We start from the raw sequence: 57,671 nt of genomic DNA, 5'->3' as shown, positions 1-57,671 counted from the left end.
CCCGATTCCTTGACTCCGCCGTAGGGCAGGTGTTCGGCGCGGAAGCTGGGCACGTCGCCGATGACCACGCCGCCCACGTGCAGCCCGGCGAGTGCGGCGAAGGCGGTGTCGCTGCGGTGGGTGAACACGCCGGTCTGCAGCCCGAATCGGGAGTCGTTGACCCGGTCGAAGGCTTCTGCGGTCCCCTGGACCTCGTCGATGGTCAGGACCGGGCCGAAGGCCTCCTCGCAGGCCAGTTTCGCGGTGGGCGGCACGCCGGTGAGCACGGTGGGGGCGTATTGGGCGCCGGTGCGGTGGCCGCCGGTGCGGATGCGCGCGCCGGTGTCGGCGGCTTCGGCCACCCAGCGTTCCACGCGGCGGGCGGCGTCCTCGTCGATGAGGGGCCCGACCTGGGTGCGCTCCTCGCGCGGGTCTCCGGTGGCCAGTGCGGCGACCTGCTCCACGATCCGCTCGGTGAGGTCGGCGGCGATCGTGCGGTGGGCGAAGACGCGCTGGACCGCGATGCAGGACTGGCCGGCTTGGTAGGTGGCGAAGACCGCGATGCGCTCGGCGGCCCAGGCCAGGTCGGCGGGGCTGGACCAGTCGTCGCAGACCACCGCTGCGGCGTTGCCGCCCAGTTCCAGGGTGACGTGCTTGTGCGGGACGGCTTCGCGGATGGATCGGCCGACGGGCCCGGACCCGGTGAAGGACACGACGGGCAGGCGCGCATCGGCGACCAGTGCGGGCATGCGGTCGTTGGGCACGGGCAGGATCGACCAGGAGCCGGGGGGCAGGGCGGTTTCGGCGAGCAGGTCGCCCAGCAGCAGCGCGCTCAGGGGCGTGGCGGGGGCGGGCTTGACGATGATGGGGGCGCCCACGGCCAGGGCGGGTGCGACCTTGTGGGCCACGAGGTTGAGGGGGAAATTGAAGGGGGTGATGCCCAGGACGGGCCCGCGGGGATGGCGGGCGACGAAGGCGGTTCCTCCGGGGGACTGGGGGTCGGTGTCCAGGCGGTGCCATTGCCCTGCGAAGCGGCGGGTTTCCTCGGCGGCCCAGTGGAACACCGCGGCGGCGCGGCCGGCCTCGGCTCGGGCCCAGCGCAGCGGTTTCCCGTTCTCGGCGGTGATCAGTTCGGCGATCTCGTCGCTGCGCTCGGTGATGCGTCGGGCGACGTGGTCCAGGGCGCGGGAGCGGTGTGCTGCGCTGGTGCGGGCGAGGGGTTCGGCGGCGGCGGTTGCGGCCGCGACGGCGTCGGCCACGTCGGCCTCCGCGGCGACGGCGGCGCGGGCTACGGGGGTGTTGTCGTAGGGGTGGGTGATGGGTGTGGATTGCGCGCTGTCGCGCCGGGTGCCCGCGACCCAGAAAGGAACCGGTGTCCTCGATCCGTCCTGCCTCGGTGCGGAACGGCTCGTAGGTGTCGGGGAAGGGCTGGTCACGGGGAAGAACCTCCGGAGATCAAGGGCGGGGCAGAAGCGGTGGTCCAGGGCCGGACGCGGTGTACGCGGCCCCGGTGGTGCGTGGTGGGGGAGGGCGCCGCGGCCGCCGGTCGGGCCGTCGGCCGGGATGATTCCGCGGTCGCAGGTCGGAGGCCGCCCCTCCCGGAGGACAGCACGAAACGCCGGTTGCGCGGGCGGGACGAACCGGCGGCGGCCGTCGGCCGTGCGCCGCCGGCGCGCAGGGGGGTCAGGCGGCCCTACCGCCCGGGAACCGCCTCCCGGTCGCGGGACGACCAGATGAGTTGGACGAGTTCCGCCCGGTTGTGCACATTGGTCTTGGCGAAGATCCGTTTAAGGTGCTGTTTCACGGTGTTCTCACTGACGAATGCTTTCTGGGCGATCTCCTTGGTGGTGTGCCCCTGGCTCACGAGCGTGGCTATCTCCTGCTCCCGAGGGGAAAGCACGCCCCATACCGGAAGTTCTGAGGACTGCTCGTCGGCGCATTCGTACAGCAGGCTGACGATCGACTCCTTTCCGTGTTTACGGTAGGACCGAACGATGATCTTCCGTCCCGAGGCGCCGTCGCGCACACTTGTCGTTCCGGTCTGCCGGCCGTCCTCGGCGAATTCCGAAACGACACTGTCGACGAGGTCTTCGAGGGTCGCGGACCGGGAATTTCCCGCTGCCCGGTCCAGGCATCCCATGACGCGTTTCGCGTTCCGGTTGGAGAACAGCCTTTTCCCGTTGAGGTCGCTGACGACGACGCCGTGCGGGAAATGGTCGAGCACTCCCTGGACCAGAGTGGCCTGATCCCCCAGTGCGTCCAGCCTCCGGGCGCGTTCGATCGCCAGACTGAGGTGTTCGCTGATCAGTCGCGCCAGGCTCAAGTCCTCTTCGTGGAAAGGCCGCCCATCGGTCGCGCGGGCGAAGTTGACGGTGCCGACCACACTTCCCGATTCGATGATGGGTGCTTCCATGGAGTAGGCGAGCCCCTCGCTGAGCAGCACCGACTTCGCGGCGGAGGAGTGCCATCGCGACGGGCTCAGCATCATATGGGAGTCGGCGGGAAGGCCGTATTCGAGAACCGCCTCCAGCACGGGGTCGTCGCGGCGCCCCTGCTCCTCATACGTGTGCATGAAGAAGTCGCTGAGGGTCGAGGCCCGCTCCAGGACCGGATTCATGTCGTCGGTGAAACGGTAGAAACCGATGCCGTCGGCAGGCAGTACTTCGGCTACGGTCCCGAAGTAGACGTCCCGGACCTCATCGACCGTCTGCGTCTGATTGAGTTCGCGGGCGAATTTAAAGAAACCGTTGTTCGCGAGGTCGACTTTCGCACCCACCGAACCACCCCCAATTTGCCGACCGCTAGGATCTCCTGGCCAGATGGTAACCCGGCCCGGAGCAGTGAACGCTAACGTTTCGAAAACGAATGTTAACTGCACATTACTCTTGTCCGGTTACGCACAGCGCATGCCGGACCGGGGAATAACCCTGCTTCTCCGAAGGTGCAGGGGATCGCGGGCGGGAGGCTCCCGCCCGCGATCGGCGACATCGGGCGCCGCCGCCGTTAATCGGGTACTCAGATTCTGTGCAGCATCCAGTCGGCCAGCCTTGCGGCGGCCACCGCCAGGTAGTCGTAGTTGCAGTGCAGCGAGCCCGCTCCGCCGTAATAGTCGACGGTCACGTCCTCGACACTCAGCGCCGCCTCGAAACGGCGCGCCCCCTCGATGTCCATGATGATGTCGTTCTCGCCGTGCATGACATACACGGGGATGTCGAGCTTCTCGGCGACGCCGTCGAGGGTGAACCGGGCGAGCTTCTCGCGGGCGTCGGCGTCGTCCTTCGAACCCGACAGCCACTGGAGCTGCTGCTGCAGCGGCGGGTAGTACTCGTAGAAGTCCGTCAGGATGCTCCACGTGCCGCACCACGCCGCCACGGCCTTGACCCGCGGCTCGAAGGCCGCCGCGCGCGGCGCGTAGTACCCGCCGAAACTGACTCCGGCCAGGCCGAGCCGGTCCATGTCGACGTCGTCGCGCTGCGCCAGGAAGTCGAGGACGGCCTTCACCGGGACCTCGTAGTCATGGCGGCTGTACATCTGCTTGAAGCGCAGGGAACTGCCGCGACCGGGCGTGTCGACCATGACGACGTTCATTCCGCGGGCCGGGAACTCGGTGCCGCCCAGGAAGTACAGCTCCTCGGCCCAGGAGTCGGCGCCGCCGAGCATGAGCACCGTGGGACGCTTCTGGCCCGAGGCGTCGGGGCGGACGACGTAACCGTCCATCGTCTGGCCCTCGAAGGGGACGCTGATCCGCTCGATGAGCCCGCCGGTGAGCTCCGCCGCCTTCTGGAAGTTCCGCGTTCCCTCGGTGTAGGCCTCGTTCCGGCGCGGGTCCGTGGGGGGAAGGAAGAACTCGGAGTGCCGCCAGTAGCTCATCGACCGGAACAGGGCGCGGCGGCCCGTCGTGACGTTGCCCGCTTCCAGGGCGGCGTGGCCGGCCTCCGCGGTCTCCTTGGCGGTCCGGCTCCACTCGCGCTGCCACACCTCGGGGTCGGTGGTCCGGGCACCGATGCGGGCGGCGGTGCGCGCGCACTCGAACAGGTCGGAGCCCCCGACCGCGACCTGGGCGAGCAGGCGCATCGTCTGCAGCGACCAGTCCTCGTGCTGGGGGAACAACTCGATGACGGACAGGGCGTCGCCCTGGAGCGTGGTCTCGGTTTCGGTCACGTCTACTCCTTGTGGTCGTTGGCGAAGAGTGTTCTGGGAAGGTGAGTGGGGCCTCAGCCGCCGATGGCCGAGGGGGTCTCCGTGACGTCGCCCCAGCGGACCTGGTCGCGGATCGCGGTGCGGTAGCGGACGAGTTCTCTGGGCGCGTTGACGCACACCGCGCCCCGTATCCGGTCGTCACGTCCGTACAGCGCCACGAGCCTGTCGTCGCCGGACTCCTTGACGACGACTTCGCTCGCCGCGGACGCGCGTCCCACGAAGCGCATACGGGCGTCGTACTGGTCGGTCCAGAAGTAGGGGACCGCGCTGAACGCCTCCCCGTGGCCCAGCAGGGTGTGCGCGGCGCGTCTGCCCTGCTCGACGGCGTTCGTCCAGTGCTCGACGCGGATCTCCTCGTCGAACAGCGGGTTGTACCAGCGCGCGACGTCCCCGGCCGCCGCCACGCCTGGCACGGAGGTCGACAGGTCGGAGCGGCAGACCACCCCGTCGGTCGTCTGGACGCCGCTTCCGTCGAGCCATTCGGTGACCGGGCTCGCCCCGATCCCGGCGACGACGACGTCGGCGTTGAAGACGCGCCCGTTGCTCAGGGTCAGCACAGCGCCCTCGCCCAGGCGCTCGATCGCCTCCACAGTGCACGTGCAGACGATCTCGACCCCGTTGCGTGCGTGCAGCGCGCGGAACCAGGCGCCGACCTCGTCGCCCAGCGCACGGCCCAGCGGAACCCGCCCGACCTCGACGATCGTCACGTCCAGACCCAACTGCCGGGCGGTCGCGGCGATCTCCAGCCCGATGAACCCGGCGCCGATGAGAACGAGGTGCTGGCCGGGGCGCAGGCGCTCGCGAAGCCGCAGACTGTCCTCGATCGACCGCAGGATCTGCACGGGCGGGGCGTTCTCCGTACTGGACAGGCGCCGCGCCCGCGAACCCGTGGCGATGACGAGGCCGTCGTAGGCCACGGTCGTGCCGTCGTCGAGCAGGACCGTGCGCCGCGCGGTGTCGAGCCGAACGGCGGCGTTGCCGAGTCGGGTCGTAACGGCGTTGTCCTCGTACCACTCGGGCGCGCGAAGGCTCAGCCTCTCCATCGGCATGCCGTTGAGCAGCGCTTCCTTGGACAGGGGCGGCCTGTCGTAGGGCAGTTCGTTCTCCGCCGAGATGAGCGTGACGTCGCCGTCGAAGCCGTGCTCCCGCAGCGCCTCAGCGGCGTGGACCCCGGCCAGCGACCCGCCGACGACGGCGATTCGCCGCACGTCAGGAACTCTCGAGGGAGATCGCGCGTGCGGGGCATCCGCGTACCGCCGCTTCGGCCTCGGCACGACGGTCCTCCGCGGGGGTCTCGTCCAGCAGCACGGCCTTGTCGGTTCGATCGTCAAGGTCGAACAGTCCGGGGCTCTCGATCAGGCAGTTCGCGTACCCCTGGCACGCGTCCAGGTCGAGGACCAGCTTCATTCCCATGTCCTGTCACCTCCGTGACGTCCTTCGAGACTCAGTGAGCGCTCGACTCCAGGTGGGGGATCGGCGGCTCGGCGTGTGCGCTGCGTGCGGAAGCGGGTGTGTTCCGGCTTTTCAAGGCGCGAACGCGGCCCGCGGTGACGACCGCGGAGATTCCGGGGATGTCGCCGACGGCGAGCGCCGCGCGCGCGCTCTCACGGGTCGATCCCCACGGCGCGTCCATGACCACGAGATCGCCCGCTCGGCCCGGCGTGACCAGGCCGGCCGGAAGGCTCCACGTCCGGGCGTTGTTGCCCGAGGCGGCCGCCCACACCAGCGCGGGATCGAGTCCGGTCAGCGACGCGAGTTCGGCGACGGTCTTGATCACTCCCAGGGGCATGACTCCGGTGCCGGTGGGCGTGTCCGAGCCGATGACGATCCGGTGCAGGGCGCCCTGCCGCACCGCACGCTCGAGGATGCGCACGGACGAGCTGAGGTTGCCGGCCTGGACCAGTTGGAGCGCCATCCCGGTCTCGTCCATGATCGTGTCGACCCCGGCGGGATCCAGCGACGTCGGGCCGCCGTTGATGTGGCCGCAGACGTCCGGTGCCAGCGCCAGCAGGTGCTCGGGTGTGATCGGTTTGCTGCCCGGGATGCTCGCTCCGCCGGAGTGGCACATCACCGTGATGCCGTGCTGCTGGGCCCACCTGACCTGGTCGACCCCCTCGGCGGGGTCGGTGTAGCGCCCGAAGCCGAACTTCGCCAGGACGACACCGGCCTCCTGGAGATCGGCGAAGTCGCGCTCTCGGAGCGTCGGCTCCAGCACCACGGAACCGGCGTGGACGGTCATCCCGCCGGGATGGAAGTTCTCGAAACACGAACGGGCGGCGATGGCCAGCGACTTCACCCCGACCGCGGTGCTGGGCCGGCCCGGAGCGTGGATCTCTCCGGGGCTCACGACGCTGGTGATCCCGCCGTGGACGTAGCTGGCGAGGAAGTCGACGGTCTTCTGCCTCGGCGTGTAGTCGCCGAGCACCACGTGGCAGTGGGAGTCGACGAGTCCCGGCGCGACGGTCGAGCCCCGGGCGTCCACGACGGTGTCGGCGCCGGCGATCGCGGCCCTCAGCTCCTGAGCGTCGCCGACGTCGCTGATCGTGCCGTCGGTGACGATGACGGTGTCCGCGCCCTCGACGACGGGCGCTTCGATGTCGCCCGAGAAGACCGTGCCGGCCCCGGTGACGGCGAGCGTGTTCACTGCTTTCCGCCCTTCTCGCGGGCCTCGGCGACGCTTCTGCCGCCGACCCGCGCGTTGAGTCGGCCGCGGTTGGTCACCACGCCGATGACGACGAGCTCCTCAGGGCGGGGCGCGTCGGGAACGCGGATCGTCACGCCGTCGTAGTGGCTGCGCACCCAGATGTCGTCCTTGTAGGCGGTGGGCACGTCGATGACCTCGCCGGCGACCGCGGGCTTGGTCATGGACGTGATCCAGGCCTTCCCGCCTCCGACGGCCGCACGGAAGGCGTCGCCGAAGACCGCGGTCAGAGCGGCGTTGACGTGCTCCTGCTCGCCGTCCGAGCCCACGAGGCCGCCCTTGCCGTAGCTCTCCACCGGCTGCCCGAGGAGGCGGACGGCCTCAAGCCCCAGGGAGCGTCCCAGTTCGTCGGAGGCGTCGATGATTCCGGAAAGGTCGTCGACGTAGCCCCGCCCCGCGTAGGGGTTGCGGACGACCGCGCAGACGGCGACCTTGCGCAGTTCCTCCCCGTCCGATCTGCCTGCCGACGAGCGGATCGTCTCGGCCTGTGCGAAGGTCTTGCGGACCTCAAGCGGCGAGTCGGCCACGGGCCCTCCTCCTTCTCCATGGTGTTCGCCGGGTTCGTCAGGACCGGCTCCTGCGATTGGTGGCGACGCTACGGCGGCTTCGGCCCCCGCCGGCATCACCCGGTCGGGTAGATCCGGGACCTGCGGCAGGCGGCGCCACGAGGGCATGCTGAGGGCGTGCGGGAGCCGGGGGCGGCGGACGCTCCGCCGCCCCGGCTCGGGTGTAGGGGACCGCGGGCTCAGTCGACCGCGAAGAGGATCGTCCCGGGCCAGGCGATGAAGATCGCCATCGCCGCGGCGAACGGGATCAGGAAGGGGATGCTGCCGCGGAACACCGTCACGACGTCCAGGGATCTGTCCAGGCCGGCGGCGATGAAGGCGTTGACGCCCACCGGCGGGGTGATCGCTCCGATCGTGGTGATCAGCACGACGATGACCGTGAACCACACGATGTCGTATCCCAGCCCGGTGATCAGCGGGAACAGCAGCGGGATGCTGATGACGAGGAACCCCAGGGCGTCCATGATCGCGCCGCCGACCAGGTAGATCGCCAACACCGCGAGCACGATGACGATCGGTGCGACCGGCAGGTCGGCCACCCAGGCGGCCAGTTCGAACGGCAGCCGGCTGAGCGTGAGGAACCGGCCGAAGACGACGGCGCCGGCCACCAGCAGGATCACCATCGCCGAGATCCGCAGCGTCTCGATGACCGAGGTCCAGAACACGGCCCAGGTCAGGTTTCGCCCCGCGACGCCGATGACGACGGCTCCGAGCGCGCCGACCGCGGCCGCCTCCGTCGGCGTGAACAGGCCCGCGAAGATTCCGCCGATGACGACGAGGAAGAGCACGCCGACCTGGAGCACACCGCCCAGCGAGGTGAACCGCTGCCTCCAGGTCGCCTTCGGCCCCGGCGGGCCGAGCCTCGGCTGGAACCAGCACATGACGAACACGGTCGCCAGCAGAAGCACGCCGACGAGCAGCCCCGGGGCCAGCGCGGCCTGGAAAAGCTTGGTGATGGACTGCTGGGACTGGACGGCGATGATGATGAGCGCGGTCGAGGGCGGAATGAGGATCCCCAGCGTCCCGCCGACCGCGACCGCTCCGCCCGCGAGCCGCTGGCTGTATCCGTACTTCTTCATCTCCGGCAGCGCCACCGCGCCGATGGTCGCGGTCGACGCCGAGTTCGATCCCGATACGGCCGAGAAACCGATGCTGGCGGCGACGGTCGTCGCGGCGACTCCCCCGGGAAGGTGTCCGATCCACGTATAGGCGGCCCCGAAGAGCCGTGCGCTCATCCCCGTACGGAAGACGATCTGTCCCATGAGGATGAACAGCGGGACGACCGCCATCGTGTAGCTGGAGAACTGCCCGTAGACGTCGGAGGCCATCAGGTGCAGCGCCGAGTCGACGTCGCTGACGAGCACGGCACCGAGAAAGCCGACACCGAGCATGGCGAAGGACACCGGCATCTGCAGGAAGAGGATGCCCAGCATGATGGCGATCCCGAGGACCGCCACGAGTGTCGGGGTCACAAGGTGCTCCGTTCAGCGCGAGGGGGCGGCGATCGGCGCCGGCGAGCGGTGGGGGAGCCGGTCACCAGATGTCGGCTTCCGACGACGGCCGACGCCATGACCGGACGATGCGGCCGAGATCGCCGAGGAAGGCGACCAGCAGCCCGACCACACCGGCGAGCAGCAGGAACACCAGAGGCCAGTGCGGAACGCGCAGGGCCTCGGTGGCCGAACCCGTCGCGTACTCGGTGAGGCCGTAGCCGAGCAGGCTGAGCCCCAGTTGGACGAACAGCGCGAACGAGGCGACCGTCACGACGGCCCCTATGGCGAGGCGGAGGCGCCTGCCCAGCCGGCTGGTGACGATGTCGACGGAGACGTGCGCCTTGTGGACCTGCGCCTCGCCGAGCGCCATCGCGCTGACCACGACGGCCGCCATCGACACCAGCTCGAAGGTGCTCGGGATCGGTGCGGTGAAGGTCCGCAGCACGATGTTGGCGACCAGCACCAGCATCATGGCGACCAGCGCCGCACCGCCGATGTGGGCGAGGAGCCGCGCGAACCGGTCCGTCGCGGCGACCAGGACGCTCATCACGAGTCCTCGGCGGCGAGCCCCTCGGCGTGCTGGTCGGCCAGCTCACTCATGCGGTCCAGCACCTCCCGGGCGTCGAAGCCGGCGTCGGAGTGGTCGGCGACCCAGTCCTTCGAGAGCTGCTCCATCTGCTGGTCCAGCTCGTCGCGGACCTGGGGGTCGAGTTCGTGCGTCTGCACGCCGTGCTCGCTCTTCGCCCAGTCGAGGGCCTCGCCGACGTTGGTGTCGTCGTGGTACTCCGAGGCGAAGGTCGTCATCTCCTCGCGCAGGTCGAGGATGGATTTCTGGACGTCCTCGGGGAGGGCGTCGAAGTCCTCCTTGTCCATGACGGCCACGAAGCTGTTCGAAACGCCGAAGGGGTAGTCGGTGACGTGTCCGACCTGCTCGGCGAGCGAGAAGTCGCGCAGCACCTCGCGCGAGGAGACGTAGCCGTTGATGGTGCCGATCTCGAGGTTCTCGGCGACCTCGGCCATGGACAGGCTCACCGGCGCCGCCCCGAGGGACTCCAGCATGGGCAGCGACGCGCCGGAACCGCGCAGGTCCTGCCCTTCGAGGTCGGCCGTGTCCTGGACCGGTTCCTGAGTCTGCAGGTAGGCCGGTTCCGTGGTGAACGCGGTGATGATCTGGTAGTCCTCGAACTCCGCGGGCTCGTACTCCAGCAGCAGGTCGAGGAACGTGGCGCTGGCGACCTGCGCGTTCTCGATCCCGACCGGCTGGTTGATCACCGAGGAGAACGGGAAACGGCTGCTGTCGTAGGCCGGGGAGTCCAGGCCGACGTCCACCGCCCCCTCGGACACCCCGTCGTAGATGTCGCCCGCCCCCATCAGGGTTCCGCCGGGGTAGGTCTGGACCGTCACCTGCCCGTCGGTCTCCTCGGCGAGCCGGTCGGCCCACTCCTCCATCTGGACTCCCGGGAACGACTCGGCCGGCGCGAAGAACGCGTAGCTGAGCTCGATCTCGTCGTCGGAGCCGGCACCGCCCCCTCCGCCCATGCACGCGGAGAGCATGAGCACGGTGCCCGACGCGGTGATTGCCGCGATAGAACGGTTCATTCGAGACATCTCGATCTCCAGGTCTTGGTTAGCGACAAGCGGCGGGAGTGAGCGGGAAGCGGTGGCGGTTCCCGGGTCCGCAGCGAGCGTGTGCAGGGACATTACTCATTGCTCAGTTGCTGGTCGTGACCCGTTCGGGTACAAAGTGCGGCCGGAATCACCGGCCGGTACTCGGCGACGGGAACGGGTCCCCGGCGCGGCGGGGGCCGCCGGCGCGGCGCGGCGGCGGTGGGGGCGTCGGCCCCGGCTACCTCCGCGGGGCCGCTCGAACGGGAGCGCGTACCGGCCCGCTTCCGGTACGAGGAAGGCGGGCGTCGCTGTGGATCGGGCGCCTGCTGCGGTCGCGCCCGCAGTGGTGGCCGGGTGCGCCGGGCACCGGTCGGCTTCAGGGCCCGCCGCCCGTCGATCCGGGGCGGGCAGGCGGTGGGGTCAGTGCCCGGCGAAGTCCTGTTCGGCCCAGGGCCCGACCACGGTCGGATCGATTCGGACGTCGAGGACGAGCACGCCGCTGGGTTCGGCGAACCAGTCGGCGGCCTGGGCGAGGTCGGAGCGGTCCCGGACGGTGACCGCCCGCGCACCGGCGCCCCGGGCGAGACCCGCGATGTCGGTCTGGGGGAACCGCACGAGGTCCAGCCCCGAGCCGTAGTGGAGGAAGTGGTGGACCTCGGCGCCGTAGGCCCGGTCGTCGTAGACCACGACAAGGGCGTCCAGGTTCAGGCGGACGAGGGTTTCGAGTTCGGAGACCGCCATGAGGAACCCGCCGTCGCCGGTGGCCAGGACGGTGAGCCGGTCGGGCCTGGCGACGGCCGCACCCACGGCCGCGCCCAGGCCCAGCCCGATCGACTGGAACCCCGCGCTGGTGAAGACGAAGCCGGCGGGGTCGGGCACGGACCAGCCCATCGCCGGCCAGCCGATGAAGTGGCCGCCGTCCACCACGACGGAGCGCTCGGCGGGCAGCAACTCCTCCAATCGGGCGGTGATGTCGGCGGGATGGCATGTGCCCTCGGCCGAAGGCGGGGGCACGGTGGGGGCGGCCGAACGCTCCAGGGGGCCGAACTCGCTCGTGGATCGGCGGTCGCCGACCTCGGTCAGCAGAGCGCGCACCGTGGCGTCGACGTCGGCGGCGATGCCGACGCCGACGTGGGCGTTGCGGCCCAGTGCGGTGGGGTCCCAGTCGACGTGGACCACCGCGGTCTTCTCGCGGAAGATCGTGTCGTCGCGCGTCGTCCACGTCGTGAGCGTGGCTCCCAGCGCGAGGATCAGGTCGGCGGACTCCAGGGTCTCCACCGCGGTGGAGGTGGAGAACCCTCCCGCGATGCCGACGTCTCGGGGATGTCCGGTGAACATCCCCTTGACGACCGCGGTGGTCGCGAGGCGGGCCCCGATTCTCTCGGCGAGCGCGGCGGTGGAGTCCCGGGCTCCCGACAGCCACGCGCCGCGGCCGGCGAGGAGCACGGGACGGCGGGCACGGAGCAGCTCCTGGGCCAGCTCGGCCACGACATCGGCCGCCGGCCGAGGACGTCCCCCCGGTCGCAGGATCGAGACCCCGTCGGGGGGTGCGGTGGCGGTGGAGGCCTGCACGTCCAGCGGCATGTTGAGCACGACGGGACGGTGCTCGTCGAGCGCCCGGCGGCAGGCGCGGACCGTGTCGGCGGCGACGGTGCCGGGTCGGTGGAGGTGCTCGGCGATCCCTCCCGCGGCGGTGACCAGCGCCGCCTGGTCGAGGTAGAAGTTGGAGCGGGTCATACCGGCCGACGTCGCCCCCGCGAGGACCACGATCGGGCTTCGGCTCTTGGCGGCCTCCGCGAGTGCCGTGACGGTGTTGGTCAGGCCCGGTCCCTGGTGGACGCTGCAGGCGGCGATGCGCCCCGTGGTCCGCCAGTGGGCGTCGGCCATGGCCAGGGCGCCGGCTTCGTGGCGGGCGCCGACGAAGCGCGCCCCGCCGCGGACGAGCGCGTCGGTGGCGACGAAGTTGCCGCTGCCCACGACCCCGAAGACGGTGTCGATCCCGCAGGCGGCGAGCGTCGCCCCGACCGCCTGGGCCCCGTCGGGGGCGCTTCCGGTCACGTCCATGTCCCACTCCCGGCGTCGGTGTTGATGACGATCCCGGTGACGATCCGGGCGGCGCCCGGATCGGCGAGATAGGCGTAGGCGCCGCTGTGGTCCTCCGGCCGCGGAGTGACCCCGAGGACGTTGCTGCGGGCGAGGCGTTCGTCGCGCCCCTCGGACCGGTCGGCGGTCAGCGTCTGGCCCAGCGACGCCAACCCGCCGAAGCGTGTGCCACCGGTTCCGCCCGGTGCGACGCCGTTGACCCGGACCCGCGGCGCGAGGTCGGCCGAGAGGTGGTCCACGGCCCCGCGGAGCGCCCACTTCGAACTGCCGTAGAGTACGCCGCCGCCGCGGGGGTGAAACGCCGACTCCGACAGGGTCAGCGTCACCGAGCCGCGGGCCGCGCTCAGAGCCTCGTAGCACACGTTGACCGCCTTCAAGCAGCTGAGGACGTTGGTGTGCCACATCTCCTCGCCCGCCGATTCCAGCTGCGCCGGGGTGAGCTCGCGGATGGACACGTAGTGGTCGAACACCCCGACACAGCTGGTGAGGTGGTCGAGGCCGCCGTCGTCGTCGCGCGCCTCGGCCAGCGCCTCGGCCAGGGCCGCGCTGTCCGTGGCGTCGCCTACCACCACCCGGAGGCGGTCGCCGGCGCCGCGGCGCAGCGCGTCGGCGTGCTCGGGTGATCGCTCGAGCACGGTGACCCGGGCGCCGAGGGCGAGGTAGCGGTTGCAGACAGCCTGCCCGATACCCGATCCGCCCCCGGTGACCAGCATGCTCAGTCCGTCCAGGCCCCCGCTCACGGTCCCGGCTTCCTCGCCAGCAGGGACGTGATGAACTCCGGTTCCTGATAGCTCAGGCAGTCCAGCGCGACCGCGTCGAAGCGCACGCACGTGTTGTGCCTGGGCGACCAGATCTCCAGCCGCACACCGTTGCGGGTGTCGACCTTGCGTACGACGACGTCGACGAACTCGTTGGCGACGACGATGGGCCCCTCGTTGCCTCCGTCCCGCGGGTAGGCGAGGACCTCGCCGTCGTCGGGGTTCTCCGCCGCCGGGACGGGAACGGCCTCATTCATGGATGGGCTCCTTCGGTCGGATCAGAAGAGGATCGACAGGTTGTGCCCGTTGATGACGGACTGGTCGAGCACCGCGTAGCGCCGAGCCAGCAGGAGCCGGCCGTCCACGCGCCGGACCGTGTCCTTGCGGGCGATCGAGTAGAGGTTCGGCTCGATGCTGTCGCCCCGGCTCCGGTAGATGAGGCAGTTCGACGACACGAGGAGTTCGTCCTCCCGCTCGCCCGGGTCGGCCACGACGTTGGTGACGTAGTGGCGCGTGCGTGACGGCGGTTGCTCCGCCCAGGCGAAGTCCGTCTCGAGCCGCTCGATCCGCAGCGTGAGCGTCTGCTTGTCGTCGTCGAAGATCCGCGACGTGGGCGAGACCTCCCAGCCGGCCTGGCCCTCCCGGGTGACGCGGAGCGGCACGACATAGGCGACGTCGTCGGTCAGGTGGTCGAGCCAGTCCCGGAACCTGCGTTCGTCCAGTGCCAGGGCTTCGCGGTGGAGGAAGTCGGTGACGTCGAAGACCGTGTCCCGGTCCGGCTTCGGATCTGCCACGCCGATCACACCTGTCCGGTCATGTAGTCGGACCACCGGGACCACAGGTTCCGGAAGTTGGAGTCGTTGACGTAGGGCGTGACCACGTGCCCGGGGCCGGGGAAGTCGGGATCGCGGACGCTGTCCATCCCCATGACGTAGGGGAACTCGATGTCCCTGGCCATGGTCGAGCCGGCCGAACGGGTCACGCGGGCCCAGTTCTCCAGGTCGTCCTGCTCGAAGGTCCCCGCCTGGGCGAAGGCCAGGGTGTAGGCGCGGTACGCCTCCCGTTTGTACTGCTCGGAGGCGTCCTTGGGCACCAGGCACCAGGAGTACATCTCGGTCCTGCCCGGCCCGATCGGGTGGTACAGGCGCATGGTCACGAACCGCACGCCCGCCTCGCCCGGGACGATGCTGAACGGCTGCATCAAGAAGGACAGGTTGGGAAACACCGTGCCCACCGCGGTCCGGGTCTGGGAGAAGACCTCGACCTGTTCGGGCGACAGGCTGCGGCGCATCTCGTCGGCCAGTTCCTCCGGGAACCCCGCGAAGGGCGGGAAGCCCGGAGTGTGGCCGAGCCCGATGCCGTGCCCCTTGCCGGGGATGCTCGCGGCCCAGCCCTGGCTGTGGGTCGATCCCGACGAGGCGAAGTAGCCCAGGTTGAACCCGAACTGGTGGGCGACAGGGGTGTGGTACCCGTCGCCGGCGAAGTTCTCGGCGGCGATCTTCCAGTCGGTGTCGGTCACCCAGTGGTCCGGGGGGCCGTGCACCTCGCTTCCCGAGCTTCCCTGCTTGAGGTAGAGGTCCAGGTAGAACCGGAAGTCGCCGAGGTACTCCTCAAGCGGCGGCGCGTCCGGGTCGATCGTGCCGAACACCAGGCCCGCGTAGGTCTGCGTCCGGACCTTGACCAGGCCCCAGTCGCGCTTGTCGATCCTGCCCTCGTAGCCCTCCTTCATGTAGGGCACCCCGACGAGCTCACCGGAGTTCTTGTACACCCATCCGTGGTAGGAGCAGCGGAAGTGCGAGGCGTTGCCCATCTCGGACTTGCACATCATGTTTCCGCGGTGGCGGCACATGTTGAGGCTGGCGTGGATGTCCCCGGACTCGGCGCGGGCGACGATGAGGTTGTTGTCGGCTATGTAGCGCGTGACGTAGTCCCCGCGGTCGGGGATCTCGGACTCGTGTGCCAGGAAGCACCAGGCCTTGGAGAAGACCCGCTGCCGCTCGATGTCGAAGATCTGCCGGTCGTTGAAGACGTGAGCCGGGAAACGCCCTTTCGCGATACCGTCCCTGATGCTTTCGAGGGCCGCTTCGGCACCGGGACTCACGGGGTCGGTCGCCATGGCTCAGACCTTCTCGGCGGCCCGGGACGATGCCGAGCCCAGCCGCTCGTCGATCTCGGCGGTGATCTGCTTGTAGCGCTCGACGTGCTCGAGCGTGGTCGTGCGGTGGACCTCGGGAAGCAGGTCCTCGGTGTAGGGCACCCGGCTCTTGCCGACGTTCATGTAGCCGGCGGCGTTCACGCGGATCTTCTCCAGGGGGACGTTGTACTTGGCGAACTCGAAGAAGTCCTGGCCGACGATGAAGGGCTCGTGGGCCCACCGAAGGCGCTCGGTCAGCCAGCGCGCGTCCTCGGTGCGCCCCTCGCGCAGGGCGTCGCGCAGCGCGAGGACGGGCGCGGGCCCCATGGCGGTGGTCGAGGACCACGCCATCCCGACGAGCTCCTCGCCGTACATCTCCCAGGCCGGGAACCAGTCGGTCTCGATCGGCATCAGCGGGAAGCCGGTCCCCGTGTGGGCCATGTCGTTGTGGTACCGGAAGCCGACCGACGCGCCGCCCGCGTACTTGACCGCCACGACCTGGGGCAGGTCCACGAGGGTGCGGTAGACGGAGCGCGGGATGACCCCGCCGAAGGCGGCGGTGTTGTCGTAGACGACGATGGCCAGCTCGGGCACGGCCTCGGCGACGTCCCGGTAGAACCTCTCCATGATCGGCGCGACCATGTCGCCCCACATGGGACGGCCCAGCAGGGTCCCGGTGACGCCGATGTCGGCCAGGAACCGCATCCGCGCGACGGTGTCGCGGGTGTTGAGGGTGGTGGCGCCGACGAAGACGGGGAAGTCGGGGTCCTCCGACCGTGCGGTCTCGGCCACGCAGGAGGCGTAGGCCTTCCACTCCTCCAGCGTCAGCGTGTGCATCTCGCCCAGGGTGCCGTTGGTGGCGATCGCGTCCACGCCGTCACGGATCAGGGACCGGATCATGCGCTCGGTCTCCGCGAGGTCGATCGTGTTCTCGGCGTCGACCCGGTCGGCTCCCGGAAGCGCCGGGGTCGGGGGATAGGCCATCACGCCGCGCATGTCGCGACCGGTCACCTTGGGAAGTTTGCTGCTCATCGGGTCCTACCTTCTTCTCGGGGTTGAGCGGGAGCGTTCGCGGGGGTCGGCGGCCGGGTTCAGGTCCGGGCCGCCGCGACGGCCGTGCCTGTGAGCCACTCCGGGACCGGCTCGTAGGCCAGGACGTCGAACGGCACCTGGACCGAGCCGGCCGCGACGAGCCAGGTCCGGATCTCGTGCGCGCCGTTTCCGGCGGCGTCGATCTCCTCTGCGGTGTAGGAGAGGAGGCGGTCCGTGTCACCGCTCTCGAAGCGGTCGATGAAGTCGCGGTCGAACTCCGTGTTGACCCGGCCCGACTCCGGCAGCCCGACCCAGTGGGACAGACCGCCCGTCCCGACGACGACCACGCGCTGGACCTCGGTCTGCGCCTCGATCGCGCGGCGGATCATCCGCCCGAAGTCGTAGCAGCGCCGCACGGTCGGCCAGGGCGGGTTGACGCCGTTGACGATGACGGGAACGAGGGGGTACTTCGACTCGGGGTCGAGGTGCTTGAAGGGGACGCAGAAGTTCTCGTCGAACTCCAGGCCGCCTTCGACCAGGGCGGGGTCGAACTCCGATTCCAGCGCGAACCCGTAGAGGTGCCGGCCGAGCCGGGAGTGCCCGGGGTACCGGCGCTGTTCCACGTTGAGGAAGTCTCCCATTTCCTCGGTGACCGGCCCCAGATACGAGTCGCTCGTCGCGACGGCGAACGCCGGCAGATTGCCCAGGTGGAAATTGGTGAAGTGCTCCACGGAAACGGCGACGATCGCGTCCGGTTCGAGCGCGTCGATTCGGCTCCGCGCGTCGGCGAAAGCGGATTCCACGGCCGCGCGCTTCGCGGGTTCCGCGCGTTCGGGCCATGCCGTGATTCCGGGCGAGTGCGAAGCGGTAAAGGCGCCCACGACCCGTCCTGCGGTGTCAGCCATCAGTTCTTCTCCCCCCGTATCCGGGCATAGTAGTCAGCACGGTCGACCTTCAGCTGGATGGCGCAGAAGTAGATCAGATAGGGGTTGAACCCGCGCTCGTACATGGTTTTGAAGTCGAGTTCGCGCATAGCGGCGCGGTCCTCGCCTCCGATGCCGTAGGAATCGAGTACGGGGTCCGGATCAGCGAGGTACCGCTCGGCCAGGTCCGGGTCCTTGCGAATGTCCCACAGCAGTTTGTGGAGGCTGTACACCGGCTCACCTTCCTCATTCCTCTGGTGGCTTCTCGTCGACGTCGAGGCCGCCCCGGCCGGCGGGTTTATCGTTGCGGCCCCTCGGTCCGGAGTTACGGAGCGGTGGATTTCCGGATGTCGGTGTCCAAACCCTAAGGAAATGGTGCTGCCTGCCGCGTTACCCTTTCGGGTAGTTTCCGGCGGGCGTGCCGACCGCGGGCGGGCGACGGGCGAGGCCGGGGCGCTCCGCGTCGCGCCCGGAGGGACCCGCAGGGGCGGCACAGGCCGATGACGGCGGCGGTCTCGGCGTCTGGCGGCAGCCGTGCCGGGTAGCGGGAGCCCATGGATGAGACACGTGAACTGGCCGTCGTCACCGGTGCCTCCAGCGGCATCGGCTTCGAACTGGCCAGAAAGTTCGCCGAGAACGGGTTCGACCTGCTGATCTGCGCCGAGGACCGCGAACTCGACGCCGCGGCCGAGCAGCTGAGCGCGGTCGGCGACGGCTCCGTCACCGCCGTGCGGGCGGATCTGAGCGGCAGCGGGGGAGTGGACCGGCTCTACGACGCGATCAGCGCCACCGGGCGCCCGGTGGACGCCGCCGCACTCAACGCCGGAGTCGGCCAGGGCGGCGCGTTCGTCGACACCGACCTCGCCGACGAGCAGGCGGTGATCGACCTCAACATCACCTCGACCGTCCGCCTGGCCAAGCGCATGCTTCCGGACATGGTCGAGCGCGGCAAGGGCCGCGTGCTGATCACGTCGTCGATCGCCGCGACCATGCCGGGGTCCTTCCAAGCGGTCTACAACGCCTCGAAGTCCTTCCTGCAGTCGTCCGCCGCGGCGGTCGGCAACGAGCTCAAGGACACCGGCGTCACGGTCACCTCGCTCATGCCCGGCCCGACGGAGACGGAGTTCTTCGAGCGCGCCGGCATGGGGGACACGCGGATCGGCCGATCGGACAAGGACGACCCTGCGCAGGTGGCCGAGCAGGGGTTCGCCGCGCTCATGCGAGGTAGCGGAAGGGTCGTGGCCGGCTCGGCGAAGACCAAGGCCCAAGAGGCCGCGAACAAGGTCCTGCCCGACTCTCGCAAGGCCCAGACCCACCGCCGCATGGCCGAACCCGGCTCGGGCACCTAGTTCGGCCGTGGGAAGCACCGGAGCGTCGAGGCGGTGGCGGGAGGCGTGCGGCCGGGCGAACGCCGCCGCCAGCGCTCCGGCGCGGTGGCGGGGAGCCTTCACCCCCGATCGGCGTCGGCTCCCCCCTTCCCTGGTCTGCGGCTGACAGATCTGCGGGACGCCGCCCCGGTGCCCGGGTCAGGACGCGGACTCGTCCGCCGCCTTTCGGAGGTGCGGATCCAAGGTGTCCAGCGCATGGGGGATCGACAGCGGCGTCGGGGTGTTGAGCGCGACGATCGTCGGGTAGTCGAGCACGGCGACCGTGCCGGGGAGTTCGTCGAATCCGGGGATGTCGGCGAGGCGGCCTTCGTCGCCGCCGTTGACGAGGAAGGCCACGAAGTCGGCCCTCAGCAGGTCGGCGCGCTCGGTGCTGACGCCGATCCGCGGCTCCCCGGTCTCCTCGCCCTTGCGTTTGACCGGCGGGTGCATCGTCATGCCCAGGTCCTGGAAGAAGACACTGGATCCGTCCTGCTCGTCGGCGACGATGTAGATCTTGTCGCCGACGACGTACTGGGCCAGAGCGAAGGTGCCGCCGTCCAGTCCGGGCAGGTCCGCCGCTGCCGTCGCCACCTCGTCGTCGACGGAGTCGACGACCTCGTCGGCACGCGGGCGTTCGTCGAGGAACCCGCCGGATACGCGGACGAGGTCCGCCCAGGGCATGACCTCGCGGTCGTCGAGCGAGGCGACGGTGGGTGCGATGCCGGAGAGCAGGTCGTAGGTGTTCTTGTCGGCGATCGAGTAGGTGCCGACGATGAGGTCGGGTTCCAGTTCGGCGATCCGCTCGATCGGCAGCCCGTCCGCGACCGAGAGCGGCTCGGCGTCCTCGGGGAGGTCCTGCCAGGGCACTCCGGACTCGGGCATCGCCGAGTCGGTCGCATAGCCCACCGGATCGACGCCCATGGAGAGCAGTACGTCGGTCCACTGCAGGTCGACGGAGACGACGCGCTCAGGAAGCGCCTCGATGGTGGTGGTGCCGAACCGGTGCTCCACCGTCACCGGTTCGGCCAGGGAGGGGCCGTCGGCGGTGGGCTCGGTGTCAGGGGCGCCGCATGCGGCGACGGTGAGGACGAGCGCGGCGGCGAGGGCGCCCGGGGGGATCAAGCGACGAACGAGATTCATGAGGTGAGGCTAACCTTAGGGCCTCCGGGTGTAAACGGGTGGGGTGGGTGGTGGGAGTCGGGTGCGGCGGCCCGCTGTGCGGCGGTGTCCTCGGGGTTCGCGCCACTTGAAAGCGGTCGAGAAATAGTTTAGGTTCGCCTAACCTAATGATCGACAGCGTGGAGGGTCTGGCCATGGCCTCAGTCCGTGAGGAGATCCGGCGGCTCAGCAAGCAGGGCCGACGACTCGACTGCCAGGTGCGGATCGAGTCGATGGCCGCGGTCTCCGACGGTTTCACGCGGGTCGTGGTCGCCGGTGAGGAATTGGCCGCTTACCGCGACGAGCGGCCGGCCGACGCGTTCAAGCTCCTTCTGCCCGCGGGCGGCCGCGGCACCCCGGCGTTGCCGCAGCGGGGCGAGGGCGGACCGGCGTCCCGGCCGCGGGAGACCCGCCCGCCGGTGTTCCGCGCGTTCACCGTCCGGCACTTCGACCGCCTCCGGTGCCGAATCACCTTCGACGCCCTTCGGCACGAGGGGTTCACCCGGCGGTGGCTGCGGCGGGCCTCCGTCGGCGACACGATCGGCCTGGCCGGGATGCGCTGCGAATTCCACCAGGACGCCGGTGCGGACCGCCACCTGCTGATCGGGGACTCCAGTGCTCTGCCCGCGATCGCGGGGATCATCGAATCGCTTTCAGAGGTCCCGGCCACCGTCTATGTCGCCGCCGAGCACGACTCCGACATGCGTCTGCTTCCGCGGCGCGAGCATGTCACCGTGCATCGCGTGGTGGGCGGTTCGCCGACCGGAGCCGGGTCCCTGCTGGAACAGGCCGTGCGCGCAGGTGAGCGGCCCGGCGGGCGCATCCAGGCCTGGCTCGCCGCCGAAGCGGGCGTGATGCGGGAGCTGCGCCGCTTCCTCCTGGGCGAGTTGGGCGTCGCGCGCACCGACCTGCATTCCGCGGCCTATTGGAAGTCCGGACTGGACAGCACGCGGTTGGACGAGGCGGCCCTGCGCCGCTATGAGCGGGTGGTGGCCGACGGGGCCGATCCGGCCGATCCCGACACACGCGACGATGTGGAGCTTCGCGTGTAGTCCGCACCGGCTGGTCGGCGCGGACGCTCCTGCGCCGACTCGTCGAGCGGGCGTAGCGGCGACGGGTGGCGTCGGCCCCCGGGGCTACCCCGTGGTGTAGTGCTCCAGGTAGGCGGGCAGCGCGACGTCGTCCGGCATCTTCGGGTCGGGTCGGGGTGCGCCGACCGACCGCCGGAGGGGGAGCACCCCGGCCCAGTGCGGCAGGTCCAGGTCCTCGGGTTCCTCGTTCACCCCGCCGCTGCGGACCTTCGCGGACACCTCGGCGATGTCGAGGCGCAACACCCCGGTGGCGGCGAGTTCCTTGGCCGAGGGCGGCCGGATGTCCGCGGCCCGGCCCGGCACCGCATGGTCCACGATGCGGTCCACAGCGAGCCGGGCCTCGCGTTCTTCGCTGACGCGGTGGGCCGTCCCGTGCACGACCACCGAGCGGTAGTTCGCCGAGTGGTGCCGTGCCGAGCGGGCCAGCACCAGACCGTCCAGGCAGGTGACCGTTACGCACACCGCTACCCCCTCACGGGCCAGGAGCATCAGTCGGCTGCCGCTTGAGCCGTGGAGATAGAGGCGGTCCTCCACGCGGGCGTACAGCGTGGGCAGCACCACCGGCGCCGTGTCGGCGACGAAACCCACATGGCACAGGTACTCGGAGTCCAGGATCCCGTGGACCAGCTCGCGGTCGTAGGTCACCCGGCCGTTGTCGCGTGTGGGGGTGGTGCGGGGGGTCGGGGCGTAGCGGTCGGGGGCGACGGGCATTGCACTCCCCTTTGAACTAGTACATAATAATGTTTGTGCTAGATGATTGTTGGTGGGAAGCCTACATAACCGACCGCCGCAGCGCCACAGGGATCGCCGCGGGAGTGGAGCGCGCGGTGGACGCCGGCGTGCTCACCGCCGGCTGCACCCTCCCCCCGATCCGGGGCTTGGCGGGCGAACTCGGCGTGAACCCGAACACGGTCTCCGCCGCCTATCGGACGCTGCGCCGCCGGGGCGTGGTCGAAACCGCGGGCCGCCGCGGCACGCGGGTCCGCCCCCGTCTCGGCTCGGCTCTGCGCGAGGACATCGCGGTCCCCGTCGCCGCGGGCTCGCACGACCTGGCCGGCGGAAACCCCGACCCCCGCCTGCTGCCCGCGCCCGGCGGGCCGCTCGGCGATGCGAACCCGGATGCCGAGCCCGTCCTCTACGGATGGCCCGCCGAGGACGACGGACTGCGGCGGGTGGCCACCGAGTCGTTCGGCGCCGACGGCGTTCCCGAGGGGACGGTGGCCGTCGCCTGCGGCGCCCTGGACGCGGTGGAGAAGGCGCTGCTCAGCCGGCTCCGCCCGGGCGACCGGGTCGCCGTGGAGGATCCCGGGTGGCACGCTCTGCTCGACCTGCTCGGACTGCTCGGGCTGGAACCGCACGGCGTGCCCGTGGACGACCAGGGCCCGCTGCCCGACGCGTTCGCGAGCGCCCTGGGCGCCGGGGCTCGGGCCGTGGTGGTGACCTCGCGGGCGCAGAACCCGTTCGGATCCGCGCTGAGCGGGCGGCGGGCCGAGGCGCTGCGCGAAGTGATGGCGGCTCACCCCCAGGCGCTGCTGATCGAGGACGACCACGGGTTCGCGTTCACCTCGTCGCCGTTCCACAGCCTGGCCCCGGCGGCACGGGACTGGATGCTGGTGCGGTCGGTTTCGAAGTTCCTCGGCCCTGACCTGCGCACAGCAGTGCTGGTCGGGGACCCCCAGACCGTGGAAGGTGTTCGGACCCGCCAGCGAGTCACCCAGGGGTGGGTCTCGCACACGCTGCAGCGCACCGCGGCACGGCTGTGGCGGGAGGCGGCGGACACGCCGCGGCACGTCGCGGCCCGCTACGACGAGCGCCGGCAGGCCCTGATCGACGCCCTCGCCCGGCACGCGGTGCCCGCACACGGCGCCAGCGGGTTGAACGTGTGGGTCCCTGTCCCCGAGGAGACCGGAGTGGTGAGCCGGCTGCAGGACCGCGGCTGGGCCGTGGCTCCCGGCGCCCGGTTCCGCATCTCCGGTCGGCCGGGGATGCGGATCACCACCGCGGCGCTCGACCCCGCCGAGGCGCCCTCGCTCGCCGCGGACGTCGCCGCGTCCCTCCGTCCCGAAACCGCCGGGCGCGGCACCTGATCCGCCGGAAGCGCCGGAGAACCGGAGAACGCGTCACCGGCCGGACTCCCGGGCCGCCGCAACGCCGCCGAGGTGGGAGTCGGCGTCGTCCCGGTCCTACCGCGGCCCTCCGTCACCGCGGCCGGGTGCGGCTCCGGCGGAGCGCTGCGGGACACCCGCCGTCAGGACGCCGGCGCGCACGCCCCGCCTGCCGAGGTCCCGGTTCGCCCGCCCCGGCCGAGGGCTCGGCCGGGGCGGGCGGATACTGGCACGTGCCGGGACCGTGATCGACGGGAAGAGGGGGCGATGGCAGAGCGTCTGACGGCGACGGTGGTCGGCGGAGGGATCGCGGGACTCGCCGCCGCCGTGGCACTGGAGCAGGCGGGATGGCGCACCCGGGTTCTGGAGCGGGCGTCGGCCTTCGGCGAGGTCGGAGCGGGCGTGGCCCTCACGCGCAACGGGGTGGCCGCCTTCAAGGCCCTGGGCTTCGACGACCACGCCGTCGACGCGCTCGGCTACGAGACGCCGGCCACCGGCCTGCAGGACATGCACGGCCGATGGCTGCTGCGGGTGCCCGGCGAACGGGACGACGTCCGCTCGGTGACCACGATCCTGGGATCGCATCGAAAGCGCTTGCACGCCGCCCTGCGCGGGGCCGCCGAGACGGTGGGCGCCGAACTCCTCACCGGCGCGGCGGTCACCGGAGTCCGACCGGGCGCCGCGGACGGCGGACCCGCCGAGGTGACCTGGGAATCGGGCGGCACTACGCACAGCGCCGCGTCGGACCTGGTGGTGGGCGCGGACGGGATCTGGAGCGCTGTCCGCAACGGGCTGTTCCCCGATGTGCACCCGCGCTACAGCGGCGCCACCAGTTGGCGCGCGGTCGTCCCCGACACGACCACGGACGGCGGACTCGCGGAGATGTGGGGCCCGAGCGCGGAGTTCGGCGCGCTGCGCGTCAGCGATACCGAGGTCTACTGGTACGGCTATTTCCAGCATCCCGAGGGCGCTTCCTTCGCCGATGAGAAGGACGCCGCGCTGCAGCGCTTCGGGGACTGGGCCCCGCGCGTTCCGGCCATGATCGATGCGACCGCCGCCGACCGGTTGATGCGCCACGACGTCTACCACCTGCCGGGTGGGCTGCCCACGTACACCGTCGGGCGCGTCGTGATGGTGGGAGATGCGGCCCACGCCGCGCTGCCGACCGTGGGCCAGGGCGCGGCGACCGCGCTGGAGGACGGCATATGCGTCGGGCGGCTGGTCGCGGCTCCGGTCGCAGCGGGCGGTGCGATGGCCCCCGCAATGGCCGCCTACGATCGGACGCGCAGGCCCCGGTGCCGGGCCATCGCCCGCCGAGCCGTGCAGCTCGCCCGCTTCGGTGCCGACCTGGGCGGCGGATGGCGCCAGTCCGCCCGCAACACCGCCCTGCGCCTCATCCCCGGCGCCCTCGCCGCCAAAGGAGCCGGTGGCTCCATCATGAGCTGGACCCCTCCGAAGTAGCCGGGGCGTGGCAGCCGAGACGGTGATGCGCGGCCGACGTCAGGGCGGAACGGCATCCCTATGCCGGGGGCGCTTCACCGGTCGGCGGGTGGCGTTCCCGCGGAGCCCAGTACCCGGACGCTGAGTACGAGGGCGAGACACACCAGGGGGACGCCCAGCAGAAACGGCGCGCGAAGCCCCCACGCGGAGGCCGCGAGACCTCCGGACAGCGCCCCCAGCGGTTCCATACCCGAAACCAGGGTGCGGTTGGCGCTGACGATCCGTCCGTAGAGCCGGTCCGGTGTCAGCGTCTGCAGGAGCGTCGCGCTGACGACCAGGAAGATGCTGAACACGCAACTGCTCACAGCCAGACACGCAGCGGCGACCGCTGACGACGCGGTCAGCCCCAACGCGAGCTGGCAGGCGGCGGCCACGCCCGCAGCCCCGAGGAGAGCGGGGCCCGCTCCCACCCGCCGGGCGACGAACTCCGCGCCGAAGCCGCCGAGCAGCCCGCCGACGGCGCCCACACTCAGCAGCACACCGAAGGCCGCCTCCGGCAGGCCCAGCGTGTCGCGGACGTAGAGGACGAGGACCGCGAACCATGCGGCGTCGGTGAAGGCCAGCACCCCGCCGAGCGCGACCACCGCACGCAGGCGGCGGTGCCGTGCCAGCCAGCCCACACCGGTCGCGATGTCGGCGCGCAGGCGGCGTCGACGCCGTTTTCCCGGGCGTGGCCTGAACAGCAGCGGCAGCGTGCAGATCAGGGCCGTGCCCGCCGCGAGCAGCCCGGCGTTGAGTACGAAGGGCAGGGCGGCGGCCACACCGAACAGGTAACCGCCGAGCGGGGGCCCGACCAGTTCGTCGCCCGCGTTGCGGACATTGGTCAGCCAGCCGTTGGCCCGATCGCGCTGCTGGGGTTCGACCAACTCGGGAACGAGCGTGGATGCGGCTGTGTCGCGGAACGTCTGGCCGACCCCGCCGAGGAAGGCCACGGTATAAACCAGCCAGATCGTGGCGTGGCCGAACGCCACCGCCGTACCGAGGGCGGAAAGAAGGCCGAGTCGGGCGAGGTCGCAGACCACGATGAGGACACCGCGGTTGAGGCGGTCCACCAAGGCCCCCGCTGGGATGCCCACCAGCAGCCACGGCAGCAGCCCAGCCGCGGTCACCCCGGCCACCAGGCCCGGGTCGGCGGTCGTGGCGGCGGCCAGCAGCGGCAGTGCCGCCGCCTGGATACCGCCCCCCAGCTTGACCAGCGCGCTTCCGCCCAGCAGTCAGCGGAACGAAGACGGCAACGCGCGGGCGGCCATCGGCACCCCGCTTCCGACGGGCTAGGCGGACCTCAGGGGCGGAGAGGGCCGCATCGTCCCGGAGGGCGGGTACGCGACGCTCATCGCCGGGCGCCATCGTAGATGCGGGCCTCGTGCGTGCGGAATCCGTGTCCGCAAGCCGCCGATGGCCGACCGCGGCCATGCGGGGCGCTGACCGGCACCGGGCACGGGTTGCCACCGGGGTCAGGTCTCGGGGTGAGGGTGGCTCTGCGGGGCCTCTTCGCCGGCTGGTGTGCAGTGGCGTAGGGCGTGGCGCCATTCGCGGGCGCGTTGCCAGAGGGCCTCGGTCGGCGGGTGCGGGGCGAAGAGCCACATGCGCTGGTGGGGGGCGGCGCCGTGGCCGTCGATGGCGGGGTGTGCCGGTGCGGGCAGTTCTCCGTTCAGGTGGTGCCAGGTGTAGTCGAGGGGCCGCAGCAGCTCGGTCAGGCGCGTGTCGACGCCGTGGCCGGGCAGGACTTCGCAGAGGATCCACGGGCGGGAGGCGCGCAGCACGTCGAGTCCGCCGGCGACGACGTCGGGTTCGGTGGTCTCGGTGTCGATTTTGACGACGGCCGGTGCTGTGGCGGTGTGCTCGCACCAGTGCGTGAGGGTGTCGGCCTGGACCTGGATGCGGTCGGATCCGGGGCGGAAGCCCGCGGCGAGGGAGTTGGAGGCGTCGGACTTGGTGGACAGCGACAGTTCGGCGCTGCCGGTGCGGTCGGCCAGCGCGAGTTCCACCACGTTCACGGGCAGGTGGTTGGCCGCTGCGAGGCTGCGGGCGGCGGCGGCGACGTGGGGGGTGGGTTCGAAGGCGTAGACGGGACGGGGGGAGTGCGCGGCGGCGAGGAGGCCGTACAGGCCGACGTTGGCGCCGATGTCGAGGACGGCTCCGGGGCGGGCGTGCTCCAGGGCGGCGAGGAAGCAGGCGAGGGTGTCGGGTTCGAAGCCGGCGAGGCCGTGTTTTTGGAGTTTGCGCGGTACCCAGAGTCGGGCGGGGGTGGAGAAGGACAGGGTCGCCGGGGCGCCGGGCGGTGTGTTGCCGTGGTGGGGGAGGGCCAGTTCGAAGGTGCGCGTCGGCGGAGGGGCCGGTGCCGGTGCGGGGGGCGGCGGTGGCGGCTGGGGCCGGCCGGTCCCGCCGAGGCCTGGCGCAAGGAAGGCGCGGAGTCTCCGCGCCGCCTTGCGGGCCGTCGGATGGCGCCGCACGAAGCCGCGCAGTCGGTTCGCAACCACAGGTAACCCCCAGGAGTCCGGTGTGCCGAGATGTCGGCCGCTCGGGATGGGCGGCGCCACAGGAGCACCACGCCCAGTGTGGCCGAAGGCGTTCGGCGGCGTGCGGGAGGTGCGGCGGGCTTCGGTGACGAGTCACCGACGCGTCACCGGCCGTCCACGTGCACCCGAGCCGACGTGCCCCTGTAGGGGACGGGAGCGTGCCGGCGTCCGCCGGCACGCGAGGCCGGGATGTGAGGGATCCCACCCGGTGAATCGGCGTCGAGGAACACGCCGGACGCGGATCGGCGGTGTAGGCGATCGGACGTGGGCCCGGCGGGGTGTGCGGTGTCGATCAGGGGTGGCGGCTCGCGAGGACGCAGAACTCGTTGCCCTCCGGGTCGGCGAGTACCACCCAGCTTTCATCGCCTTCGCCGACGTCGGCGTGCCGAGCGCCCAGGTCGAGCAGGCGGCGGACCTCTTCGTCCTGCTCCCTGTCGGTCGGGTTGACGTCGATGTGGAGCCTGTTCTTGGCGCTCTTGCCCTCGGGTACGCGCGCGAAGGTCAGCATCGGCGGCACCGGGCCGCGGCGGTCCTTGCCTTCAGGCACCGCCGGGGAACCGATCATGACGATCCCGTCGTCCTCTTCTCGCACCTCGTAGTCCAGGACCGCGCACCAGAACCGGGCTAAAGCGCCGGGATCGGCACAGTCGATCGCAAGCTCGGTGAACTTACTGGTCATGTCAGGATCTCCCGGTCACATCGCAAGGCAGCCGAAGGCACCACGTTAACCGCGGCGTTCGACGTCGAGGCGACCCGCGTGGCGTGCGACCGGGAGCAGCGCATCGGCCGGGCGAGCGACGCGCCGTCCGAGCTGCGAGCCGAGAGCGGTACCGGAGACGTCCCGATCGACCGGCCGGTGTCCACGTGCCGTCGGCTCCCCGGTGCGCCGCGCGCGGACCCGGCCGGTCGGCCGGAAGCGGAGGAGTGTCCCGACAACGATCAGGCCCCGACGGGGACGGCCGCCCGAGTCACGTGGTCGATGCGGCCTCGTCGACAGGGGTGCGCGGGTCGGGTCGAGCGGCCGGGGCTTCGGTTGTCCCGACGGATTCGGGGGCGGCCGAGCGTCCGGGGCGCAGCAGCACGATCGCCACCGCGCCGAAGACGCCCATGACGACGGCGCCCACGACCGCAGCGGAGTTCAGTCCCAGGACGAAGGCCTCGCGCGCGGGCACGAGCAGTCGGGCGGCGGTGTCGGCGGGCAGCTCCGCAGCGGCGGCGACCGCCGACGCCAGGCTGTCGCGCGAGGCCGCCGCGGCCTCGGCCGGCACGCCGTCGGGAACCGCGACACCGGCGCGGTAGACGGCGGTGCTCAGGCTGCCCAGCAGCGCCACCCCCATGGCGATGCCGAACTCTCCGCTGGTCTCGGACATCGACGCCGCCGATCCGGCCTTCTCCGGCGGTGCCGCGCCGACGACCACGTCGGTCACCAGAGCCGCGCCCGGCCCCAGTCCCAAGGACGCCGCCGCCAGGCCCGCGAGCATCAGCGCCGTACCGTCCGCGGTGCCGACCTGTGTCAGCAGGAGGAGCCCGGCGGCGGCCAGTACCATGCCGCCGCCGATGACGTTTCCGCTGCCGACCTTGCGGGCCGCCCAGGGCCCCAGCATGGTGCCGGTGATCATCAGGACGGACGGCGGCACCAGCCACAGCCCGGCCTTCAGCGCGGTGAGGCCCGCGACGAGCTGCAGGTACTGCGACATGAGCAGGAACATGCCGCCCATCGCCACCCCGCTGAGCATCATCACGCCCAGCCCGGTGGTGAAACCGCGGTCGGCGAACAGGCGCAGGTCCAGGAGCGGATCGGCCATGCGCAGCTGCCGGTGCGCGAAGACCGCACCGATCACGGCACCCGCCGCGATCGCCGCGAACGCGATCGGGCTCGGGCCGTCTGCGGCGACCTCCTTGAGCCCGTAGACGACGGGCAGGATCGCCGCCAGAGAGAGCGCGACGCTGAACAGGTCCAGGCGCCCGGCGCCGGGATCGCGGTGTTCGGGAAGCAGCAGCGGCGCGGTGATCAGCAGCAGCACCATGACGGGCACGCCGAGCAGGAACACCGATCCCCACCAGAACCACTCCAGCATCAGGCCCCCCACGACCGGGCCGACGGCGGTGCCGCCCATGAAGCAGCTCGCCCACACCGCGATCGCGCTCGCCCGCTGGCGCGGGTCGTGGAACATGTTGCTGATCAGCGCCAGAGTCGAGGGCATCAGGGTGGCGCCGGCGACGCCGAGCACGGTGCGGGTGGCGATGAGCATGGCCGGGGTCGTCGAGTATGCGGCGGCGATCGAGGCGACGCCGAAGGCCGCAGCGCCGATCAGCAGCAGCCGCCGACGCCCGATACGGTCGCCGACCGTGCCCATGGTGATCAGGAACCCGGCGATCATGAATCCGTAGACGTCCATGATCCACAGCAGTTCGCTGCTGCTCGGGCGCAGGTCGGCCGCGAGGTGCGGCAGGGCCAGGTGCAGCACGCTCATGTCGAGCGAGAGGAGCAGCGTCGGCAGCGCGAGCACCGCCAGCCCCAGCCATTCCCGCCGTCCGGCCCGTAGTGCCGTTCCGGTCGCTGCGGTGGTGTCCATGTCGGGTCCCTCCGTGGTGGCCGACGAACGTGTGTTCGTCGCAGGGGAGACCGGGAGCCGCCGGAGAACTCATCGCATGGATCCCCGGCTCGTATGTGGTCTGCGCCACGTGCGTCGGATCAGCGGCCCGGCCGCGGTGCCGGGGCGGGAACCGGCGGACGCGGCGCGGAGACCGAGGTGGGGGGCGACGTCACCGCCGCCGCCGAGCGGCCGGGTGTGGCGCTGCCGCCGACCGCGGGCGCGGGGGCGCGGTCCTGGTCTGGGACGCTTGACCCCATCGACTCAGCCGAGAGCCCCGGCCCGCGTCGGCACGCGCGGGGCCGCTTCGGCAGCAACGGCGAGGAAGGAACCACCATGGCAGAACGCCCTGGCCGCAAGAACCCCCGCGCCCGGCGCGCCCAGGTGCGGCGGGTCGAACCGCTCACCCCGCACATGATCCGGATCGTTCTGGGCGGGCCGGGTCTTGAGGACTTCGCCCTGGGCGGCTGTACCGACCACTACGTCAAGCTGCTGTTCCCTCCCGACGGAGGCGCCTACCCCGAGCCCTTCGACCCGCAGCGCATCCGCGAGGAGCAGCCGCGCGAGCGATGGCCGGTCATGCGCACCTACACCGTGCGCCGCTGGGACCCCCACGAGTGCGAGCTGAGCCTCGACTTCGTCTACCACGGCGACAAGGGGATCGCGGGACCGTGGGCCGCGGCCGCCCGGCCGGGCGACGACCTGTATTTCTCCGGGCCCGGCGGGGGCTACGCACCCGACCCCTCGGCGGACTGGCACCTGCTGGCCGGTGACGAGAGCGCGCTGCCGGCGATCGCGGCCGCGCTGGAGCACCTGCCGCGCGGCGCGCGGGCGCATGCGTTCGTCGAAGTCGCCGGGCCGCAGGAGGAGCAGACGCTGGAGACCGCCGCCGACGCCTCGATCACCTGGCTGCACCGGGGCTCCGAGGGCGTGGGCGCGCCACTGGTGCGCGCGGTGGCGGGGCTGGAGTTCCCGCCCGGCGACGTCCAGGCGTTCGTGCACGGTGAGGCGGGCTTCGTCAAGGAGCTGCGGCGGCTGCTGCGCACCGAGCGGGGAGTCGACCGCGAGCGGTTGTCCGTCTCGGGTTATTGGCGCCTGGGCCTGAACGAGGACGGGTGGCAGTCCGCCAAGCGCGAATGGAACCGCGAGGTCGAAGCCGAACAGGAAGCCGCCGTGGGCTGAGCGGCCGGGCCGGGCCGCACCTGGGGCGCCGGGCGCGGCGATGCATGCGGTTCGACCGTCCGCTGTGCGGTAGCGGCGGCCGTCGCCGCGCACGGGGCCGCCGATGCCGACGGGCGGCCTCAATCCTGAACGCAGGTCTCCTGGAGGTGTCGCCACCGCGGTCCGTGCGGCGCGCTCGGGTCGCGCTCCAACACGGCGGTGCAGCGGCGTGAACACGCATCCGGGGTGCCGCTGTGCTGTTCGCTGAACGCTGCCACGAGCAGGCGTGCGTCCGCGGCCACGAGCCGGGTGCCGTGTGTCCGGATCCGCAGTCGCGCCGCGGACCCGTGCGAACTGCGCACGGCGCCCATGACCCGGTCGCGTGTCAGCTCCGCACCGTCACCGGTGATCAGCGTGAACTCCGGCGAGTGGGAGTCGGAGAACGCCGCGAACTCCTCGGCGGAGTGGGGGACGGTGCCCGACAGCCACCCCTGCAGGACCCGGTGCAGACGCTCGACCTCGGCGCACGCTGCGGTGAAGTCGGCTTCTCCCATGCGGTCAGTGTGCCAGGGCCGAACGGGGGCGGGAGTCCGCGCCCGCCGCGGCCGCTCGATTGGAACGCGGCGCCGTGGACTCCGGGGCGGCGACGGCCTCCGGCGGTTGCCCGGCCGGACGGCTCCAGGGTCCTGACCGTGCGGACCACCTCGTGTCCTGCGGAGCGCCGGTCACCCGTACTGTGCGGAACCCTCCGGGAGGGTGTGGATCGGAGGCCGCCCGGCTTCGGCGCCCTCGACCGGCTCCGCGCGGTATCCGCGCGTCCGCGGGGCCGCCGCCGGCTCCAGCCGTGGTCGGGACCGCCGTGCGGGATTCCGCGGGCGAGGGCAGGCGGATCCGGGCGAATCAGAGTCGACCATCGGGAACCGTGGAATTCGTGGGGCTCCGGGAAAACGGGAATCGGCCTGTTTCGCCGGAGGCCGGTCGGATAGCGCCTCCAGAACAGCGAGTCATCGTCGGCACGTTGCCTGTGCGGACCAGGGCGCCGGCTACGCCGGGGACAGGGGGATGCGGAGTGGACGCCATGCGCGCGGCAGTTCGTTCAAATCCACAGCCACGGCCACAGAAGCGACCGCGGGCCGGCGCCGGCGAACAGCAAGGGCGGGTACCGGCGCGGTGCACGGTCGGCTTCTGAAGCCGGGGCGCCGGGCTGGACCGCGTCCGGTCGCCGCCGTCGGCCGCTGCGCCACCGCATACGGCAGCGGCCCCGGTCGGCCGGACGGCGGAACGGGCCCGGTCCGTGCTCGTGTCGCCGGACGGCACCGAAGGACCCGAACAGCCGACTCAGCGCCCCGCGTGTCCAGCGCCGCGACTGTGCCAACCGGTTGCCGTGCCCAGGATGGGAGGTTCCCCGATGGCTTCGTTTCCCACAGCGATCCTCGTCGCCGACGACGGTTCACCCGAATCGGACCGGGCGATGGAAGCGGCCGTGGAATTGGCGCGGGCGACCGAAAGCTCGTTGTCGCTCGTGCACTCCAAGTCGTTGCAACCCAGTGTGGTCGGCACCACGGTCTCCACACCCCATATCGAGCGGCTGCGCACCGAAGGGCAGTCGCTCGTCGACCGCCGCGTCCGGGAAGCGTCAGCCAAAGGCCTGGATCTCGATCAGGCATGGGTGCGGATGGGCCGGCGGGTCGAAGCGACGGTCATCGAAGCCGCAGCGGAACTCGGCGCCGGCCTGCTGGTGGTCGGCGCTCGCGGGCGAAGTCCCAGCCAGCGCTACGCACTGGGTGATCTGTCCGTGTCACTCGCGCGCGACGCGCCGTGCTCGGTGCTGATAATCCACTCGGAACAAGCCCGACCACAGGTGCGAACCACCAGTGCCCCGGGACACGGCGACCAGCGGTAGGAGCCAGGGATGCCGGATTTTCAGCTCGGCCCGATCGATGTGCTCGTCATTGTGACGTTCGTGATCGCCATGGTGGGCATCGCCATCTGGGTCGGACGCAAGCAGAAGGGTACCGAGAGCTACTTCCTCGCCGGGCGCACGATGGTGTGGCCGGTCGTGGGATTCTCGCTCTTCGCAACACAGTTCAGCGGCACCCAGTACCTGGGGCTGGCGGGGGCCGGGTTCCAGACGGGAATCTCCGTGTGGAACTTCGAGTGGGTGGCCACGCTTGTGCTGCTCGTCTTCGCCCTGCTGATCCTGCCCTTCTACCTGCAATCGAAGATCACCACCGTTCCGGAGTTCCTCGAACGGCGCTACGACCGGCGGGCCCGATACGCGTTCTCGGCCTTCACCGTCGTCACGACCATGCTCCTGGACAGCGCCGGTGCGATGTTCGCCGGATCGCTGGTCCTGTCGCTGCTGTTCCCCCAGGTTCCGCTGGGCGTGCACATCGCGCTGATCGCGCTGCTGGGCGGCGGATATGTCCTGGTCGGCGGGCTGAAATCGGTCATGGTCACCGACACCATCCAAGGTGTCGTGCTGTTCATCGCCGGCGGTGTGGTCTTCACGGCCGTCTTCGCGGAGTTCGGGTTCGACTGGGCGGCGCTGCCCGAACTGGCGCCTGAGGGCGGATTCACGGTGGCGCCGCCCGCCGACGACGATTTCCTGCCCTGGCCGGGCATCTTCACCGGCGCGATCTGGCTGTCGTTCTACGTGTGGGTCACCAACCACATCGTCGTCCAGCGGGTCCTCGCGGCCAAGAACATCGACCACGGGCGCTGGGGAGCACTGTTCGCCGGTACGCTGCAACTGCCCGTGCTGGTCCTCTTGATCTTTCCCGGAGTCCTCGGCCGCGGCATCTACGACCAGGGCGAGATCCCCAACACCGACATGATCTGGCCGGCGCTGGTATTCGAGTACCTGCCCGTGGGAGTGCGCGGCGTGGTGTTCGCGGCCCTGGTGTTCGCGCTGATGTCCACCCTGGACTCGGTGCTCAACGGTGCCGCCAGCCTCGTCGTCAACGACTTCATCAAGCAGAGCAAACGCGAATTCACCGAACGGCAGCTGCTGGGCATCGGGCGGATGCTCGTCGGTGTCTTCATGGTGGTCGCGGCCCTGTGGGCACCGGTGATCACGACCTTCAGCGGCATCGTCGCCTACTTCCAGTCGTTCCTGGGATACGTGACGATGCCGCTGGTCGTGGTGCTGCTGGGCGGCCTTTTCTGGAGGCGCGCCTCCACAGCGGCGGGCTTCTGGACCCTGGCCGTCGTCCCGTTCGGGCTGGCGGCTTTCTTCGCCGGCGAGGTCTTCGGGCTGTTCGACATCCAGTTCCTCTACGCCACCGGGATCATGTTCGCCCTCAGCCTCGTCGTGTTCGTGGTCATCACTCTGGCCACCGACCCGCCACCGGCGAAGACCGCCGAGCTCACCTGGAGCCGGGAGACCTGGCACCGCGAGTCCGCCGAACTCGCCGGCACGCCCTGGTACAAGAACTACCGCGTGCTCGCCCTGCTGCTGGGTCTGGCCACCGTCGGCTCCGTGCTTCCGTTCGTCTGAGCCGACGCCGCGGCGGACGCCGGGGACCGTAGCGCGGAGCGGTCCCCGGCGATGACGGCGTCCAGGCCCGTGCTAGCGTCGACGGTGCCGTGGTGTGCGGGAATCCGGTGTGAAACCGGTGCGGCCCTCGCCACTGTGATCGGGAGCGCTGTGTCGTTCGTTCGGTGAACGAGCCACTGGGGCCGAAGCCCTGGGAAGGCAGGACACGGCGCGTTTTTGACCCGTCAGCCAGGAGACCGGCCACGGCACTGCACGACCCGATTCCACGAGGACCTGGAAATGGCGGTCTCGCCCATGACCCGCGCGTCATCATGCTCGCCCCGCACCGCGTTCGCGCTCGCCGGCGTCTTCCTGCTCGCCGGCTGCGGCGCTCCCGCCCCCGAGCGACCGGCGGGGGAGGACGCCGTCACCCGCACCAACTGCGGCATCGACGTCGCCGTCGAGGAGCCGCCCGAGCGCGTCTACGCCGCGTACCAGCCCGGTATCGAGGTCGCCCACGCCCTCGGCCTCAGCGACCGCCTGGTGGGTACCGCGTTCCTGGACGCCGAGGTGCTGCCCGCGTACGCCGACGAGCAGGCCGAGGCCGACTACGTGCCCACCCTCCCGAGCAGGGAGGGTCTGCTGGAGACCGAGCCCGACTTCGTGATCTCCGGATTCAACGGGTTCTTCGCCGAGAACAGCTCCGACCGCTCGGTCGGCACCCGCGCGAGCCTGCGCGAACTCGGCGTGCGGAGCTGGATCCTGAGCCCGCTGTGCCCCAGTGAGGACGGGCTGACCGACCGGGCGATCGACCCGGCATCGGTCACGGTCGACAGCGTCTACCGGGACCTGCGCGACCTCGGCGCGCTCTTCGGCGCCCAGGACAGGGCCGAACAGGTGATCGGCGACATGCGGGAGCGCATCGCCGCCGTGGAGGCACAGGTGGAGGGGGCCGAGCGGCCGACCGTGGCGATCGTGGCCCCCGACGACGACGGCGGCTTCCGGGTGGCGGGCGGAATCGACTTCAGTACGCGGGTCATCGAGCACGCGGGCGGCACCAACGCCTTCGCGGACCTGACCGGGAAGCGCAACATCGAGGTCGGGGTGGAGGAGATCGTCGAACGCGATCCCGATGTCATCCTCACCAGCACCTGCTGCGACGCCGGGATGACCGAGCAGGACGCCCGGAGCGACGTGGAGGCGATCACCTCGAATCCGGCGCTGGAGGGTGTCACGGCCGTCGCCCAGGGCGATGTCCACCCGTTCCTGTTCGCCGACCGGGCGGCCGGGGTCCGGGCGGCGCACAGCATCGAGCTCGTGGCCTCCCGGATCCATCCGGACCTGGTCGAGCATTAGCCGTGGCCGGTGCGACAGCCCTTCTCCGGACCGAGCGCAGGACCGGCCGCATCCCGCGCACCGAGACCGGCGGGGGCCTGTTCTCCGGCGGAGCCGGAAGAACGGCCGGTTTGGCCCTCGCCGGTCTGCTGCTGGCGGCCGCGTGCGCGCTGTCGATTCTCGCGGGCAACTACGCCGTGTCCCTCGCCGACACGGTTTCCGCCCTGACCGCGCCTGCCGGCGGTGAAGCCGACCGGATCGTGTGGCACGTACGCGTGCCCAGAACCGCCACCGGGGTGCTGGCCGGGATCGGGCTCGGCGTCGCGGGCGCTGTCATGCAGGGACTGACACGCAACCCCCTGGCGGGACCGGGGATCCTCGGCGTCAACGCCGGGGCGGCGTTCGCGGTCGTGGTGGCCATGTCGGTCCTCCACGTCACCTCCCTGACCGGTTACCTGTGGTTCTCCTTCGCCGGAGCCGCACTGGCGGCGGCCTTCGTCTACACCCTCGGTTCGCTGGGCGCCGGCGGCGCGACGCCGGTCAAGCTCGCATTGGCCGGTGCCGCGCTCAGCGCCATGGTCGGGTCCGCGACCACGGCCGTGACCCTCCTCGACACCTCCGCGCTCAACGACTTCCGCTTCTGGACCGTCGGTTCGCTCACCCGCGCCGACACCGGCGACCTGGCCGCCGTCGCCCCCGCTACGCTGTTCGGCCTCTGCCTGGCGGCGATGGTCGGCCGCGACCTGAACACGGTCGCCCTCGGCGAGGACATGGCCCGCAGCCTCGGCACACGGCTGACGGCGACACGGGTGCTGGCCGTCCTCGCGGTGGTGCTGCTGGCGGGAGCCGCCACGGCGATCGCCGGTCCGATCTCCTTCGTCGGTCTCGTGGTCCCCCACATCGCGCGAGCGCTGACGGGACCGGACTACCGGTGGATCATGCCCTGGTGCGCTGTGCTGGCGCCGACCGTGCTCGTACTGGCCGACGTGCTGGGCAGGGTGCTCATCCGCCCCGAGCAGCTGCAGGTGGGCATCGTCACGGGGTTGCTCGGCGCCCCGTTCTTCATCCACCTGGTCCGCAAGCGGAAGGTGGCCCGACTGTGATCCCCGCAGGCCGCGACGCGCTCCTCCTGCGGAGCCCGCGGGCCGCCGTCGTGTTCCGGCTCGGGCGCAGGTCGACGGTCCTGTCGGCGATCACCTGGCTGCTCGCCGGCGGCGCGGCCGTGCTGTCGCTGACCCTGGGCCAGTTCGACATCGGGGTCACCGGCGTGCTGCGGGTGCTGGGCGAGGGCGGCACGCTCATCGAGTACGACGTGGTCGTGCGGAACCGGCTGCCGCGTGCCGTCACCGGCCTCGGGGTCGGAGCGGCCTTCGCGCTCTCGGGGGCGATCCTGCAGCGGATCGCCGCCAACCCCCTCGTCAGCCCGGACGTGATCGGCGTCAACTCCGGAGCCGCCCTCGGTGCCCTGACGGTTATCACCGTGTTCGGCGGGACGGGACTGCACACCGTCGTCGGCGCGCTGGTGGGGGCCGCGGCGACCGCCGCGGCGATCTTCGCGCTGTCCGCCAAGCGCGGACTGAGCGGCTACCGGCTCGTGCTGGTCGGTATCGGCGTCGCGGCCATGCTGACCTCGGCCGTGTCCTTCCTGCTGACCCGGGCGGACTACCATCGCGTGCTTGCCGCGGCCGCGTGGCTCACCGGAAGCCTCGCCAACCGCGACGGACTGCATGTCGCGGTCATCGCCACCACGCTCGCGGTCGCCGTGCCCGTACTGGTCGTACTGGCCCGCCAGGTGCGGCTGCTCGAACTCGGCGACGAACTCGCCACGATGCTGTCCAGGAACGCGGCCGGCAGCAGGCTGGCCCTGGTGGCCGTCGCCGTGGTGCTTGCCGCGATGGCGACGGCGGCGGCCGGTCCCATCGGATTCGTCGCACTCGTGGCGCCGCAGATCGTCCGCAGGCTGCTGCCGGGCCACGGTGCCGCCCTCGCGCCCACCGCGGCGCTCGGCGCCCTGCTCGTCGTCGTCTGCGACCTCGCCGCCCGGCTGCTGTTCACCCCGGCGGAGCTGCCCGTAGGAGTGATGACCGGGGTACTCGGAGCACCGGTGCTGCTGTACCTTCTCGCCCGCGCCAACCGGATCGGACATACAGGATGACCCGCGCTCCAGCAGCGACGCCCACGCTGACCGCCGCCGACCTCAGCCTCGGCTACCGAACGGGGCTGGTCGTCGACGAGGTATCGGTGGCTCTGCCGCCGGAGAGGGTCACGGCGATCGTCGGGCCGAACGGGTGCGGGAAGACGACTCTGCTGCGTGGGCTCGCCCGTCTGCTGCGGCCCCGAGGCGGTGCCGTGCTGCTGGCGGGCACCGACGTCTCACGCTTGCCCGCCAGAAGCCTGGCCCGGCAGCTGGGAATGCTTCCGCAGCAACCCGTGGCCCCGGACGGAATCACCGCCGCCGACCTCATCGCGCGAGGGCGCCACCCGCACCAGCGGTGGTTCCGCCAGTTCAGCGACGCCGACGCCGAGGCGGTCTCCGCGGCGATGGCCGCGACCGGCGTGACCGAGCTCGCCGACCGGCCGCTCGACGAGCTCTCGGGAGGCCAGCGGCAGCGGGCGTGGATCGCATTGGCGCTCGCGCAGGACCCCGACGTGATGCTCCTCGACGAGCCGACGACCTACTTGGACCTGGCCCACCAGATCGACGTGCTGGAACTGCTCACCGACGTCGACACGCGATCCGGCCGCACGATCGTGCTCGTCCTGCACGATCTCGACCTCGCCGGCCGCTACGCCGACCACCTCGTCGTCATGAAGGACGGCGCGATCGCCGCGCAGGGACCGCCTTCGGAGGTCGTCACCGCCGAGACCGTGGAGTCGGTGTTCTCGCTGCCGTGCGTGGTGATCAGCGATCCGCTCACCGGGACTCCGATCGTGCTCCCACGGCCGCGGCGGTGATGCGGCGCGGGTGGTGATCGGCGGCACGCGGGCGGATTCGTGAGCGGACGTGTGCGGAGCGGCGCCGGTCCTGCGTCGCGTCCCGTCCCCGGCCGTCGTTCCGCCCCGGGGCGGAACGACGGCCGGGGCGCGTGTTCCTAGGGTTTGCGGGCGACTCCGGCGAGGGAGGGGGCATCAGCCCAGGTGCCCACCTCCGGGGAGTTGGGACGCCAACGGGGGCAGGGGACCAGGCCGGGGTCGACGATTTCGAGGCCGTCGAACAGGGCCGTGATCCACTCGGGGCTCCGGTGCCGGTAGGGCAGCGGCGCGTTGGTGTTGTACTCCTCCAGGGCGGCCATGACGCCGGGGTCGGTGTCGGTGCCGTCCCACATCGCCAGGTAGCTGCCGCTGGGCAGCGCGTCCACGAGGGTGCGGACGATACGGGGGACCTCCTCGGCGTCGATGTGGCCCAGGACGCCCATGAGGACGAGGGCGAGGGGCCGGTCGAAGTCGAGGCGCTCGCGGGCGGCGGCGATGATCGTTTCGGGGTCGCGGATGTCGGCGTGGATGTAGTCGGTCGTGCCTTCGGGGGTGCCGACCAGCAGAGCGTGGGCGTGGGTCAGGACCAGCGGGTCGTTGTCGACGTAGACGACGGTGCACTCCGGCGCATGGGCCTGGGCCACCTCGTGGGTGTTGTCGGCTGTGGGCATGCCGGTGCCCAGGTCCAGGAACTGCCGGATGCCGGCGTCGCGGACGAGGTAGGTGATCGCGCGCATGAGGAATCCGCGGCCTTGGCGGGCGAAGGCGGGCACCTCGGGGAAGTTCTGCAGGAACTGGTCGCCGGCTTCGCGGTCGGCGGCGTAGTTGTCCTTGCCGCCCAGCCAGTAGTTCCAGACGCGGGCGGAGTGGGGGACGGACGTGTCGATGGAGGTGGGGGCGGGCCCGCGCTCGGGTTCCGGCGAGGGGGTGTCGGCGTTCATCGGTCCTTCTCAGCAGGCGAGGGGCGAACAGGGGAGACCGGCGCGGCCGCGGTCCCGGGGGTGTCCGAGGCCGCCGCACGATGTATCCGAACAGTCACCCTACGACCTAGAAGCGGTGGTCGGTACTGATCGGACACTGCCGTCGCACCGTCACCACCTTTTCGCTGGACACGGCCCTCGGTGCAATCAATGGGGCTGGATGCCGTTTCACAGGAGTTCATGAGAATGCATGGCGGCGTGGATCTGCTGCGGTTCTCCCGTTGAATCGGCGTGCGCTGGGTCGATGCGATTCCAGCGGCCTTCGGTGTCGGAAAAGCGATGGGGCGGGCGGTGACCGCCGACACACAAGGAATCGATTCTCCGCGGGTTGCCAACGGCGACGTGGGGTTTTAGGATCCGCTCCATTTTGGGGTCGTGTTCAGCGGCTCCGGCGAATTCGTGCGCAAGGGCGACGGCGGATACCGCAACTGGGCCTTCTACGGCGTGTTCGACCGCGACGACAACGTGGTGCGGTTCCACGCCCGGTGAGGTCCGTGTGACCGCTGCGGCGCGGGCCTATGACCTGCCGGGCCCTCGCCGCAGCGGGTCCGCCCCCGCGTGGTCCGTGCCGGTCCGTGTACCCGTCCGCCGAGGGCGTTGCCTCCGGCGCCCTCCGCCGCCCTCCGCTGCGCTCAGCGACGCTTGCGCCTCCGGTCCCGCGGCCCCGCTCCCAGGCGAGCGGGGCGCGCCTGCGCGAAGGGCTCAGCCCACCCAGCGCACGTCGGCCGGAAGCGGGTGGTGCTCCTCGCGCAGGCCGCGCAGGCAGTCCAGAAAGCCGCGGGCGGGCGGGGGTACGCGGCGTTCGCGCGGCAGCACCACGCTGAGCCGCCGGTCCAGAACCGGACGGACCAGCGGGAGGCGAACGTAGTCGGCGAAGCTCATCAGCACCTCGACCAGCGCCGGCATCGCCGAGACGCCCAGGCCCGCCGCCAGCAGGCCGCCCACCGTGGAGACGTTGCCCGCCTCGGTGACGCCCGCGGGACGCACGGCCGCCTCGGCGAAGGCGCGGTCGGTGCCGGCCCGCACACTGGAGTCGGCGCCCACGGCGATGAACTGCTCGCCACTGAAGTCGGCCCAGCCCAGTTCGGCCTCTCCGGCCAGCGCGTGGGCGGGAGGCAGCACCGCGAAGAATCGGTCCTCGGCCAGAGGACGGGCGCGCAGACCCTCGGGCAGCCCTTGTGCGGCCGTGATGGCCAGATCGGCCTCGCCCGAGGCGAGCCTCTCCAGGGCGGTCTCCGACATCCCGTCGAGGATGCGCACCGCGATGTCGGGCCGCTGCTCGCGGAACCGTGCGATGACCGGCGGCAGCAGCGCCGCGGCGACCGAGGGCAGCGTCGCGATGGTCACCACGCCGCGCTCGCCCGCCAGGTAGTGCTCCAGCGCGGCCATCTCCGCGCGGTGAGCGGCCAGAACGCGTTCGGCCGACTCCAGCAGCTGCTCGCCCTCGGGCGTGCGGCGCATCCGCCGGGTGGTGCGGTCGAACAGCCGCACGCCCAAGGTGCGTTCCAGCTCCAGCACGGTGCGGCTGAGCGACGATTGCGCCACCCGCAGCTCCGTCGCAGCGGCGGTGAAGCTCTCCGCGCGGGCCACGGCGGCGTAGACGCGCAGTTGACGAAAGGTCAGATCCATGCACCCCGAGCATAGATCCTTGCCGGATCGATGTTGGACGCGCAACCGCAGACGTTGAAAGCATGAGCGGCCAGCGCCACGTGAGGCACTTCACCCCCCGGCCGCCTGCGCAAAGGATCGTCCACATGCTCACCGCAACGGGGTTCGCGGCCATCGCGACCGTACTGGCACTCCTTTTGTCCAACCGCGTCTCGGCCGTCGTCGCGCTCGTCGGGGCGCCGGTGGCCGCGGCACTGATCGCCGGCTTCTCCCCGGCCGAGATCGGCGAGTTCGCCGCGACCGGGATCTCCGGCGTCGCCGGCACCACCGCGATGTTCGTCTTCGCCATCCTCTATTTCGGCGTGATGCGCGACGCCGGGCTCTTCGACCCCGTGGTGCGTCGCGTCCTGGGCTTCGCCGGCCGCAACCCGGTGACCATCGCGCTTGCCACCGTGGTGCTCGCTATGCTCACGCACCTCGACGGCGCCGGCGCGACCACCTTCCTCATCACGGTCCCGGCCATGCTGCCGCTTTACGACGCCCTGGGGATGCGCCGACTGGTGCTGGCGGCGCTGACCGGCCTGGGCGCGGGGATCATGAACATGATGCCCTGGGGCGGCCCCACCGCCCGCGCCGCCTCGGCGACCGGAATCGACGCCAACGCCCTGTGGGCCCCGCTCATCCCGGCCCAGCTGACGGGGATCGCCGCCTGCCTGGCCGTCGCCTATCTGCTGGGACGCAGGGAGAAGACCCGCCTCGCCTCGGCCCCGGCGGACCGCCGGCCCGCGAAGGCGCCCGCCGGAGGCTCCGGCGAAGAGGCAGCGGACGGCACCCGCGACACCGACCCGGCCGCGGCCGGCGAGCAGGACAGCGACGAAGCCGCCGCGCCCGCCGACAGCGGTGGAGAACTCTCCGCCGAAGAGGCCGCGCTGCGCCGCCCGCGGCTGTTCTGGATCAACGTCACCCTCACCGCGGCCACCGTCGCGGTGCTGATCTCCGGTCTGCTGCCGCCCGAGCTGGTGTTCATGCTCGCCCTGGTGCTCGCGCTGCCGCTGAACTACACCGGCCTCAAGGCCCAGACCGACCGCATCAACGCCCACGCCCAAGGCGCCGTCCTGATGGCCAGCACGCTGCTGGCGGCGGGGGTCTTCCTCGGCGTCATGGAGGAAAGCGGCATGATCGACGCGATGGCCACGGCGCTCACCGGCGCCATGCCCGACGCCGTCGGTCCGGCGCTCCCACTGGTGGTCGGAGTGTTCGCCGTGCCGCTGAGCCTGCTCTTCGGCCCCGACGCCTACTACTTCGCGGTGATGCCGGTGCTCACCGCCGTCGGCGACACCTTCGGCGTGCCCGCGAGCGCCATCGCCCAGGCCTCCATCACGGGCGAGGAGACGGTCGGCTTTCCCATCAGCCCGCTCACCGGGTCCTTCTACCTCCTCACGGGACTGGCGGGTGTCTCGATCGGCCGCCACATCCGCTTCCTGCTGCCCTGGGCGTGGCTGGTGGGCATCATCGTGCTGGCCGCCGCCGCGCTGACCGGCGCCATCCCGCTGTGGACGGGGTGACACCGACGCGAAACCCGGCAGCGGAGCCGGCTTCGGCACCGCAACGGCAGGCGGCGGCCCACCACCACGACGACCGACGGGGGAACACGGACACGTGAGCAGCACACAAGCCCGGATCGGCTGCGGCGCGGGGTTCGCCGCCGACCGGATCGAACCCGCGGTCGACCTGGTCGACCGCGGGGGACTGGACGTCATCGCCCTGGAGTGCCTGGGCGAGCGCACCGTCTCGCTGGCCGCGCTGCGCAAACTGTCGGACCCGCGCGGCGGCTACGACCCCATGCTGCGCAAGCGCATGTCGGCGCTGCTGGAACCGCTGAACCGCACCGGCACCCGCCTGGTCACCAACGCCGGCGCCGCCGACCCCGTCGAGGCCGCCCGCATGGTGCGGGCTCTGGGCGCGGAACTGGGCGTGCCCACCACGGCCGCGGCGGTCACCGGCGACGACGTGCTGGACCGCGTCGACCTGTCGGCCCCGGCCTGGGAGGACGGTGCGCCGCTGGAGTCCCACGGCGAGATCGTCTCGGCCAACGCCTACATCGGCGCCGATGCGCTGCTTCCGGCGCTGCGGGGGCCGGCGCCCGTGGTGATCGCCGGACGGGCGGCCGACCCCTCCCTGTTCCTGGCGCCGCTGGCCCACCTCCTGGATTGGGAGGCCGACGACTGGGAGCGGATGGCCGCGGGCACACTCGTGGGTCACCTGCTGGAATGCGCCGGGCAGGTCACCGGGGGCTACTTCGCCGACCCGGGGCGCAAACCGGTGCCCGGCCTGGCGCGGCTGGGCTATCCGATCGCCGAAGTGGGCCGGCAGGGCGGCGCCGTCATCACCAAGCCGCCCGGCACCGGGGGCCGGGTGGACCGGATGACCGTGGCCGAGCAGCTCACCTACGAGGTCACCGATCCGCGCGCCTACCTGACGCCCGACGTGTCGCTGGACATCAGTGCGGTGGAGGTGAGTGACCATGGGGGCGACCGGGTCGCCGTACGCGGCGCGCGCGGCCGGAACCGTCCCCAGGAGCTGAAAGTCAGCGTCGGCTACCGGGCGGGTTTCCGCGGCGAAGGGGAGATCTCCTACGCCGGCCGCGGCGCGCTCGACCGGGCCCGGCTGGCCGCCGAGATCGTGCGCGAGCGGCTCGGCGATGCGCTGCCGCGGCTGCGGGCCGACGTCGTCGGGCACAGCGCGCTGCACGGCGAAGCGCTGGCCGAGGGCGCCCAACCCTACGAGTGCCGCCTGCGCGTCGCGGGACTGGCGGGCAGCCAGGCGGCGGCCGAGGCGGTGGGGGAGGAGGTGAGCGCCCTGTACACCTCCGGTCCCGCGGGCGGCGGCGGGCTGCGTGTGGGCACCACCGAGGTGGTGGGTGTGCTCTCCACGACCGTTCCGCGCGAGCGGGTGGAGACAGGCGTCGTCGTCTTCGAGGGGAACGCTGCGGAATGAACATCCGGCTGTACGACCTCGCCCACGCCCGGGCGGGGGACAAGGGCAACCTGATCACCGTCGCGGTGATCCCCTACGAGCCTGCCCGGTACCCGCTGCTGTGTTCTGCGCTGACCCCGGAGCGGGTCGCCGATCACCTGGCGGAGCGCATCGCGGGCGACGTGGTCCGCCACCGGCTGGACAACCTCCCGGCGCTGATCTTCGTCTGCCCCCGGGCAGCCGACGACACGGTCACCACCTCCCTGTTCCTTGACGCCCACGGCAAGAGCCTGAGTTCGGCGCTGCTGGAGTTGGAGTTCGAGGTCGCCGACGAGGGCGCGCCCGCCACCGGTGGCGCATAACCGCCCGGCCCTCGGCCGACCGGCGCTTCTCACGGGTTCGGGGCTGCGGGTGTGGTGCCCGATCCGATCAGCGTGGTGGCGTCCAGGGCGTCGATGCCTTCCTCGTCGAGCAACGAGAGGTAGCGTTCACGCACCGATGCGACGGCGTCGTCCGGGAGCTGCGCCAGCGCCCTGCGGAACCCGGAGCCGAGGATCACCAACCAGGCGAGGTCGGGGTCCATCGTCAGGCTGCGCTCGTTGACGGCGACGTTCACATCGCTCAGACCACGCCGGCCCAGCCACTGGGCGAAGCACTCGGGCTGGTTGATGCGGTCGATCAGGTACGGCTTCCTCGGCGGAGCCTCCTCACCCCCGGTGACCGCGGCCACCGCACGGTTCAGTTGGCGTCCGGCGGCCGCCATCGCGTCTCCTCGCCAGATGGCGAACGCGACTCGTCCTCCCGGACGCGCCATCGCGATCAAGCCCTCGGTTCCGGCCGTCATATCCGGAAGGAAGAAGATCCCCAGGCCGGACTGCACGACGTCGTATCCGGGAGGGCCACCGCCGTCCCAGGCGGTGATGTCGAGGCGGTGGGTGCGTAGTTGGGGCAGGTGCGCCGCGCGTGCACGGAGTTCGGTGATCATCGGAGCGGAGACGTCGACAGCGTCCACGACCCCGTCGGGGCCTACCCGCTGTGCCGCGGGAACGGCCGAGGCGCCGGTTCCGCAGCATGCGTCCAGGACGCGTTCGCCAGGTTGGGGAGAGGCCACCGCGACCAGCGCCTCTCCGATGGGCCCCCACAGGTGCTCGCCCAACGAGGTGAATTCGGCCGCGGCGGCGTCGAACCCTCGCGCGATGGAGTCGCCGTCTTCTCGCGTATCAGACATTGTGCAATGATAACCGTTTTCGGATGGAAGGATAGTGGAGCACCGGTGCCTGGGGCGACGGAGTCGGCCCCCATCCGCTGAACGGACGACGAACACGGGGGTGCCGAGCAGCGCGGTGATCACGCCGAGCGGCGGCCCGAGGATGAGCGGCAGTGACCACGTGGCGAGCCCTCGGATGCGGTGGCTGCCCGACCTGGCGACGTGCCGATACCGGACAGGCCCGAGAAGCGCCGCGATCGCCGGGAGCCGCCCGCGGCCTACCCGCTGTGCGCGGCGGTTCCCGCGTGCTCGGACAGGACCTCGGCCAGCGGGGTGCGTAGGCGGCAGTTCTCGAACAGGAAAGAGCGCATCAGCATGTCGATCTCCTCTTCGGTGACCCCGCGGAAGAGCTCCGCGAACTCGTCCACCATCGGCTCCGACAGCAGGATGTGCCGTACCAGCTCCTGGATGTCGCGCGAGGCACCGAAGGGGAACGGCGCGTACTCGGGGAACTCCCGTGCGAACAGCTCCCGGATCGGCTGCATGACCTGCGTGACGCCCTGCTCGGTGCTGCCCCAGGCGTCGGCGCCCAGCCGCGCCTTCTTCTCCACCATCGGAGCGACCCGGCGCATCCACGGGGAGTCGGGTGCGGCGTAGGCGACTCCGTGGAGCCCGATGTCCTTGTAGAGCCAGATGGCCCAGCTCGCCCCGTAGCGGTCGTAGATCTCCAACTGGTCCCGCAGTACGCGGTAGCGCATCGCGTCGGCCTCGGGATCGCCGGTGTAGACGGGTCCGAACTCGCCCACCCACACGTGCAGGCCGCGCTCCAGCATGTAGGCGCTGCGCCGTCGGAAGGTCTGCTCCAGCACCTCGCGGTCGACGTAGGTGCCGCGGCTCACCCCGGGGTAGGGGCCGCCGTCGACGAAGCCCGGGAGCGCGTAGTCGTGGTTGGTGTAGACGACGTTCTCCCAGGGGTCGCCGAACATGTGGAAGTCCTGGGAGTAGCGGTTGCCTTCGAGGAAGACGATGTGGTCGGGATCCTGGGCCCGGATCGCCTCGTACAGCCGCGCGTAGAACGGCATGATCATCTCTTCGCTGGGGTCGGCCGGCTCGTTGATCGGGTTGTAGCCGGCCACCCACGGATTGCCGCGGTAGCGGCGGGCGATGGCCTCCCACAGGTGCACCGTGCGGTCCTGGAAATGCTTGTGCTGCCACAGCAGTGCTCGGTGCGTGGGGTTGTCGGAGTGCCAATGCTGGTTCTGGTACCCGGGCAGCGCGTGCAGGTCGATGATCGTGTAGACGCCGTGGCGGGCGCACAGGTCGATGACCCGGTCCAAGTGGCGAAATCCCGTCTCGTCGATCTCGAAGGGGCGCATGTCGTCTTCGAAGTGCCGGTAGTTGATCGGCAGCCGGACGAGGTTGAGCCCCAGAGAGGCGATGTAGCGCGCGTCCTCCTCGGTGAAGAAGTACTCCAGGAAGCGCTCGAAGAACAGCCGGTACCTCTCCTCGCCCAGGACCCGCCGGATGGAGCCGCGATGCGCCTCCTCGTTCGCCGGGTATCCGGTGATGAAGTTCTCCATGTTCATCCACCCGCCGAGGCCGAAGCCGCGCAGGAGGACAGTCGCGCCGTTGCGGTCCACGAGCGTCGATCCGCGGACGGACAGCAGGGCGTCGCCAGTCAAATCCGACTCCTCTCAACCGTGGGCCGACCGCCGCGGGCGTGGGTTCCCGTGGCGCACCGCCCGTTCGAATCACCTGCCGAAGCCCGCAGCCAGCCCCCCGAGGAGCTGCCTGCGGGCGACGATGTAGAGGACGATGATCGGCAATGTGGACAGGAGCACCGCGGCCATCAGCCCGGGGACGTCGACGCCGTACTGGCCCTGGAACTGCTGCAGGGCCAACGGGATCGTCCGCACGTTCGAACTCTGCGTCAGGACCAGCGGGAACAGGAAGTTGTTCCACGCTTGCAGCGCGTTGTAGATGACCACGGTGACCAGAGCCGGCCGCGAAAGCGGCAGGACCAGGCTGCGCAGGGTCCGCCGATGCCCGCCGCCGTCGAGCTTTATCGCGTCGAAGAGCTCGTTGGGGATGTCGCGGATGAAGTTCACCAGGATCAGCACCGTCAGCGGGATGCCGAAGGCCACCTGGGGCGGGATGAGAGCGTAAAGGGTGTCGTAGAGCCCCATCTCCACGATCAGCAGGTAGACGGGGATGATCGCCGCCTGCAGAGGGATCGCCAGCCCCATCAGAAAGGTGGTGAAGACTCCGCGTATCGCCCGGCTGGGGATGCGCGCAATCACGTAGGCGGCCAAAAAGCCGACGAAGACGATCAGGGCCACCGACAACGTGACCACGAAGAGGCTGTTGAGGAAGTAGAGGGCGAGCCCGCTGCCGAGGACCTCGGCGTAGTTGCCCAGCACCGGCTGCAGCGGCGGGAGCCACGGACTGCCTTCGAGGTAGTCGCTCCGCTCTCGCAGGCTGCTGATGAACATGTAGTAGACGGGATAGAACGCCGCCGCGAACCAGACGATCCCCAGCAGCGGTACCAGCGGGAAGGACCGCCGCGAGCCGCGCCCGGGGTCCCGCCGCCCGGAGGCGTCGGACGGTGCGGCGGAACCGCCGTGTGTGCGTACCAAGGCTTACGCTCCCTCCGCCTGGCTCTCCATGCGCGAGAAACCCGAGATCCTGAGCAGGACGAGGGACAAGGCGAGTCCGAGCACGACCATCAGGATCGCGATCGCACTTCCGTATCCGATCTGGGTCTCCTGGAAAGCGGTGATGTACATGTGCAGCGGCAGGATCCGGGTGGAGCCTTCGGGGCCTCCGCCGGTGAGGACGAAGACGATGTCGAAGTAGGTGATCGAGCCGTTCACGATGAGGATTGAGGACGTGATGAGGGTGTACTTGAGCTGCGGCAGGGTGACGGAGACGAACTGGCGGATCTTTCCCGCCCCGTCGATGCGTGCGGCCTCGTAGAACTGCTGGGGGATCTGGCGCACGGCCGCCTGGTAGAGCAGGGTGTGCAGCGGGATGAACTGCCAGGCGATCACGATGATCACCGCGTAGATCGCGGTACTGGAGCTGCCCAGCCAGGGCTGGGTGATCGCGTCGGCGCCCGCCGCGCGCAGCAACGAGTTCAGCGCGCCCTGGGGGCTGAGGATCGCCTGCCAGATGAGCCCTACCGCCACGGCTGAGAACAGCAGCGGCAGGAAGTAGAAGACTCCCAGGAGGGCCCGGTAACGCTGGTAGCCGGCCAGGAAGGCCCCCAGAAGGATGCTCGCCGGGGTCTGGATCAGCCAGGACAGGGCGATCACCAGCAGCGTCAACTTGATGGAGTCCAAGGTCGCCGGGTCGGTGAACGCTCGGCCCCAGTTCTCCAGTCCGCTCCACTGCGGCGGGGTTATCCCGTTCCACTGCAGGAAGCTGAGGCACAGGGCCGCGATCAGCGGTCCCAGGGCGAAAACGGTGAAGAACAGCATCGCCGGCATCAGCAGCAGCGACGCTCGCCAGTCACGTCGTACAGACACGAGCTCTCCCCTGTGTCGGGGTAGGGGCGTGGGACCTCGCCGTCCCGGGCAAGGGCGGGCGCGCTCAGCGCTCCAGGGTCTGGTTCATGTTCTGCGAGAACTGCTCGGGAGTGATGTTCCGGGAGAACACGCGCCCCATGTTCGTCAGCAGCACCTGGGCCGCTTCGGGTGGCAGGGCCTGGTCCCAGGAGAGGTCGAAGTAGGAGGCGCCCTCGACCAGCCGGTAGACGAACAGCAGCCAGTCGGAGCGGTCGCTTTCGGCCAGCCGGTCCTCGATGCCGGTTACGGGGGGCGCCAGCCCCATACCGATCAACCGGTCGACCATGTAGTCGTTCATGACCGCCTCGTCGAGGAACGCCACCGCGTGGCCCCGGTTCCGCGAGGCACTGGTCAGGCCGTAGAAGTTGGTGAGGTTTCCGGCCACCGCATCCGGGTCGCCGCCCGCGCCCTCGACACGGGGGAACGGGAACCAGCCCAGGCGGTCTTCAGCGAACTCGGGGGCGTCGGTGACGAACCGTTGGTAGTTCCACGCGCCCTGGAGCAGCATGCCCGCCTGCCCCGAGTACACCAGCTGGGTATCCCTGTTGGTGTCCGCATCGAGCGCCGCGAACCCGTCCGGGAAGGCGTCGGAGGCCACGAGCTCCTGGATCATGGCGACCGCCTGCCTGATGGCCGGGTGCGACCAGGCGTCGGGCTCGCCGGCGGTGATACCCCTGAAGGGCTCCCGGCCGCCCACACGGTTGACGAGGTACTCCAGGTACATCATGTTCGTCCACAGGTTCTGCCCCGCCAGCGAGATGGGAGTCACCCCCGCCTCGGACAGGACACCGACGACCTCGAGCAGATCGCTCCAGGTGGTCGGCGGGCTGAGGCCGTGCTCGGCGAAGAGGTCCTTGTTGTAGAAGAAGACCTTCGGCGCGGTACCCGACTTGGGGACGCTGTAGATCCGCCCGTCGAAGGTGACCGCGTCCATGACCGACGGAAAGTAGCGGTCGGTGCCGACCGACGGAGGGATGGCCGCGGCCTCGCCGGCGTCGACGAACGCCTTGAGCTGCCCGCCGCCCCAGTTGTAGAACACCTCAGGCGGCGTCCCCGAGATCATCGAGGTGCGCAGCCGGTTCTTGTAGGGGTCGTTCTGGAAGTACTGGACGGTCACGGACGGGCCGCCGTCGCGGGCGTTGAACCGTTTGGCGATCTGGTTGAGAAGCTGCTGCTCGCTACCGGTGGAGATGTCCCAGATCGTGGCTCCTGTGCTCGTCCGGGAGCTGCCGATGCCGAACCCGCAACCGGACAGCAGCAGGGAGAGCGAAGCGGCCGATCCTGCGGAGAACAGGCCGCGGCGGGAGAGTTCCCTTGCCATGGGTGCCCTTCGTGCTCGTGGCGTCGTACCGTCGTTCGTCGGACGTATCGGTGGACTGGGTGCGGCCGAGGAGGGGCGCCGGTTCGCGCACACGGGTTGCTCCGGCGACGCGGAGCACTGGCATTGTGACGCAGGTAATACTTTGTGCTCGGGTCAAACTAAATTGGAGCCGAGTGGAGGTCAAGGGCGGATGTGCATCCCATCGCCGCTCGACGTGCCCAGCGTCCAGCGGGGCGGCGAGTCGAACGTTGCCGCCCTCGTCCTCGTCGCCGGGGGCGCTGGGGATCCCGGTCGACCGGGCGGGCGCCGGCGGTGCCGGGGTCACAGCAGGAGCCGCCGGGCCGGTGCGTCAGCGGGGAGGAGAGGCGTCGGCCGAGTGGGAGCGCGCCGACCACGTCCACCACGGTGGCCGCGGGGCGGCCGTCGAGCCGGGGCGCGGCCGTTTCCGGGAAGGCGATGAAGCGGCTCTCGTCGCGGAAGAACGAAGGCACGGACCTGTATCGCTTCGGGGTACGAGGGAGACCACGGCGCCGCGACCGGATCGAGGCCGGTGATGCGGTCGGGTTCGACCTCGACTCGGGCGGCCCGGCAGAGCCGACAGCCGTAATGACCGGCGGACCGGGTCGCCCGAGCGGTTCCCGCGTTTCCGCAGCGCAAAGCATGGTCCGAAATCCGTAGGGCGTCGCTCAGGCGCTGATCCCACGATTTCATGGTGGGTCGACCCAAACCGCCCCAGATTCACACATTGATGATCATTGACAAAACAGGTGCGGGGCGCGCGGTTCTCATTGGATCGCCTCGGCGGTTCGGATCGGATTTCTCCGGTTGGCTGTGTACGGTCCCTTCTTGTGGACAGCTCTGCGGCTCCGTCCCGGGGCTCTGATCTGTCCTGGCGTTACCGAAGGACCGATAATGGATGACCGGGGGCGGTCCATGTTGATTCCCGTTTTCCGGTCGTATGTCAAATTTAGAGAGGATGTCCCCGTATGAGACCTGTCTTTGCGCCTGCCTTTCGATTGTCGCCCTCTTCTCCCTTGGTGGCAGCCGGATTCGTCCTCATGCTGGTCCTGGCTACGCTGGGCCTCGGTTCGACCGGCGCACGAGCGCAACCGGCACCGGTAGACCTCGGTACCGCGGACAGTTTCGCGGTCCTGGCCGGTCAAGCCGTCACCAACACCGGGCCCAGCACCGTCGCGGGAGATCTGGGAGTCCACCCCGGTACCGCTGTGACCGGGTTTCCTCCGGGCACCGTCACCGGATCGACGCACATCGCGGACGCCGTCGCTCTCCAGGCCCAGTCCGATCTGACCACGGCGTACAACGACGCCGCTGGGCGTCCCGCCACCGCGAGCGTCTCCGGTGATCTCGGGGGGCAGACGTTGACTCCCGGGGTCTACGAAGCGAGTTCGTCGCTCGGACTGACCGGAACGGTGACGCTTGACGCCCAGGGGGACCCCGACGCCGCCTTCATTTTCCAGATCGGCTCCACACTCATCACCGGGTCGGCCAGTGACGTCAACCTGATCAACGGTGCCCAGGCATGCAATGTCTTCTGGCAAGTCGGGAGTTCGGCGACACTGGGAACGAACTCCACATTCGTGGGCAACGTCCTCGCCCTGACCTCGATCAGCGCGAACACCGGTGCCACGGTCGACGGTCGTCTGCTGGCGCGCAACGGTGAAGTCACGCTCGACAACAATGTGATCCAGAGGGCTGACTGCGACGACGACGGGAACGGGAACGGCGACGGGAACGGGAACGGGAACGGCGACGGGAACGGGAACGGGAACGGCGACGGTAACGGTAACGGTAACGGGAACGGCGACGGTAACGGCGACGGTAACGGCGACGGATACGGGAACGGCGGTTATGGCCACAGGGATGGCTATTAATCCGACGTACCCGCGTGGAAACGGCAGTCTCCGTTCCACGTACCCGCCCTCAGAACGCGCGTCCGCTCGGATCCGTATGTGACCTGATCGGTTCGTGAAGGGTCCTGCATCCGACGGAGACCGGTTGCACGATCGTTGCCGTGGACCGGGGCCTGGGCGAAATCGGTGAACCGAACCACACCCGGCGCCGTCAGGCCCGCGCGCACCGGGGTCTCAAAACAGGGATCACCTCGGGCTGCGGTGCCTTGCTGCGACCTTCGGCGGCGCGGTCAGTGCGCCACGCCGGGCTGACCGCGCCGACAACCGAGGTCCAGCAGAATTCGCATGGCACGTATGGCCGCTGGAGCCGTGCTGAGCTGCGACTACGTGTCGCGGTCGGGCACGGGGGCGGTGGAGAGGTCGAGGCCGTGCCTCGGGTTGATCACGGTGTGACCACGCGACATGCGCCCTGCCCGCGCGATGCGGGGGCAGGGCGCATGCAGGCCTTTGCCCGAGTCCAGGGATCACTCCGCCTGCAGATTCCGAATCCGGGGAAGCGCGTGATGCGGCTGCAGGGCCGGGGCGCTCCCCGCGGACCGCGCTTCCGGCCGCGAGGGCGCTGTGGTTCGCGGTCATGCCGGGGCGATCGCCACGGCGTAGAATCGCGGTTACCCGGTACCGACGACATCCCCGACCCGAGGTGCCCCGCCACGCCGGCTTCCGTCAGGGACTACGCCATGCCGAATCTGCGTTGGTTCAACCACCACGGCCCAGGTGACGGCGAAGGACCCGCCACGGCACCGCCCCTGCCGACGCCCCGTGCGCAGCCGGATGGCACCGCACCCATGGCGGCCGCCGGGAAGCGCTCCGGCCACGGAGCCGCTCGCCTGTTGGGCGAGGCGGCGCGTCGGGTGCGGCAGTTGGCTGCCGGGACCCTCGGCCGGGCTTGGGCGGACCGGGTTCTCGGGCTGGCGGCCGAGGCCGGGTTCTGGGCGCTGCTTTCGCTGACCCCCTTGCTGCTGGTGTTGGTGGCCGCCATCGGGTATCTGCCCCCGCTGTTCGGCGCGGGTACGGTGAGCGAGGTCGAGGCCTGGATCCTGACGGTGGCCGGGCATGTCCTTGCGCCCTCCGCCGTTGAGGAGGTCATCGACCCGGTCCTGGCCGATGTGCTGCGCCACGGACGCGGCGAGATCGTCTCGGCCGGCTTCCTGCTCGCGCTGTGGAGCGGTTCGGCGGCGATGAACACCTACGTCAACGCCATCACCATCGCGTATGGGATGCACGATCTCCGCCCGGCGCTTCGAGCGCGGGCGCTGGCCTTCGCCCTCTACCTGGGAGCGCTGGGCGCCGGAGCGCTCGTGCTGCCGCTGCTGGTCGCGACTCCGGACTGGATCCTCGCCGCCACACCCGCAGACGCCCGTCCGGTCGTCGGGCCGCTGGTCAGTGTGGGCTACTGGCCCGTTCTGATCGTGCTCTGCACAGGGCTGCTGGTCGCCCTCTACCGTGCTGCGACCCCGGTACGCGCCCGCTGGCGGCGCGAGGTGCCCGGTGCGGTGCTCGCGATGCTGCTGTGGCTGGGTGGCAGCATGGCGCTGCGGTTGTTCATGTCGCTGGTGATCGCGGGCAACGCCGCTTATGGCGTATTGGCGGCGCCTGCCGCGGCCTTGTTGTTCCTGTATGTGACCGCACTGGCGGTGTTGCTCGGGGCCGAGTTGAACGCCCAGATCGCCCGCTCCCGATCCGACGGCTGAACTCGCCCGAGACGGCCGCTCGCACGGCGACGGCAGGACAACAGGCAGCGCGGACGTGGAAGCCGGCGGCGGACTCGCGTCCCTCCACCTCGCCGGGACCCGGGACTGGTCCGGGCGGGTTGATACGCCGGTCTGCGGCAGGAGAGGGTTCATGGCCGCGCGACACGCGAAAAGCTGTAGTGGCCGGAGTAGACATGAGTGGGAGTTGCTGCTAATTTTTCTGTCGTAGCCGAGCAGACGGGCTGCAGAGGACCCGCCGGTAGGAACCGGCGGAGCAGGTCGGCTCGACCGGCGCGCACGTGCGGTAAGGCGCCGGGGGCCGGTAGTACAGAAGTACGCGGTACACGCAGTTGCAGTACCGAAGGAGGCTTCCCGCCGCCACGGGGGGAGCAGCAGTGCACAAGGGCGTCCCGGCGCTGGATGAGGTATCGAGAACGCGTCCGGAGGCCGCCTGGCAGGACCACCTCAGGTGGAATGAACGAAGTGCAGGTGCACCACCGGCGTCCCGCCCTGTAGGGGGAGGCCGCAGCAGGAAGAGCAGGTCGGCTCGACCGGCGCGCACGTGCGGTAAGGCGCCGGGGGCCGGTAGTACAGCAGTACGCGGTACATAGCAGTGCAGTAGATGTAGTTGCAGGTTGTGAGGACGAGAGGAGCAGATGCCATCAGGATCGCCCGCGTGAGGAACGTCGCCGCGCGGGTACCGCAGGACCCTGGTTCGAAAGAAGGTGGTCCACGGTCAGACAACCGCGATCCCCGCATTCCCGGTGCAGTAGGTTCGACGGGAATCGGCAGATCGGCCCTGCTGGGGCCGGTACGTAGATGGTGTTGAACTCTCGGGCCCCGGCGCCGCAGCGGCGCCGGGGCCCTCGACGTGCTCACAGAGACGTTGACGAGGTGCTGTGACCGGTTCCGACGCCGATGACCGGCTTGATGACGACGACTTTCCCGCCTACACCATGGGCCGGGCCGCGGAGCTGGTCGGCACGACGCCGGCGTTCCTGCGCGCCCTGGGCGAGGCCGGGCTGATCGAGCCGCTGCGCTCGGCGGGCGGGCACCGGCGCTTCTCCCGGTATCAGCTGCGCATCGCGGCCCGGGCGCGGGAGTTGGTCGATGAGGGCACGCCGGTCGAGGCGGCATGCAAGATCGTGATCCTGCAGGACCAGTTGGAGGAGGCCCGGCGGATCAACGAGGAGATGCGGGGAACCGACCCGCCGGAGTGAGACCCCGCCGCGGCCGGGTGCAGGCGGGCGGTGCTCCAGGTCCGGACATGGGCGGTCGGACGCCGGTTCCCGGATCGGCGCGCGGATCAGGGCCGACGCAGGGGCTGGGGTCCGCCCCTTGCGGGCGGCGAACGGCCCCAGCGCGACACCGAGCGCGACCAGGCCGAGTAAGAGCAGCTGCCGGTCGCTCGGCCCGCAGCGCCCACACCTCCATGGGCACCAGCGCTGCGGCCGTCCCGGCCGCGGCGATCAGGGACTGCGGATTCACCGCCCGCTTCATCGTGCCCAGCTGCAAGCGGCCATCGGGGCCGGCGCGAGGGACATGGGTAGGCCCAGCGCGGTCGAGAGGTGGCCGCCCACAGTCGGCACGACCCGGCCGAGCATGATCGCTCCGGCGAGGATGCGGAAGGGAGGCCGGGGCATCTCCCGTTTCGGAGTCGGCGGCCTCGACCTGACCGCGCGATGTGTCGCGAGACCACGAATCCGACTCAGTCGAAGCCGGTCGCGCACGTCGTGCCACGCGCTTGCGGGGCTGCGGCCCGCGCGACCGCGGTCCGGGCGAGATAGTCGTGTGGTCCCCGCCGTCCCCGGGTGAGTAGCACCACTGCCACATAGGCCACGAGAAGGATGTTGGCCCCGCACAGCGCCGCGAAAACGATGCCGGGCGGCGAATGGCCCAGGTGCTCCTCGTGGTAGACGGTGCGGAACACCGCCCAGTGAGCCAGCTCCCAGGGTGCGAGCTTCGCGATGGTTCGCACGGCCACGGCGCCTACGCCGGCACGTCGCCCGGTATGTGAGGCGATCGCGACGCCCGCTATACGTTTGCCGACCGTGGCCTGATGTACCGCCTCCGTTCCGAAGAGGTAGAGGCCGACCGGGGCCGTCAGTGTGGCGAACGCGAGGCCGTGGGCTCCCGCCACACCGACGGTGGAAAAGAGGTCGGGGACCCCGCCCGCAGTGGTGCGGTACACCGCCATAGTGGTGGCGAACAGGACGGCGGCATAGCCGCAGATCACGGCACCGTCGATGGCGAGTGCGGCGAGGCGCAACGCCAGGAGGGGGCGGGAAGGAGAGGCCACGACGGCATTGTCGGCGCGTCGTGTAGGGGACGCAACGCCTGTTCCCGTCGTGGGCAGGCGGCGCTGTTTCGCCCTACCGGCGATCGGGACCTGTTCACCGAGAGCAGCCCGTGACTTCTCCGGCCGACGACGTCGCTCCTGCGAAGCCCGCGGCCCATTCGGACCGGGGTGCGGGCCGCCGGCAGCGATGGAGCCGATGTGATCGGCGCCGGCCGCAGGCGGATCGGGGTGCCGGTAGGGCGTGGCACAGGCCGCACACCGGTCATGGCGGATACCGGCCGGCAGCGCGAATCGTGCGGACACGCCGCGGCCCCGCAAGCGCATTGCGGGGCCGCTCGCGCGTGCCGGACGGACGCGGACGGAGCCTCCGCCCGGCGGATCCGGCCTTTGCGCAGGGCCGGGCGGCGGCGGACGGCGGCCAGGTCGGCCCACCCGCGGCCGGGGCCGGCGGTGTCGCCCGCGTGGATCAGGGCGGGCGGGGCCGACCGTGGTCAGCGCCATGATGAGGCGGTCGTCCATGGACGGGTTGTTCACCGGCGCCAGGAGGGCGCTCCACATCAGCCGGAGGTGCGTCCGCCGACGCGGCGGCCGGTGATCTGTTCGGCCTCGATGCGGACCCAGGCTTCGCGGTCGCCGCCCGCCCACGGGCGCAGGGAATGGTGCTCGCGCAGGGCGGCCAGTTCGGCCGCGTCCTCGACGATGCGGGCGCGCCCCGCCACGAGTACGCTCCAGCCCTCGCTCATGGTGTCGTCGAGCCGGTCGACCTGGAAGCTCATCGGCCCGGAGGCGTTGCGGGCGATGATCCCGTGGGAGGCGGTGCGGAAGACCACCGCGTCGTCGCTGAGGCCGTAGTTGACCGGAAGAACGGTCGGAGCGGCGCCGGCGGCCTCGGCGAACGCCACGCGGCCGACGCCGCCGGGACCGATCAGCTCCCGGCACTCGTCGGCGGAGAGCGTGCGGAGCTGCGGTTCGGCCACGGCGGTGGAGGCGGCACCGGGCGGGGTGTCGGTGTCGGCGCCCAGCAGGTGGTCAGGGGACGTGCGCAGCGCCTGCGACAGCCGGTACAGCGATTCCCGGCTCAAGCGCGCCGGGTGCTCCTCCAGGTATCGCACGTAGCCGGGGTCCATGCCGGCGTGCTCGGCCACCTCGTCTCGCGTCAACCCCAACTCCGACCGGCGTTGAGCGATACGGCGCGACATGTCGCCGCCGTCCGTCTTGTGTTCTTCGTTCATCGCCTTACCTCTGCCTTCACCGTTCCTACAGCTCAACGTGGCCACCATCGCATCGTCGCGCCGGTGGCGGCGGACGGTCCAC

The 57,671-nt window shown here is 70.8% G+C and carries 51 protein-coding genes and 1 riboswitch (1 of these 52 running past the window's edge); of the genes, 17 read left to right on the top strand and 34 right to left on the bottom strand.

The genetic code is table 11. The features are described from left to right. The 18 genes from LP52_RS09460 to LP52_RS27670 all read right to left on the bottom strand — a co-directional run. Positions 1-1,415 carry the 5' portion of an aldehyde dehydrogenase family protein gene (locus LP52_RS09460; protein ID WP_202966084.1) on the bottom strand. 82 nt of this gene lie to the left of the window's left edge, so 1,415 of the gene's 1,497 nt are visible here — the first part of the coding sequence; it begins with the start codon at positions 1,413-1,415; its stop codon lies beyond the left edge, outside the window. A gap of 257 nt (positions 1,416-1,672) precedes the next feature. Next, on the bottom strand, positions 1,673-2,755 hold the full coding sequence (locus tag LP52_RS25730) for a LuxR C-terminal-related transcriptional regulator (RefSeq protein ID WP_052809650.1): 1,083 nt from the start codon (positions 2,753-2,755) through the stop codon (positions 1,673-1,675). A 239-nt stretch (positions 2,756-2,994) separates the two neighbouring features. Next, on the bottom strand, positions 2,995-4,140 hold the full coding sequence (locus LP52_RS09450) for an alpha/beta hydrolase family protein (RefSeq protein WP_040272535.1): 1,146 nt from the start codon (positions 4,138-4,140) through the stop codon (positions 2,995-2,997). Positions 4,141-4,193: 53 nt separating this feature from the next. Then, entirely contained in the window at positions 4,194-5,387 is a 1,194-nt protein-coding gene (locus LP52_RS09445) for an NAD(P)/FAD-dependent oxidoreductase (protein ID WP_040272533.1), read from the bottom strand. A 1-nt stretch (position 5,388) separates the two neighbouring features. Continuing rightward, positions 5,389-5,592 (bottom strand): ferredoxin, encoded by a 204-nt coding sequence (locus LP52_RS09440; RefSeq protein WP_202966083.1) that lies wholly within the window; start codon positions 5,590-5,592, stop codon positions 5,389-5,391. 31 nt (positions 5,593-5,623) lie between these two features. After that, positions 5,624-6,823 carry an amidohydrolase family protein gene (locus LP52_RS09435; RefSeq protein ID WP_040272529.1) on the bottom strand — a complete coding sequence of 400 codons (1,200 nt, stop codon included), beginning with the start codon at positions 6,821-6,823 and terminating at the stop codon, positions 5,624-5,626. Further along, on the bottom strand, positions 6,820-7,407 hold the full coding sequence (locus tag LP52_RS09430; RefSeq protein WP_040272526.1) for an amino acid synthesis family protein: 588 nt from the start codon (positions 7,405-7,407) through the stop codon (positions 6,820-6,822). The genes LP52_RS09435 and LP52_RS09430 overlap by 4 nt, the downstream gene beginning before the upstream one ends. 218 nt (positions 7,408-7,625) lie before the next feature. After that, positions 7,626-8,918 (bottom strand): TRAP transporter large permease, encoded by a 1,293-nt coding sequence (locus tag LP52_RS09425; protein WP_040272524.1) that lies wholly within the window; start codon positions 8,916-8,918, stop codon positions 7,626-7,628. Positions 8,919-8,979: 61 nt separating this feature from the next. Further along, positions 8,980-9,486, bottom strand: a complete 507-nt coding sequence (locus tag LP52_RS09420) for a TRAP transporter small permease (protein WP_040272522.1) — start codon at positions 9,484-9,486, stop codon at positions 8,980-8,982. Further along, positions 9,486-10,538 (bottom strand): TRAP transporter substrate-binding protein, encoded by a 1,053-nt coding sequence (locus LP52_RS09415; RefSeq protein WP_040272520.1) that lies wholly within the window; start codon positions 10,536-10,538, stop codon positions 9,486-9,488. The genes LP52_RS09420 and LP52_RS09415 overlap by 1 nt, the downstream gene beginning before the upstream one ends. Before the next feature lie 429 nt (positions 10,539-10,967). Beyond that, positions 10,968-12,611, bottom strand: a complete 1,644-nt coding sequence (locus LP52_RS09410; RefSeq protein ID WP_040272519.1) for a thiamine pyrophosphate-binding protein — start codon at positions 12,609-12,611, stop codon at positions 10,968-10,970. Further along, positions 12,602-13,390 (bottom strand): SDR family NAD(P)-dependent oxidoreductase, encoded by a 789-nt coding sequence (locus LP52_RS09405; protein WP_040272518.1) that lies wholly within the window; start codon positions 13,388-13,390, stop codon positions 12,602-12,604. The genes LP52_RS09410 and LP52_RS09405 overlap by 10 nt, the downstream gene beginning before the upstream one ends. Next, positions 13,387-13,665, bottom strand: a complete 279-nt coding sequence (locus LP52_RS09400) for a hypothetical protein (RefSeq protein WP_052809649.1) — start codon at positions 13,663-13,665, stop codon at positions 13,387-13,389. The genes LP52_RS09405 and LP52_RS09400 overlap by 4 nt, the downstream gene beginning before the upstream one ends. A 21-nt stretch (positions 13,666-13,686) precedes the next feature. After that, positions 13,687-14,202, bottom strand: coding sequence for a 3-phenylpropionate/cinnamic acid dioxygenase subunit beta (locus tag LP52_RS09395; protein ID WP_040272597.1), 516 nt, complete (start codon positions 14,200-14,202; stop codon positions 13,687-13,689). Between the two features lie 5 nt (positions 14,203-14,207). Next, positions 14,208-15,524 (bottom strand): aromatic ring-hydroxylating oxygenase subunit alpha, encoded by a 1,317-nt coding sequence (locus LP52_RS09390; protein ID WP_040272517.1) that lies wholly within the window; start codon positions 15,522-15,524, stop codon positions 14,208-14,210. 3 nt (positions 15,525-15,527) lie between these two features. Beyond that, positions 15,528-16,574 (bottom strand): dihydrodipicolinate synthase family protein, encoded by a 1,047-nt coding sequence (locus LP52_RS09385; RefSeq protein ID WP_040272516.1) that lies wholly within the window; start codon positions 16,572-16,574, stop codon positions 15,528-15,530. Between the two features lie 59 nt (positions 16,575-16,633). Next, positions 16,634-17,479, bottom strand: coding sequence for a DODA-type extradiol aromatic ring-opening family dioxygenase (locus LP52_RS09380; protein ID WP_052809648.1), 846 nt, complete (start codon positions 17,477-17,479; stop codon positions 16,634-16,636). Then, complete coding sequence (locus tag LP52_RS27670; RefSeq protein WP_040272514.1) at positions 17,479-17,730, bottom strand: hypothetical protein; 252 nt, start codon at positions 17,728-17,730, stop codon at positions 17,479-17,481. The genes LP52_RS09380 and LP52_RS27670 overlap by 1 nt, the downstream gene beginning before the upstream one ends. Positions 17,731-18,051: 321 nt before the next feature. Here LP52_RS27670 and LP52_RS09370 point away from each other — a divergent pair, with 321 nt between their 5' ends. Then, positions 18,052-18,846 carry an SDR family NAD(P)-dependent oxidoreductase gene (locus LP52_RS09370; protein ID WP_040272513.1) on the top strand — a complete coding sequence of 265 codons (795 nt, stop codon included), beginning with the start codon at positions 18,052-18,054 and terminating at the stop codon, positions 18,844-18,846. A gap of 177 nt (positions 18,847-19,023) precedes the next feature. On the opposite strand, the gene LP52_RS09365 is transcribed toward LP52_RS09370, so the two are convergent. Continuing rightward, positions 19,024-20,004, bottom strand: coding sequence for an ABC transporter substrate-binding protein (locus LP52_RS09365; protein WP_040272511.1), 981 nt, complete (start codon positions 20,002-20,004; stop codon positions 19,024-19,026). A 146-nt stretch (positions 20,005-20,150) separates the two neighbouring features. On the opposite strand from LP52_RS09365, the gene LP52_RS09360 reads away from it, so the two are divergent. Further along, positions 20,151-21,074: a siderophore-interacting protein gene (locus tag LP52_RS09360; protein WP_052809646.1), complete on the top strand. Its 924-nt coding sequence runs from the start codon at positions 20,151-20,153 to the stop codon at positions 21,072-21,074. Positions 21,075-21,158: 84 nt separating this feature from the next. Here the strand turns inward: LP52_RS09360 and LP52_RS09355 are convergent, their stop codons facing one another. Beyond that, complete coding sequence (locus tag LP52_RS09355) at positions 21,159-21,824, bottom strand: pyridoxamine 5'-phosphate oxidase family protein (protein ID WP_040272509.1); 666 nt, start codon at positions 21,822-21,824, stop codon at positions 21,159-21,161. 35 nt (positions 21,825-21,859) lie between these two features. Between LP52_RS09355 and LP52_RS09350 the strand changes: the two genes are divergently transcribed. Together LP52_RS09350 and LP52_RS09345 are read left to right on the top strand one after the other, a co-directional pair. Beyond that, entirely contained in the window at positions 21,860-23,200 is a 1,341-nt protein-coding gene (locus LP52_RS09350; RefSeq protein ID WP_238580811.1) for an aminotransferase class I/II-fold pyridoxal phosphate-dependent enzyme, read from the top strand. 285 nt (positions 23,201-23,485) lie between these two features. Next, positions 23,486-24,679, top strand: coding sequence for an FAD-dependent monooxygenase (locus LP52_RS09345; RefSeq protein ID WP_040272507.1), 1,194 nt, complete (start codon positions 23,486-23,488; stop codon positions 24,677-24,679). A gap of 74 nt (positions 24,680-24,753) precedes the next feature. Here LP52_RS09345 and LP52_RS09340 read toward each other — a convergent pair whose 3' ends face one another. From LP52_RS09340 to LP52_RS09325, 4 genes are all read right to left on the bottom strand, one after another. After that, positions 24,754-25,914: an MFS transporter gene (locus LP52_RS09340; protein WP_338011633.1), complete on the bottom strand. Its 1,161-nt coding sequence runs from the start codon at positions 25,912-25,914 to the stop codon at positions 24,754-24,756. Positions 25,915-26,172: 258 nt separating this feature from the next. Beyond that, positions 26,173-27,198: an FkbM family methyltransferase gene (locus tag LP52_RS09335; RefSeq protein ID WP_052809643.1), complete on the bottom strand. Its 1,026-nt coding sequence runs from the start codon at positions 27,196-27,198 to the stop codon at positions 26,173-26,175. A gap of 331 nt (positions 27,199-27,529) precedes the next feature. Next, positions 27,530-27,916, bottom strand: a complete 387-nt coding sequence (locus tag LP52_RS09330) for a VOC family protein (protein WP_040272505.1) — start codon at positions 27,914-27,916, stop codon at positions 27,530-27,532. A 289-nt stretch (positions 27,917-28,205) separates the two neighbouring features. Further along, complete coding sequence (locus LP52_RS09325; RefSeq protein ID WP_052809642.1) at positions 28,206-29,813, bottom strand: MFS transporter; 1,608 nt, start codon at positions 29,811-29,813, stop codon at positions 28,206-28,208. A 354-nt stretch (positions 29,814-30,167) separates the two neighbouring features. Here LP52_RS09325 and LP52_RS09320 point away from each other — a divergent pair, with 354 nt between their 5' ends. Next, the gene (locus LP52_RS09320; RefSeq protein WP_040272590.1) at positions 30,168-31,013 is read left to right on the top strand and encodes a siderophore-interacting protein; all 846 of its coding nucleotides are present in this window, start codon (positions 30,168-30,170) and stop codon (positions 31,011-31,013) included. A 119-nt stretch (positions 31,014-31,132) separates the two neighbouring features. On the opposite strand, the gene LP52_RS09315 is transcribed toward LP52_RS09320, so the two are convergent. Continuing rightward, positions 31,133-31,546 carry a hypothetical protein gene (locus LP52_RS09315; protein WP_040272503.1) on the bottom strand — a complete coding sequence of 138 codons (414 nt, stop codon included), beginning with the start codon at positions 31,544-31,546 and terminating at the stop codon, positions 31,133-31,135. A gap of 854 nt (positions 31,547-32,400) precedes the next feature. Between LP52_RS09315 and LP52_RS09310 the strand changes: the two genes are divergently transcribed. The 6 genes from LP52_RS09310 to LP52_RS09285 all read left to right on the top strand — a co-directional run bounded on the left by LP52_RS09310 (position 32,401) and on the right by LP52_RS09285 (position 38,760). After that, complete coding sequence (locus LP52_RS09310) at positions 32,401-32,895, top strand: universal stress protein (RefSeq protein WP_084723053.1); 495 nt, start codon at positions 32,401-32,403, stop codon at positions 32,893-32,895. A 9-nt stretch (positions 32,896-32,904) separates the two neighbouring features. Beyond that, entirely contained in the window at positions 32,905-34,491 is a 1,587-nt protein-coding gene (locus LP52_RS09305; RefSeq protein ID WP_040272501.1) for a sodium:solute symporter family transporter, read from the top strand. 73 nt (positions 34,492-34,564) lie between these two features. Next, positions 34,565-34,750, top strand: a riboswitch (cobalamin riboswitch). 20 nt (positions 34,751-34,770) lie between these two features. After that, positions 34,771-35,826, top strand: a complete 1,056-nt coding sequence (locus LP52_RS09300; RefSeq protein ID WP_238580808.1) for an ABC transporter substrate-binding protein — start codon at positions 34,771-34,773, stop codon at positions 35,824-35,826. Positions 35,827-35,828: 2 nt separating this feature from the next. Then, positions 35,829-36,908: a FecCD family ABC transporter permease gene (locus LP52_RS09295; RefSeq protein WP_238580807.1), complete on the top strand. Its 1,080-nt coding sequence runs from the start codon at positions 35,829-35,831 to the stop codon at positions 36,906-36,908. After that, a complete protein-coding gene (locus LP52_RS09290) occupies positions 36,905-37,960 on the top strand; it encodes a FecCD family ABC transporter permease (RefSeq protein WP_040272499.1) in 1,056 nt (351 codons plus the stop codon). Before LP52_RS09295 ends, LP52_RS09290 begins: the two co-directional genes overlap by 4 nt. After that, positions 37,957-38,760 carry an ABC transporter ATP-binding protein gene (locus tag LP52_RS09285; protein WP_040272498.1) on the top strand — a complete coding sequence of 268 codons (804 nt, stop codon included), beginning with the start codon at positions 37,957-37,959 and terminating at the stop codon, positions 38,758-38,760. Before LP52_RS09290 ends, LP52_RS09285 begins: the two co-directional genes overlap by 4 nt. A gap of 137 nt (positions 38,761-38,897) precedes the next feature. Here LP52_RS09285 and LP52_RS09280 read toward each other — a convergent pair whose 3' ends face one another. Both LP52_RS09280 and LP52_RS09275 read right to left on the bottom strand, forming a co-directional pair. Next, entirely contained in the window at positions 38,898-39,719 is an 822-nt protein-coding gene (locus LP52_RS09280; protein WP_052809641.1) for an SAM-dependent methyltransferase, read from the bottom strand. Positions 39,720-40,460: 741 nt separating this feature from the next. Further along, entirely contained in the window at positions 40,461-41,387 is a 927-nt protein-coding gene (locus LP52_RS09275) for a LysR family transcriptional regulator (protein WP_040272496.1), read from the bottom strand. A gap of 125 nt (positions 41,388-41,512) precedes the next feature. Between LP52_RS09275 and LP52_RS09270 the strand changes: the two genes are divergently transcribed. The 3 genes from LP52_RS09270 (at position 41,513) to LP52_RS09260 (ending at position 44,704) form a co-directional block, all read left to right on the top strand. Beyond that, positions 41,513-42,931 (top strand): CitMHS family transporter, encoded by a 1,419-nt coding sequence (locus LP52_RS09270; RefSeq protein WP_040272495.1) that lies wholly within the window; start codon positions 41,513-41,515, stop codon positions 42,929-42,931. A 94-nt stretch (positions 42,932-43,025) separates the two neighbouring features. Continuing rightward, positions 43,026-44,363: an acyclic terpene utilization AtuA family protein gene (locus LP52_RS09265; RefSeq protein ID WP_040272494.1), complete on the top strand. Its 1,338-nt coding sequence runs from the start codon at positions 43,026-43,028 to the stop codon at positions 44,361-44,363. Then, a complete protein-coding gene (locus LP52_RS09260) occupies positions 44,360-44,704 on the top strand; it encodes an AtuA-related protein (RefSeq protein WP_040272492.1) in 345 nt (114 codons plus the stop codon). The genes LP52_RS09265 and LP52_RS09260 overlap by 4 nt, the downstream gene beginning before the upstream one ends. Positions 44,705-44,733: 29 nt before the next feature. Here the strand turns inward: LP52_RS09260 and LP52_RS09255 are convergent, their stop codons facing one another. The 5 genes from LP52_RS09255 to LP52_RS09235 form a co-directional block, all read right to left on the bottom strand. After that, positions 44,734-45,570, bottom strand: a complete 837-nt coding sequence (locus tag LP52_RS09255) for a class I SAM-dependent methyltransferase (RefSeq protein WP_040272490.1) — start codon at positions 45,568-45,570, stop codon at positions 44,734-44,736. Between the two features lie 257 nt (positions 45,571-45,827). Continuing rightward, positions 45,828-47,231, bottom strand: a complete 1,404-nt coding sequence (locus LP52_RS09250) for a glycoside hydrolase family 5 protein (RefSeq protein ID WP_040272489.1) — start codon at positions 47,229-47,231, stop codon at positions 45,828-45,830. A 69-nt stretch (positions 47,232-47,300) separates the two neighbouring features. Then, on the bottom strand, positions 47,301-48,185 hold the full coding sequence (locus tag LP52_RS09245) for a carbohydrate ABC transporter permease (protein WP_084723052.1): 885 nt from the start codon (positions 48,183-48,185) through the stop codon (positions 47,301-47,303). A 3-nt stretch (positions 48,186-48,188) separates the two neighbouring features. Beyond that, positions 48,189-49,076 (bottom strand): carbohydrate ABC transporter permease, encoded by an 888-nt coding sequence (locus tag LP52_RS09240; protein ID WP_040272487.1) that lies wholly within the window; start codon positions 49,074-49,076, stop codon positions 48,189-48,191. Positions 49,077-49,140: 64 nt separating this feature from the next. Then, positions 49,141-50,436 (bottom strand): extracellular solute-binding protein, encoded by a 1,296-nt coding sequence (locus LP52_RS09235; RefSeq protein WP_040272485.1) that lies wholly within the window; start codon positions 50,434-50,436, stop codon positions 49,141-49,143. A gap of 1,037 nt (positions 50,437-51,473) precedes the next feature. Between LP52_RS09235 and LP52_RS09230 the strand changes: the two genes are divergently transcribed. The 3 genes from LP52_RS09230 to LP52_RS09220 all read left to right on the top strand — a co-directional run bounded on the left by LP52_RS09230 (position 51,474) and on the right by LP52_RS09220 (position 55,278). After that, positions 51,474-52,328: an ice-binding family protein gene (locus tag LP52_RS09230; RefSeq protein ID WP_202966082.1), complete on the top strand. Its 855-nt coding sequence runs from the start codon at positions 51,474-51,476 to the stop codon at positions 52,326-52,328. Positions 52,329-53,044: 716 nt separating this feature from the next. After that, on the top strand, positions 53,045-54,058 hold the full coding sequence (locus tag LP52_RS09225) for a YihY/virulence factor BrkB family protein (protein ID WP_238580806.1): 1,014 nt from the start codon (positions 53,045-53,047) through the stop codon (positions 54,056-54,058). A gap of 956 nt (positions 54,059-55,014) precedes the next feature. Further along, entirely contained in the window at positions 55,015-55,278 is a 264-nt protein-coding gene (locus LP52_RS09220) for a MerR family transcriptional regulator (RefSeq protein WP_084723060.1), read from the top strand. Between the two features lie 488 nt (positions 55,279-55,766). On the opposite strand, the gene LP52_RS27665 is transcribed toward LP52_RS09220, so the two are convergent. Together LP52_RS27665 and LP52_RS09210 are read right to left on the bottom strand one after the other, a co-directional pair. Continuing rightward, complete coding sequence (locus tag LP52_RS27665; RefSeq protein ID WP_052809640.1) at positions 55,767-56,357, bottom strand: RDD family protein; 591 nt, start codon at positions 56,355-56,357, stop codon at positions 55,767-55,769. A gap of 557 nt (positions 56,358-56,914) precedes the next feature. Then, positions 56,915-57,556, bottom strand: coding sequence for a helix-turn-helix domain-containing protein (locus LP52_RS09210; protein WP_238580815.1), 642 nt, complete (start codon positions 57,554-57,556; stop codon positions 56,915-56,917). Between the last annotated feature and the right edge of the window lie 115 nt (positions 57,557-57,671).

It is taken from the genome of Streptomonospora alba, from assembly GCF_000826685.1.
GTDB lineage: Bacteria > Actinomycetota > Actinomycetes > Streptosporangiales > Streptosporangiaceae > Streptomonospora > Streptomonospora alba.
This window is presented reverse-complemented; position numbering and strand designations above follow the sequence as displayed.

Coding starts and splice junctions, on each gene's coding strand:
- LP52_RS09225 (WP_238580806.1), top strand. CDS start 53,045: ATGCCGAATCTGCGTTGGTTCAACCACCACGGCCCAGGTGACGGCGAA.
- LP52_RS09260 (WP_040272492.1), top strand. CDS start 44,360: ATGAACATCCGGCTGTACGACCTCGCCCACGCCCGGGCGGGGGACAAG.
- LP52_RS09415 (WP_040272520.1), bottom strand. CDS start 10,538: ATGAACCGTTCTATCGCGGCAATCACCGCGTCGGGCACCGTGCTCATG.
- LP52_RS09325 (WP_052809642.1), bottom strand. CDS start 29,813: ATGGACACCACCGCAGCGACCGGAACGGCACTACGGGCCGGACGGCGG.
- LP52_RS09310 (WP_084723053.1), top strand. CDS start 32,401: ATGGCTTCGTTTCCCACAGCGATCCTCGTCGCCGACGACGGTTCACCC.
- LP52_RS09440 (WP_202966083.1), bottom strand. CDS start 5,592: ATGGGAATGAAGCTGGTCCTCGACCTGGACGCGTGCCAGGGGTACGCG.
- LP52_RS09285 (WP_040272498.1), top strand. CDS start 37,957: ATGACCCGCGCTCCAGCAGCGACGCCCACGCTGACCGCCGCCGACCTC.
- LP52_RS09275 (WP_040272496.1), bottom strand. CDS start 41,387: ATGGATCTGACCTTTCGTCAACTGCGCGTCTACGCCGCCGTGGCCCGC.
- LP52_RS09355 (WP_040272509.1), bottom strand. CDS start 21,824: ATGCCCGTCGCCCCCGACCGCTACGCCCCGACCCCCCGCACCACCCCC.
- LP52_RS09410 (WP_040272519.1), bottom strand. CDS start 12,611: ATGGACGTGACCGGAAGCGCCCCCGACGGGGCCCAGGCGGTCGGGGCG.
- LP52_RS09270 (WP_040272495.1), top strand. CDS start 41,513: ATGCTCACCGCAACGGGGTTCGCGGCCATCGCGACCGTACTGGCACTC.
- LP52_RS09360 (WP_052809646.1), top strand. CDS start 20,151: ATGATCGACAGCGTGGAGGGTCTGGCCATGGCCTCAGTCCGTGAGGAG.
- LP52_RS09210 (WP_238580815.1), bottom strand. CDS start 57,556: ATGTCGCGCCGTATCGCTCAACGCCGGTCGGAGTTGGGGTTGACGCGA.
- LP52_RS09315 (WP_040272503.1), bottom strand. CDS start 31,546: ATGGGAGAAGCCGACTTCACCGCAGCGTGCGCCGAGGTCGAGCGTCTG.
- LP52_RS09400 (WP_052809649.1), bottom strand. CDS start 13,665: ATGAATGAGGCCGTTCCCGTCCCGGCGGCGGAGAACCCCGACGACGGC.
- LP52_RS09420 (WP_040272522.1), bottom strand. CDS start 9,486: ATGAGCGTCCTGGTCGCCGCGACGGACCGGTTCGCGCGGCTCCTCGCC.
- LP52_RS09220 (WP_084723060.1), top strand. CDS start 55,015: ATGGGCCGGGCCGCGGAGCTGGTCGGCACGACGCCGGCGTTCCTGCGC.
- LP52_RS09380 (WP_052809648.1), bottom strand. CDS start 17,479: ATGGCTGACACCGCAGGACGGGTCGTGGGCGCCTTTACCGCTTCGCAC.
- LP52_RS09320 (WP_040272590.1), top strand. CDS start 30,168: ATGGCAGAACGCCCTGGCCGCAAGAACCCCCGCGCCCGGCGCGCCCAG.
- LP52_RS09365 (WP_040272511.1), bottom strand. CDS start 20,004: ATGAATCTCGTTCGTCGCTTGATCCCCCCGGGCGCCCTCGCCGCCGCG.
- LP52_RS09385 (WP_040272516.1), bottom strand. CDS start 16,574: ATGAGCAGCAAACTTCCCAAGGTGACCGGTCGCGACATGCGCGGCGTG.
- LP52_RS09330 (WP_040272505.1), bottom strand. CDS start 27,916: ATGACCAGTAAGTTCACCGAGCTTGCGATCGACTGTGCCGATCCCGGC.
- LP52_RS09255 (WP_040272490.1), bottom strand. CDS start 45,570: ATGTCTGATACGCGAGAAGACGGCGACTCCATCGCGCGAGGGTTCGAC.
- LP52_RS09235 (WP_040272485.1), bottom strand. CDS start 50,436: ATGGCAAGGGAACTCTCCCGCCGCGGCCTGTTCTCCGCAGGATCGGCC.
- LP52_RS09280 (WP_052809641.1), bottom strand. CDS start 39,719: ATGAACGCCGACACCCCCTCGCCGGAACCCGAGCGCGGGCCCGCCCCC.
- LP52_RS09345 (WP_040272507.1), top strand. CDS start 23,486: ATGGCAGAGCGTCTGACGGCGACGGTGGTCGGCGGAGGGATCGCGGGA.
- LP52_RS09300 (WP_238580808.1), top strand. CDS start 34,771: ATGGCGGTCTCGCCCATGACCCGCGCGTCATCATGCTCGCCCCGCACC.
- LP52_RS09305 (WP_040272501.1), top strand. CDS start 32,905: ATGCCGGATTTTCAGCTCGGCCCGATCGATGTGCTCGTCATTGTGACG.
- LP52_RS09390 (WP_040272517.1), bottom strand. CDS start 15,524: ATGGCGACCGACCCCGTGAGTCCCGGTGCCGAAGCGGCCCTCGAAAGC.
- LP52_RS09370 (WP_040272513.1), top strand. CDS start 18,052: ATGGATGAGACACGTGAACTGGCCGTCGTCACCGGTGCCTCCAGCGGC.